The sequence below is a fragment of the Campylobacter concisus genome, assembly GCF_002165785.1.
In the GTDB taxonomy this organism is placed as follows: domain Bacteria; phylum Campylobacterota; class Campylobacteria; order Campylobacterales; family Campylobacteraceae; genus Campylobacter_A; species Campylobacter_A concisus_W.
In genome coordinates, this window is the sequence record NZ_NDYO01000013.1 from 1 (window position 1) to 57507 (window position 57507).

Genomic DNA, 57507 nt, shown 5'->3' on the forward strand with positions numbered 1-57507 from the left:
GACTTTTGCTTCATCGCCTTTTGTAAAGCCAGATAGTGGATATATGTGTCTATCATAAGCCGCAGCTTGAGCCTTTCTATCAAGCCTTGCATACTTAGGAAATGTCATACCATGACCCATATCGTTACTAAGTATCTCGTTTATATCGTTAAATTTAAATCCCATCTCTCTTGCTATGTTTTCTCTTGAGAGATAGTTAGTAATTGGGAGGTTATTAGAAATTTGCATTTTACTATCCTTAGTTTCTTTAGCTCCATTAAATCTTAATCTAAGATATCGTCTTTTCTTTAAAAAATTTTATAAAAATACATTTTTTAAATTTATTAGAAGTAGTTAAAAGATATTAAAAAGCTTTGTAAAAATGTATAAATTTTAGACAATCATCACTGCAGCTACAGCAAAACCGCCGTCGTGAGTTATGCTAAGGCTTGCTTCTTTGATATTAAAATTTGTATAAATTTTTGGGCTAAATTTTATCTTTGGTGCATTTTTTGCGTCTTTGCTAAGCTCAATGTCCAAAAAGCCACACTCTTTGCTGATACCCACACCAAGAGCTTTGCTAGCTGCTTCTTTGGCCGCCCAAAACCCAGCCAAAGTCGCATCATTTTTTACCAGCGTGATCTCGTCATCACTAAGAAATTTTTTTAAAAAAAGCTCGCCATAACGAGCTTTAAGTCTAGAAATTCTATCTATTTTAACGATATCGATGCCTATCATTGCACCACAAAATCAGTAAAAAATATGTTTTTGATGTAGCCATCATTTAGCACTTCATTTAGCTTGCCGACGATCTCGTCTTTTAGCCTATCTTTACCTTTTGCGGTGCTTACTTCTTCGTAAGTTTTTGATGAAAGTGTTCTGATGATAATATCTCTTAAAAGTGCTTTTTTCTTATCAAGCTCAGGAGTTAGCAACTCATCGCTTTGCTCCATATCGATCTTTGTTTTAAGAAATCTTGAGCCATTTTCGCTAAGCAAATTTACAATAAACTGATCAAGCGGATATATCGGCCCCATATTTGAATAGTCGTTGCTACCATGCTTTGCCTTATTTTGAGCTGGCATGGACTGCGTTTGAGTCTGAGCTGGTGCTTGCATCATATTTGCCTCTTTTGGCTCGTCAGAACTAAGCATCAAAAACGCGACTAGCCCTCCAATAACTAGCAGCAAAACAAATATCGCAATGATAATTATCATTAATGCACCATTGCCACCTTTTTTTGCTTTTTTCTCTTCAACTTCTTCAGCCATCTTTCCTCCTTTAAGTTTTGGCTATAATTATACAAAAAATTCGCAAAAATGAGAAAAAATGATACATAAAACAAATGCTGCTAGAGCTTTAGACAAGCTAAAAATTAATTATGAAATTTTAGAGTATGAGGTCGATTTAAACGATCTTTCAGCCATTCACGTAGCAGCTAGCACCAAGCAAGATATAAAGCAAATTTATAAAACTATCGTTTGTGAGTGTGAGCCTAAAAATTTCGTTGTTGCTTGCTTGCAGGGCGATTTGGAGCTTGATCTAAAAGCACTTGCTCACGCGTGTGGCGCCAAACGCTGCGAACTTATAAATTTAAAAGACTTAGAAAAGATCACTGGCTACATCAGGGGCGGCTGTTCGCCGCTTGCTATGAAAAAACACTTTGCGACCTTCATCGACGAGCGAGCAAAAGAGCAAGAATACGTGTTAGTAAGTGCTGGAGTAAGAGGCAAACAAATAAAAATAGCACCAAATGATCTTTTAAAGGCTTGCGAGGCAAGTTTTGCCAATATCGCTAGGCTAGCTCTTTAAAAACTCTATAAATTTAAACTTCTCGCCTAAAAACTCGGGCGAGAGTAGAAATTTCGCCTGTTTGGCTGCATTTTCATAGGCTTGCTTGCTACCCTTTTCAAGCACCAAAGATAAAATTTCATCCACACCAAGATCGCAAACTAAAGCCTCGTTTTGTTTTTTAAATTTAAGCATCTTAAAGCCAGCCTCAAAAAAAGCCTCTTTTACTTGCTTAAAGCAAAGACTATATGTTAGATCCGAGCTTTTAAAATATGGCTCAAGATCTGAAATTTCAAATAAAGAAAATACTTGATGGTCTTTAAAAATCCTTAGGCTAAACTCATTTTTTGGCTCAAATTCGCCGTAGTCAAAGCTTAAAAATCTCACCTTTTTTGCTGCACTTGCAAGTTGGAGCGCAAATTTAGCGTAGCTAGTTGATATCTCGCCCTTTTTTATGCCAAATTTCTTTGCAAGGGCTAGCAAGTTTTGATCTGCTTTTTGCCAGTGAAATTTTAGATCATCATCCACAAAAAGCATATTTTGCCCATCTATCACCTCGCAACTAAATGCGTCAAATAGCTCATTTGAGATGACAAAAATTTCTTCAAATGAACACTCGTTTAAATTTTCATAATGCCTTATTTTGACATCATTGCCAAAGCGCTTTGTAAAAGTTTCAAGCTGCTTTTTTCTTAAATTTTCATGAGGCTCAATGATAATAAACTCTAAATTTTTTAAGATCTCTGGCTCGAGTGTAAAAATTACTTGAACAAAATCAGCTAGCATTTCACCTGAGTTTGCGCCGATCTCCACAACCTTACAAGAGCTAGAAATTTCGCCTTTTCTAAGCAGCTTTAAAAAGTAGTTTGCAAGGCAAGCACCAAAGAGATAGCCAACGCTTACATTTGTATAAAAATCGCCCTTTTTGCCGATATCTACGCCAAATTTATAGTAGTTTTCATTGACCCAGATATCAAAAAACTCGCTAAATTTCATAGATCAGGCAGCTTCCAGCCTCTATAAAATGCAAACATCCTAACTGTAATGCCAGCAGCTAGCAAGAGCATGGTAAAAAATATGTTGGTAAGGCCTAGATGATATAGGATAAAGTAAGCAAGCCCCACGCCAAGACTTATCGTGCCGTAAAGTCCTGTGCGTAAAAACCATGGAATTTCGTTTAGCAAAATATCTCTTAAGATACCGCCACCAACGCCGTTAAAAAAGGCGATCATCATCACACCAAAGATATTGTAGTTATACTCAATAGCAACCATCGCGCCAACGATCGAAAAACAAATAACATCGATCGCATCGGCAAAGATGAATACAAATTTTCGCTCCAAACCTTCTCTTTTTATGTGTAAATTTGCCACTCTTGAAACAATCAACATAAAAATAACAACGCTTACTGGCATGTAGTGTGTAAATGAATAAACTGCCCTACCAACAAGCATATCACGCATGATACCGCCACCAAGTGCGGTCAAAAATGCAGACAAAAAGACTCCAAGCCAGTCGCACTCCTTTTTTACTGCAAATAAAAACCCACTAAGTGCAGCTGATGCGATACCGACGTATTCGACAAAAAGTATCAAACTCATATTTTTCCCTTAAAAGGTCGCATTTTATAATGAACTCTCATAAAAAATCATTAATAATATTTTTACCATTAGTTTATTTTAGGCTATAATAACGAAAAATTTAAGGAAGGAATTTTAATGAAAAGACTATTAATCATATTTCTTGCTGGTTTATTTTTCACGCCATGCTTAAATGCTGATGTGATCCAAAATCAAAAGCTAAAAAATGCAATAAATATTTTAAACGCTTTTGGTACAAGAAATTTAAAGCCAAACACTAAATTTGAAGGCATAAAAGCGATCGCCATAATCCCTGATGTGACAAAAGCAGGCGCTATCGTTACTGGCTCAACAGGTAAAGGCGTATTTATCGCTAAAAACGATGATGGTGAATGGTCAAGTCCATTTTTTGTAAATTACACATCTGGCAGCATAGGCTTACAACTTGGTTACAGCTCAGCTGATATGATCATCTTATTTAAAAATTCAGAAGCTTATGCAAATTTATTTAATGCAAAAGATACGATCAGCCTAAAAGCAGAAGCAACTGGCGGCGTTGGTAATGAAGTAGCGATCACAAGTGATTTGCCTGAAATTTCAGCATTTGCTGAGGAGCGTGGCAAGACAAGTGGTGCTTTTGTAGGTGTTAGCTTAGATGTGGCAAGGCTAAAAATAAATAGACAAGACACAAATGATTACTATGAGCGAATGTATGATTTTGAGAATATCTACAACAATAGCCCAAAAGCTAGTAAATACACACTAAAATTTAAAGAAATAATCTCAAAATACTTCTTATAGCTCAAATTTCTTGGCTCATTAATTGGGTCAAGAGCTCTTTTTATTTTTACTTTTATGATTAATTTTATAGAAGTTATGGCTTAGCTTTTTGCTAAACCATAAATAGTGAAACAAAGCGTTTTTTAGGGATTGGAGAAAATTGAGTCATATACTCAAACGCTTCTTCGTAATCGCCATCTGTATATTGTGCAACTTGTTCGATAAGCTCGTAAAGCTCCTCATCGTCCATAGAATCAAAACTGCCTCTATTTTCTAAAACCTCTAACAAAACGGCGTCTAATTCAAGCTCGTCGTAAGTCATTTTATTCCTTAATTTTGATTTAAAAAATGCGACACTATACCAAAACAATCTTATAAAATACTTTACTTGAAATTCGTAAGAAATTTTATGCTTTTTTTATAAGTAAAGTTGTAAAATCCTTATATTCATTATCATTTTAGTTAGGTTTTTGTGGATAATTTTGAACTATTTTATAAGCATTTTAAAGAGTTTTTAGAAGCCTTTGGGCAGAAAAGCTCAGAGTTAAAAGAACAAATTTTGCATGTACTTTTCATTAGCAACTCTCATCTAAGTGCTCAAGAAATTTCTTCAGAAATTTACAAAATCCATAAGAATGAAATTTCAATGACATCAATTTACTCGTTTTTAAATTTTCTCGAAATGCATCATCTTGCAAACTGTTTTGAAGAAAATGGTGTAAAGAAATTTGAGTTAAATTTAAAATCCTCGCACGATCATTTGATATGTGAAATTTGTGAAAAGATAGTTGATTTTGAAGATGAGACGATAGAGCAAAGGCAAGAGCAAATTTGCAAAGAAAAAAATTTTAGCGAGCAGTCGCATACGATGATACTTTATGGCATTTGCAGTGATTGCCAAGAGAAAAATGGAAATTAAATTTTATCATTTCATTTTACTTTTTGATAATGAAAGACAAAAAAATTTCAGATTTATTTAAGCTGTGAAATAGATAATACGCAATTAAAAAAAGGATGAAAATGGATATAAAAACACAAACTTTAGCACAAGTTGCAAGCTATTTTTCAATGATAGCTCACACAAACGGCAGACTAAGAGTAAGAGTTAGCCCAAAGATAAAAGAGCTAAGTAGTAGCGTAAATTTAGCTAGCCTAGATGATGTGATAGCTCAGATAAATGGTATAAAAAATGTAAAATTTAACAAGCTAATCGGCTCTGTAACGATCGAATATGATCATGAAATTTTTCCAAAAAACCTTTGGGAAGATCTCTTAAAAGGGCAAAATTTAGAAGAGATTTCAACTAGAGTAAATGAAGTTGCAAAAGAAGTGAAATATGCTTAATGAACTTTTAAATGCATCATACACCAGCGAAAAGAACGCACTTAGTTTATATGAAAATTTAGCTTCATTTGGTGATGTTTTTAACGAGATCGCAAATATCAGAAAAAATGCAATCATCTTGATAGAAAAATTTGCGAGTGCTCATGGTTATGAGCTTGCCTGCGAAAATGAAGCTATATTTTTGCCGGCAAAAAATAAAGAAGATGCGCTGATACAAGCTTTAAACTATGAGTTAGAGCTAAATAAAATGTATGAAAAATTTTGTGAAAGCTTAGATGATGAAGAGCTAAAAGATCTATTTTTTAGACTTTGGGCTACTTCAAATAACGAATATGTCACCTCTTTAAAACAACGCTTAAAAGAAATTTATAGTGGCTGTGAAATAAAAAATGAGCTAAATTTAAACGAAATTTCACAAAATTTTGAGCAAAATGGCATAACAAATATTTTAGAAAACTATCAAAATGACTTTAATGAGATAACTAAAAGCTTGCAAAATATCGCAAGTGGCAAGGCTGATAAAAGCGAGTTAGCAAAGATAACTAATAATCCAAATTTCTCGTTTTTTAGCGGACTTGCACTTGGGGCATTAGGCATTTCAGTAGTTAGCAAAAATTTTAATAAGGATGAAGAAAATGAATAATTTACAAAATCAAACAAAGAAAGGATTTAAAATGGCATTACCATTTTTAGCAGGTTTAGCAGTAGGCGGTTTAGCAATAGCTGCTTGGAATAAAAGAGATAAGATCAAAGAGTACGCCCAAGATGGCTTTGATAAAGGCAAAGAGGCTGCAAAAGATCTTTACAAAAAAGGTAAAAGCGTTGCAAAAGATGCAAAAGACTTTATAGTAAAAGAAGAGAAAAAAGCAAAACGTGGTGCTAAAAAAATAGAAAAAGAGGCTGAAAAAGTGGTAAAGAAAACAAGAAAACCACGCGCTAAAAAGCCAGCTGCTCCAAAAGCTATCACACCAAACGATATAGCATAAGGATAGAGAATGCAAGGAAATAGTCTTTTTACGCTTTCAAGCACAAGGCTTCCATTTGATCACTTCATCAGCGGTGCTTTAGTCGCTGGCATGGGTGCAGCTGCACTTGGCTTTAGCGACTATCTAAATAATAGAGCGACTAAAAAAGATGTTGCTAAAAAGATAGCGAAATACGCTGTAACAGGTGGTTTTGTAGGTGCTGTTGGCATTCATGCTTCAAATTTAATAGCACAAAAAAAATATCTAAATGCGGCAGCTTTTACAGCAGCTGGTATCGGCGGTCTTTTGATAGCAGAAAAACTAATAAAATTGGAGAGTAAATAATGAATAACCCTTACATCAACGAAGAAAATGTAGCAAGTGAAACTGTAGCTAACAATGCAGCAGCTACTCAGCCAAGCGCAATCGATAATGCAATAAACAATGCAGCTCAAAATTTACCATTTGTACCTGAAAATTTTAATGCTGCTGGCTTTGTAAAAGGTCTAGTTTTAGGTGGTATCGCAGCTTATGTACTAACTAATCCAAAAGCACAAGAGTGCGTATTTAAAGCGATTATCAAAGGTGGCGAGCTTATAAATGCTGGCATAGAAGAACTAAAAGAGCGTTTTGAAGATGTCAAAGCAGAACTTGACTCACAAAAATAAGATCACTCTAGCTCACAAGAGTAAAAATAGAGCGAGGTTTATTTGCGAGAGCCTAAACGCTAGAAGCGACGTCAGTGCTATCGAGGCTGCGATCTCAGAGCGAACTGATGCACTAAGTGTTCGTGTAAATAAATACGCAAAAAGCATTATCGTTGAATACAATAAAAACTACGATAAAATTTTAAACTTTATAAAGAGCTATGAATTTCCAACAAAGGCAAAAGATCCAAATTTACCAAGCAAGGCAAATATCTATAAGGCTGCTGCTGCACTTGGTATAACGCCATTTATGAGTAACAAAACTCTAAAATCAGCCGTGACTCTTTATGCCACAGCGCCAAATTTAATAGAAGGTGCAAAAGAGCTAAGACATGAGGGCGTCACTTCAAAAGTGCTTGAGGCAACTGCCATTGGTACTAGCCTAGCAATGGGCGATCATTTAGCAGCAAATAGCACAAATTTGATGATAAATATCGGTGAATATATGGAAGAAAGTGCTAGCCACAGAAGTGATGATCTCATCAAAGAGCTAGCAAAACCAAATATCGAAGAAGTCTGGGTCGAGAGAAATTTAAATGGTGAAAAGACGCTTGAAAAAGTAAAAACTGAAAATTTAAAAAAAGGCGACATCGTAGTGGTCGGAGCTGGTGAGACGATAGGTGTTGATGGTTATATCGTTGAAGGTAACGCCGATGTAAATCAAGTCTCAATGACCGGAGAGGCTGAACCTATACCAAAAGCTAGAGGTGACCGTGTTATAAGTGGCACCGTGGTTGATGAAGGTAGGATAAAAATTTGGGCTGAAAATGTAGGTAGCGACACAGCGACAGCTAGGATCAAAGAGTACATACAAACTTCACTCAATGAAAAATCAGCTATTGGCGTAAAAGCATTAAAACTAGCTGATAAACTTGTGCCTGTTACTCTCTCGCTTGCTGGACTTTCATACATTATAAATAAAAATATGAATAGCGTTGCTAGCGTACTTCAAGCGGACTACTCTTGCGCATTAAAGCTTGCTACACCAGTTGCTTTTAAATCAAGCATCTCAAAAGCAGGCAGAAACGGCATTCTTGTAAAAGGCGCAAAGGCGATCGAGGCTTTAAGCTCAGTTGATACTTTTGTATTTGATAAGACCGGCACTCTGACACATGGACGCCTAAGTGTAGTTGAAATTTACTCATTTAAAGAGGGCTTTTCTCAAAATGATATATTAAATTTAACTGCAAGTGCCGAGGAGCACTACTTTCATCCAGTAGCTGAAGCAATAGTTGAAGCTGCAAATAAGCGTGGTTTCCACCATATTCATCACGATGAAGTTGAATTTATCGTAGCTCACGGCGTAAAAACTGCGATGCACGGCAAAGAGGTGGTTATAGGTAGTAGACACTTTTTAGAAGATGATGAGATGATAAGCTTTAAAGCTCATGAAGCTTTAATAAGTAAAGCATTAAATAGCGGTTTAACCTTACTCTACGTAGGATATGATAAAGAGCTAGTCGGCGTCATCGCTATGAAAGATGATATGAGAGAAAACGCAAAAGATATGGTTAAAAAGCTAAGAAGACTTGGCGTAAAAGAGGTCGTCATGCTAAGCGGCGACATCAAAAGCAAGGCTGAAGAGGTGGCACGCGAGCTAGGGCTTGATAGGGTCTATGCAGAGTGCTTACCAACAGATAAAGCAGCTATCATCGAAGAGCTAAAGAGCGAGGGCAAAAAAGTAGCCTTTGTGGGAGATGGTATAAATGATGCTCCAAGCCTAACTAAGGCAAATGTGGGTATAAGTATGCACAAGGGTGCTGATATAGCTAAAGCGACGGCTGATATAAGTCTTTTAAAAGACGACATCATGAGCGTAGCTCTTGTAAAAGAGCTAGCAAATAAAACAATGGATTTAATTAGCTCAAATTTCCGCTCAACCGTTGGCGTAAACACAGCTATACTAAGTGCAGCAACACTTGGTATGTTAAATCCAATAGCAACTGCCATGCTTCATAATGGCACAACGATTTGGCTTTTATTAAATTCAATGAAGGGCGTAAAATTCAAATCAAAATAAATTTGAAAGGGTAGATGGTGCTTGATAGTTTCTTAAATTTTTTAAACGGTAAAATGGACATAGCCAACGACTTTTTATATGGATATTTTTTAGTCATTATTCTTGTGGCTACGGGAATTTATTTTAGTTATTTGACTCGTTTTGTGCAGTTTAGGATGTTTTTTGAAGCTTGCAGAGTCTTAGTAGAAAAAAAGGACAAGTATAATAAGCACCATTTAACGCCATTTCAAGCACTTATGATCTCGACTGCTTCGCGCGTTGGTATAGGCAATATCGCTGGAATTTCAGCAGCTATCGTCGCGGGCGGTCCGGGAGCTCTTTTTTGGATGTGTCTGATGGCTTTTTTGGGATCAGCTTCAGCTTTTATAGAGAGTACGTTAGCGCAAATTTATAAGACAAAAGACGTTTTTGGATTTAAAGGCGGTCCAGCTTATTACATCAAAAATGGCCTTGGCATAAAGTGGCTAGCTTCACTTTTTGCGGTGATTCTCATCATCACCTACGCATACGGCTTTAACGGACTTCAAAGCTATACCATGACATCAGCCTTTGAAATTTACTACGACAAAGCTGGTAGCAATGTGACTTTTTCGCAAAGCGGCCTACCTGTTGGCATTGGTCTTATTCTTACGGCATTTGCAGCAGTAATGTTTTTTAGCAAAAGCCACATCATAGGTAAAGTAAGCTCATATATCGTGCCTTTCATGGCACTTGCCTACATATCACTAGCCTTTGTTGCTATTATCTTAAATTTCAAAGAAATTCCTGATGTTATCAAGATGATCTTGGAAAATGCTTTTGATTTTAAAGCGATATTTGGTGGATTTGCTGGTAGCGTGATCGTCATAGGTATCAAAAGAGGCCTTTTCTCAAACGAAGCTGGTATGGGTTCAGCTCCAAACGCAGCAGCCGCAGCACATACTAGCCACCCAGTAAAACAAGGCCTAGTTCAAGCAATGGCAGTCTTTATAGACATGACTATATGTATCGCTTCTGGTATGATCGTGCTATTTTCACAGGCCTATCTTACGAAGCAGACTGGCTCAAGTGGTGAGGTGCTAACAGCACTTCCTCTCGTTCAAGCCGCAATGAAAGAGTATTTTGGTGAATTTGGAGTTCATTTTACCACTCTTGCAGTCGTACTTTTTGCCATCACTTCGCTTATTGGCAACTACTACTACGCTCAGGCAAATATGAAATTTTTAACCAAAAACCACAAGCTTACGTTGCTATTTAAGATAACAGCTGTCGTTATGATATTTATTGGTGCTCAGATGAATTTAAAGCTCGCTTGGAATATCGCTGATATCACAATGGCTGCGATGGCAATTATTAACATCATCGCTATTTTCCTACTTTCAAAAGTAGTGATAATAGCGATCAAAGACTACGAAGCTCAAAGAGGTGCTGGACAAAATCCAGAATTTGACCCAGAAAGTCTTGGTATAAAAAATACAAGTTGCTGGAATAAAAACTAAATGGAGAAGAATTTGAAAAACGAAACAAAAATAAGTGGCAAACTACTTGATATAAACACTCATAGACAAGTATCAAAAGTCGGTATGGGCATCACTTTAGCCTCAGTTTGCTTAAGTGCCCTTTTTATGAAAAGAAATAAAAGCATTAAGAAATTTCACGTTGCTTCAGGCATTGCATTTACTTGTTTTGCTCTTTATCATGCTGGACTTTATGACAATGGAATCTTTAAAAAAATGATAATAAAAGCAAAAAATGAGGTAAAAAAGGCATAAAATGATACTCAGCGACGCAGAAATTCTAAGCTATATAAATGAAGATGTACCTTACTTTGATCTTACTACGTCGCTTCAAAATATCGATAAAAATGCCTCACTTGAAATTTATTCACGTGATGAAATTTGTGTTAGCTGCGTTGATGTGGCCGCAAGTGTTGCAAGGCTACTTGGGTGTGAGAGTGAAATTTTTGTGCAAAATTCTCAAATTTGCAAAGCTGGCGATGTAATCATAAAAATTTATGGCAGCTACGAAGATGTGCATAAAGCTTGGAAACTAGCTCAAGTCGCACTAGAATATGCTAGCGCCATCGCAACTTATACAAATAAAATGGTAAATGCCACAAAGTGCGTCAATGAAAAATGTGAAATTTTAGCAACTAGAAAGAGCTTTCCATTTGCTAAGAAATTTTGCGTAAAAGCAGTACTTGAAGGTGGCGGTAAAATGCATAGGCTTGGGCTTAGTGATAGCATTTTATTTTTTAAAAATCATATAAAAGCTTATGCAAATTTTGATGAATTTGTATCTCTTTTGCCAGAATTTAAAACCAAAATGGTTGAGAAAAAAATCTGCGTTGAAGCTGAAAATTTAGACGAAGCAAGCAAACTTATAAAAGCAAATTGCGACGTTGTGCAGTGTGATAAATTTAGCCCAGAGCTTATCAAAAACGTACTCTCTTTAAGAGATGAAATTTCTTCAAATACTATGATCATAGCAGCCGGTGGTATAAATTTAGCAAATGTAAAAGAATACGCAAAAGCCGATGCGATAGTAACGTCAGCGATGTATTCAAAAGGCGTTGCTGATATCAGCACCAGACTTGAGATTTTGTAAATTTTTACGACGACCGATACAGCAAAATATCTATCAAAGTTAAAAATTTACAGAAAATGCATTTTTGCTCTGGAATTTGGACGATACACAACAAAAAATTAGCATTTTTTTATTTCAAATTTATCTCATAACTACAAGCAAAAACATAAACCAAGAAAGTTAATTTTTCTAATTTGTTTTCTCTAAAAAATAATAACACTTATATTTCGCTTTACACCATGTGCATATAAAACTCAATTAAAATTTTAAAATTTATAAACAAGCACATCACACTTTTAAATTCAGTAACAAACGATAACGAGTGAGTAAGATTTATAATTTACCTAGAAATTTTCAAATTCCAGGCAAATTTAAGTCAAGCCTACCTTCTAACGACATGCAAGAACTGCATATGTTTGCGGTATTGCTCGATTACGTCGTTTATCAGCGTGGCCTCACTCCAACCAAGCACGTCGTAGTCTTGACCGCCCTCTTTTAGATATACCTCGGCTCTGTAGTAAAGATCGTCGCCCTCAAGCTCTCTAGTATAGTCCGGGCTCTGGCTTTTGGTGAGATATACGCCGTATCTAAAGTCCATCTCGTCGCCAAGCCCGACGTTTAAATTTACGAAATTTTCAGCCTTTGTTACATTTGCCTCAAGGCCGTTTTTGGCAAATTCCTCTTTTAGCTCGTTAAAGGCTTTTAGCACGACTTCGTTTAGAAATTTACTGCCGTCTTTTTTGCTAGGTAGAGTGATGATAGCGCTTAGTCGCTCTTGCCAAGGCTTAGAAAGATCGCTAAGAGGCATGTTGTTAAAGTTATTTGTCTCTTTTTTGGTCGCATCGACGCGCAAGGCTTTAAATAGCCCGTAAATGGCGCCAAGTAGCACGATAGCAAACGGCAATGCCGTAGTTATCGTAAGTGCTTGAAGCGAGCCAAGGCCGCCGGCTAGCATCAAAAATGCCGCCACGACGCCCACCGTAACGCCCCAAAAGACCTTTTGCCAAACCGGCGTATCATCCTTGCCGTTTGAGCAAAGCATGTTCATCACGATCGCCGCTGAGTCGGCCGAAGTGACGAAAAATATGACGATCATAAAGACCGCGATCGTGCTTAGCACGCCTGAAAAGCTAAATTTCTCCAAAAACATAAAAAGCGCCGAAGCCGAGTCGGAATTTACGGTCGTCGCAAGCTCGCTAAAGCCACTTTGCACAAGCGCGATCGCCGAGTTACCAAAAAAGCTCATCCAAGCAAAGGTAAAGCCGGTTGGCACGAAAAGCACGCCGATCACAAATTCTCTTATCGTCCTGCCCTTTGAAATTTTGGCGATAAATAGCCCCACAAACGGCGACCAAGATAGCCACCAAGCCCAGTATAGCAGTGTCCAACCGCCAAGCCAGCTCTCGTTTTGTCTCTCGTAGGCGTAGAGGTTAAATGTATTTGAGATGAGCGTCGAGACGTAGTCGCCGCTGTTTTGTACAAATGACTTTAAAAGCTGCGTCGTATCGCCCAAAAATAGTATCAAAAACATAAAACATATAGCTAGCGCAATATTTGCGTTTGACAAAATTTTTATCCCTTTATCTACGCCGCTTGCCGCTGAGATGGTCGCTGCAAAACAAAGCACTATTAAAAGCGTGATATGCATAGTCGGCAGGCCAAAAACGTGCGTAAGGCCCGCATTTACCTGAAGTACACCGTATCCTAGCGATGTCGCCACGCCAAATAGCGTCGCTACGACGGCAAATGTGTCGATGGCGTTGCCTATCTTGCAATAAATTTTATCTCCGATGATCGGATAAAACGCCGATCTAAGCGTGAGTGGCAAGCCGTGTCTATACGAGAAAAAGGCTAGAATTAGCGCCACGATAGCATAAACTGACCATGCGCTCATGCCCCAGTGAAAAAATGTGATATTCATCGCAAGCTTTTGCGCTGCGATAGTTTGAGCGTCGCCAACTGGTGGGTTTAGATAGTGCATGAGCGGCTCAGCCACACCAAAAAATACTAGACCTATGCCCATACCAGCGGCAAAAAGCATAGAAAACCACGAGATATTTTTGTGCTCTGGCTTTACGTGATCGGCTCCTAGTTTGATCTCGCCAAGCTTACTAAAGCCAAGGATGATGACGCTTAGCAATATGACGGCTACGGCTAGGATGTAAAACCAGCCAAATTTGGCCGCGATGTAGTTTTGCATACCTTTAAAAAACTCATTTGAGAAATTTGGAAATATCGCTGCAAATGCCGTTATTAAAAATATGACAACAAGCGATGGGATAAATACTGAATTATTAAATTTTGACCTTTGAAATTTAAACATTTTTCTCCTTTTTGTAATGTCAGCTTGCTTTCAAACTAACAAAAAAGAGTAAATAGGTCAAATTTTCTCTTTAAATTTTTTATGAAATTTTAAGCTTTAGCCACCAAAAATAGCTACTTTGAAATTTATCTCAAGTCGCTTTTATCTCTCTTTGGTTTTGCAAGAGTTATTAGCACTATGACGACAAAAGCGATGCCAAATGTGATATACAAAATGATCTTTGGCGAGTCATACTCTATCCTCGATCTTGCGACCTCTTCGCCGATTACCTCCACTAGCTCGCCGCGTTTTATCATCTCGCTGATATCTTTTGCGCTAAGCTCTTTAGACGCTCTTGTTAAAATTTCTATGACGCCAAGGTCCGCCACCTCATAAACGCTATGCTTTATGCCGTAAAATGGCTTTATCTTGCTAAAAAAATAGAGCTTATCGCCGTTTGCATAAACTGCGCCTTATTCGCCATCTTTTACCTGCCCTACTTCGCGCCAAGATGAGCTTGTGGCAAATTTATATAAAGAGACTGTTTGCGCCTCTAAGTGCCTGCCGTGCTTTGAACGCCGCCACTCTTCGCCTTGCTGCAAGAGATACGCTGAGCTCTCATCTACAAAAACGTCAGCATAGAGCCTTTTTAGCTCGCCTTTTAGCTGGTAGTCTGAAATTTTAGTTTGTTCGTTTTTACTGCCATCCCAAAAGTAAATTCCATCTTTGCTGGCAAAAAGAGGCCAAAACGAGTGCACGTTATCCACGCTATAAATGGCGCTATAAGGCATATTTTGAGCGCTAAATTTGAGCTCATTTGTAAACGCTGCCCCACTTTTTGGCTCAAAAAGATATTCTATATCATGCTTTGGGTCATAGCATATCCGGCACGTCTCATCTGAGTAGCTTGCATCAAGCCTATAAAAGCCTAAAAACAAGCTTTTGCCGTCTGTATAATATCCGCTAGCAGCGCCGCTTTCTGTCGTGATGTATCTTAACTCGTTAGGATCTGCGTCAAGCTTTTCGCCCTTGTAGTAAAGCGTGCCGCCATCTCTTGCAAAGCCAGCGTCAAATATAGGCTCTAAATTTATGCTTTCAACCCTTTTTGTCCTGTAAAAATAAGGGCTATCATCGTAGCTTTTTATAAAAACGTGAACAAGGTTTTTCATAATGGCGCTAAATTCGCTAAATCCCGCCTCTTTCTCGCTTCTAGTGGCGCAATAATAGCTTATCTTGCCATCACTTATATAGCCATTACCAAGCACTTTGGCACTTTTTGGATCAAGTCCTGGCAAAATTTCTCTAGTGCAATAGACATGATTTTTATCAGCCGCCACATTTGAGTAGTCGTATGCGTGTTTTAGCTTTAAGACCCTAAAACTAGCCTCATCAACGCCTTTTAGCTCATACTTGCCACTACCTGAAATTTGAACGTAAATTTTACCCTCAGGCGAGCGGTAAAACTCGCTATTATCAATGTTTGCAAAGCTTCTTTGATACTCGCCATCATGCCATAGATAAAGCATCGCCAAAACAAAAAATAGCGTCAAGATGACTAAAAAATAAACAAACCTAATAGTAATTTTTCTCATTATCTATAATCATCCACCCTTTTTTTAAGCTCGCTTTTTTGCTTTTTGTTTTTAAAAATAGCGCCAACTACCGAGACTATAAATGCGATGGCTAAAAATATCCAGTAAGCATATTTTTGCGAGTAATCATCAAAGTCGCTTATCGCATCGATCACCACCTCGCCCTCAGCTGGCACCATAGCGCCTTGATCTACCATTTTTACTATCTCATCTAGTTTTAAATTCTTAACATTTGGACCATAAGGACGAGTGAGGATTTCAACCACGCCAAGGTCGTTTATATCATAAACGCTGCTGTTAAAATGCCAGCCGTAGCCGACGTTATCAAAATAATATGTCTTATCGCCGTTTGCATAGACCGCTCCGTAGCCATCATTTCTTACAAGGCCTATCTTTCGCCACTGCTCTTTTGTATCGAGCCTTACGATACAAGTGTGGCGTGAGCTTAGACTGTGGTTATTTTTTGTGTTGTGCCAAATTTCATAGGTTTTTAAAAAATATGTCTTGCCATCACTTATCACCACGTCGCCATATAGCGGCGTTATCTCGCCTTTAAACGGATCATCGACGTCTCTTACAAACTCACCCTCATCTATGCTGTTATACCACTGCCACTTTCGCTCCCAGTGATAGATCCCGCCTTTACCACGAAAGAGCGCATGATAGGAGTGCTTATCTTCTAGGTTAAAAAGTGGCTCGTATGGGGCAAATTTGGGGTCAAATTCATGATCATTTGCATAGACCATGCCAGAATTTGGCTCATAAAGATAGTGAATGCGCCATATCTCGCCGATATCACGCATTTGCGGGCTAAATTTGATCCCTAGCTTTGTGCTGTCATAATAGACATTTTCTCCATCAGTCGTAAAATGCACGCTCTTTCTGCCAGATACCTGCTCGATGTAGCGCATCTTGCTGGCATTTGCGCCCTCTAGCTCTTTGCCCTCATGATCGTCACTTGCGTAGCCAAAGCCCAAGATCGCTGCTAAAATTGTGTTATCAACCTGCCTAAATTTATAGATATGAGTTTGCGCTTTTGGGGTTTTAAACATTTTATGTGAGAGGATGTCCCAAAACTCTTTAAGTGCGGATATTTCGAGGTTTGTCTCGCTTACGCTATCGCAAAAGTATGTTACATTGCCATCGCCAAAGTAGCCATTACCAAGCGCTCTAACGCCATTTGGATCAAGCCCACTCATCACGAGATTACCGCAATATACCGCCTTATCGCTAGCGCCAACGTTTCTGTTGTCGTATTTGCCAGTGTCAATGTATCTAAATTTACTGGCCCTCACGCCTATTAGCTCAAATTTACCGCCACTTGGCACCATGGCATAGACCTTGTCATCTTTGACGTAAAAAAAGCTATTATTTAGCTCTTTACTATCGCCAATGTCGTCATCTAAAATAGTAGCTAGCCCAAAGATAAAAAAGTAGGTAGCAAAAAATATCACAACAATAGCGATCACTACAGAGATTAGCGGATGTTTTTTTAGCATTTTAGCCCCATTTCAAACAAATTTAGCGACCTCATCAAGCCGCAAACCTTTCATACATTTAAATTTCAAAGTTCTATCCAAATATAAAATATCTAAATATCAAAAGCCTAAGATATGCAGATTTACCCATCCAAATCAAAAAGCAAATAGCCGCTAACAAAATGATAAGCCTATAAATGCTAAATTCCAACGTAATCCCATAATAAATAACCCACAAAGAAATAAAACAAAGATACAAAGCAACAAGCAAAAAGAATAAATTTTCTATCCTTGCAAAAAGTCCTGACTCTTCGCTGCTTTTTGCGATTAGCCTAATAGTCTCTATCTTATTTAAAAATCCAACCTTTTTATATTTTATCTCGACCAGATCGCCCACTTCATATTTATATATTTTAGGTGAAAATGTCTCACTAAACCTCATTTTATCAACGATAATGCTAAAGCTTACAACAGAATTTTGCCTAACAACTCTCGTATTTAGCGCGCTTATCCTACCGATCTTTTTCAAGCTACTCTAGCTTCTCAGCGATCTCTAAAACTTCAAAATACTCATTTTCTAGGCTTTCAAGCTCGGCTTTTGCACTTTCTAGCTCTTCATAAAGCTTAGTAAGCCCCACTTCTTGATAAATTTTTGGATCACTAAGTCCCTCATTTAGCTCAGCCACTCTTGTTTCAAGGGCTGAAATTTTATCTGGATATGTGTTTAAAATTTGCGTTTGTTTGTAGCTTAGCTTTGCGCCAGTTTTGCTCTTTTGTTTGGCTTCATTTTGGCTATTTGAGAGCTCTTTTTCAAATTTATCAAGCTCTTTCATCTCATCTTCAAGCTCCAAATAGACGCTATACTCTTCATGCAAGACATTTATCTTTGTCCCCTCAAACGCCCAAAGCTTATTTGCCATCTTATCTACAAAATACCTATCGTGGCTTACTAGCAAGATAGCCCCTTCAAAGCTTTGCAAGTAGTCTTCTAAGATATTTATGGTTGCGATATCAAGGTCATTTGTCGGCTCGTCAAGCACCAGCACATCGTAAGTTTTAGTAAAAAGCATCGCAAGTGCGACGCGGTTTTTCTCGCCGCCACTTAAAACGCCTATCTTTTTATCTAAAAATTCCTTTGGAAAGAGGAAATTTTTAAGATAGCCATAAACGTGCATATTTCGCCCACGAACCAGCACGTGATCGCCACCATTTGGACAAAATGTCTCTATAAGGCTCTTGTCATCATCAAGGACATTTCTAGCTTGATCAAAGTAGCCGATACTCACCTCGCCTCTTTTTATCTCGCCGCTACTTGGCTTTTCAAGTCCTAGCAAAATTTTAAGTAGCGTGCTCTTGCCGCTGCCATTTCGTCCGACTATGGCGATCCTCTCGCCCTGCAAGACCCTTGCGTCAAATTTTTCAAAAAGCACCTTGCCGTCTATACTTTTGCTTAAATTTTTAAACTCAAAAAGCATTTTTTTGCGGTTTTGGCTCTGCACTTGGTTGAAATTTTTACTAGCACGCTCCAGCTCAAGCCTCACGCGCCTTATCACGCCTGGATTTTTCTTAGCCTCCTCGCGCATAGCAAGCACCCGCTCTTTTCTGCCCTCATTTCGCTTTAGCCTAGCTTTTACGCCGCGCCTTAGCCACTCCTCTTCGGCCTTTAACTGTTTTAGCAGCGTCTCATGCGACTTTGCAAGGCTTGCTAAAATTTCCTCTTTTTTGGCTAGATAGTTTGCATATCCACCCTCAAAACTCCTAAGCCCAGCCTCCTCGACCTCAACGCACCTAGTTGCGAGCGAGTCTATAAAGTATCTATCGTGGCTTATGAAAACTATGCTTTGATTTGAGCTTTTAAGCATATCTTCAAGAAATTTGACCATATAGACATCAAGGTGGTTTGTCGGCTCATCAAGCAAAAGCACATCTGGCTTTTTAAGGATAAGAGCGCCCAGTGCCACGCGCCTGATCTCGCCACCGCTTAGCGAGCAAATGGGTCTGTTTTCATACTCTTTTAGATTAAATTCTTGCAAAATTCGCTCGATCTTATGCTCGATATTCCAGCCATCCTTTGCCTCTATAAACTTTAATAGTCTCTCTTGCTCTTTTAAAATTTCTTTGTTCTCTGGGTCGTTTGCTAGTAAAACGCCACTTTTTTCATACTCACTTATCGCATCAAATATCTCTTTTAGCTCGTTATTTAGCGCCTGCTTTACGGTAAAAGTGGCGTTAAAATTTGGAGTTTGAGCTAGCATCTCTACGCTTATTAAGTTTTGCACTATGCGTCTGCCACTATCTACTGCCACCTCACCAGAGATGATCTTCATAAGCGTGCTTTTACCGCTGCCATTTTTGCCGATGATAGCTATTTTCTCATTTTCATTTACACTAAAATTTACAGCGTTTAAAATCTCGTTTGCGCCAAATTTTTTACTTACGTCTATCAGGTCGATTAATGCCATTTTTCTCTCATTTTTTAAATTTCTCGCGATTATATCAAAAGGGAGCTAAAACCTAATTTGGCTATAATTGCCACATAAATTTAGACTTTCAAGCGAGCATTTAATGAATCTTTCTATGAAAAAATTAGTAATTCCCATATTTTTAGATATGTTTTTGCACTTCATCACGCTCATCATCAACACCTACATGGTTACAAAAGTGAGCGTACATCTTGTGGGCGCCATGGGTGCAGGTAATCAGGTGATGGATCTTTTTATGACTATTTTTAACTTTCTAAGCATCGGCTGCTCAGTCGTCGTCGCACAAGCTTTGGGGGCTAAAAATAACGATCTTGCTTCAAACGTCATACACGCCAGCATCACTTCAAACACCATATTTGGCATATTTTCAGCCATCATCATCTATATCTTTGGCTACAACATCTTAAATTTACTAAACGTGCCAAAAGAGCTCATCAACGAGAGCTTTTCATATCTACATATCCTTGGTTTTGCCTTGCTATTTGACGGCATAGGTATGGTGCTAGCTGCGGTACTTCGCGTTTACAACTTCGCAACTGGCGTAATGCTTACCTCAGTTTTAATGAACGTAATCACTATCTTTGGCAACGCCATTGCCCTTTTTGGCTGGTTTGACCTGCCAAATTTAGGCCTACAAGGGGTCGCTATCTCGACACTTGTTGGTAGACTAGTAGGCATTTTCGTGCTAGCTTATATGCTAAGTCAAAAGGCAAAAGTTAAAATTTACTTTAAAAAGCTACTTGTCGTACCATTTGAAATTTTAAAGAAAATCCTCTCAATCGGCCTTCCAAGCGCAGGCGAAAATTTACTCTGGATGGCGCAATACATGATCGCTTTTGGCTTTGTGGCAAGTATGGGTGAGGCTAGCCTTAGCGTGCAGACCATTTACTTTCAGATCACGCTTCTTATCTTGCTTTGTGGAGCGAGCATTAGCGTGGCAAACGAGGTCATTGTAGGACATTTAGTTGGAGCAAGCGAGTTTAACGAGGCCTATACAAGGACATTTAGGGCGCTAAGACTTGGAGTTTTTATAACACTAGTAGTCGTGCTTATAGCTTATGCGCTAAAGTATCAGATCATGGACGCACTAAATTTAAACGAAAATTTACGTGCGATCATGCTACCACTTTTTACACTTTCGATATTTCTTGAAGCGGGCAGAACCTTTAACATAGTCATCGTAAATGCCCTTCGTGCAAGCGGTGATGCAAAATTTCCTCTTGCGACTGGCCTTATCTTTATGTGGGGGCTTTCACTACCGCTTGGATATTTTTTAGGAATCTATCTTGGCTGGGGAATTATCGGCGTTTGGATAGGGTTTTGTGCTGATGAATGGCTAAGAGGCCTTGCAAATACGTGGCGTTGGAGAAGCAAAAAATGGCAAGAAAAACGCCTAGTTTAAAGCAAAAGAGCATAAATTTAGACTTTTATGGGCTAAGCGTCTTAGTAAATTTTAAAACAAATATAAAATCCATGCGTTTAAGAGTTGGTAAGGACGCTAAGATCACGCTTTCTATGCCATTTTACAGCACGCAAAAGATGGCTCTTAGCTTTCTTGAGATGCATAAAATTTGGCTTGAAAATACTTACAAAAAAGCTCTTGTAAATTTGCCAAAAGATGATGAGATGAAATTTCTTGGTCAAGTTTATAAGATAAAATTTGATGAAAATTTTAAAGAGCCATTTTTTGATGGCGAGTTTGTCTTTACGCCAAATTTAAAAAGCCTTGAGCGTTTTAAAAAAGTAAGGGCAAAAGAGCTATTTTTAGAGCTTGTAAGCCATTTTCAGCCTTTTATAAATAAGCCAATCAAGCGCATCGTCATACGAAATAGCAAAACTCGCTGGGGCAGCTGCAATCATAAAAAAGGCTATATAAACCTAAGCCTAAGACTCATAGAAAAGCCACTCTCAGCCGTGCACTACGTCGTTCTTCACGAACTAACACACATGCTCTATCCACATCATCAAAAAAGTTTTTACGATTTTATAGAAAAAATCATGCCTGATTATAAAAAACAAGAGCAAATTTTAAAAGCGTAATTATTTTTCATCAAGTAAGTGTAAAAATTAATATGCTAAAATTGCATGTTAATTCACAAAAAAGGGAATTTCAATGAAAAAAATGATTTTTATCTCAATATTAGCTGCTTGTGCTTTTGCAGGTAACTTTGAAGATGGACTAAAGGCATATGGGAGCTCGAATTTCAAAGAAGCTTTAGCTAAATTTGAAGCAGGATGTGCAGAAAATGATGCAAAATCATGTGTAAAAACTGGCGCCATTTATCAGCTAGGCAAAACAGCAACACCGGATCTAGACAAGGCTTTGGAGTATTATAATAAAGCTTGCCAAAGCGGTGAAAAAGAGGGTTGTTCGGCAGCTGGTGGGCTTTATCTAAATACTGAGCCGCAAAAAGCAAGAGAACTTTTTAATAAAGCTTGTGATAAGAATGATGGATATTCTTGCGAGATGGTAGGTTCTATCTTGATAGAGGCTAAAGAATTTAAAAAAGCTTATGAATTTTTAGTAAAAGGCTGCGAATTAGGCGATAAGATGTCTTGCGAATTTGCAGGCGATCTAAGACGCTCAAAACAACTATAATTTTTAGGCTTACGAGCCTAAAAATTTCTTAAAACAAAAAAATCCAAAAAAAACTTATTTTAAATAGAAATTACTCAAAGTATAAAGAAAGCTTAAAAATTTATATTAGAAATTTAGGCAAGAATGCTCTTGCCTAAGATTAGATTATTTTTATTTGATCAAGTGGTTTGTCTTTAATACCCCATTGAGTCATAAAAACAAATCCATAAAGTACAGCAGCTACGATATAAGCAGTGTATTCGTTTGGTATAAGATTAAATTTCGCACATATATTTGGTACAAGAGCTAGTGGCACAACAGGGATCAAAAGAATACGCTCCCAAATTCTAAGCTTTGTAACATAGTAGCCTTGAAGTAAGCTTGAAAATGCAAACATTCCCACGATCGCCATACCAAAGACAAGTAAAATTTCAAGTGGATTGCTCATCCAGACTATTCCTTTTGAATCAAGCGGATCGCCCTCGTTTACGCTTTCTATCAGCATAAGTTTGTTGTTAAAGAAAAAGGCAAATGGCAAGATCGCCGTTCTTAGATCATAAAAGAATCCTTGAACGCCAACGGTTATAGGATTTGCTTTGGCTATACCAGCAGCTGCGTAAGCTGCGATGCCAACTGGTGGCGTGTCATCGGCCAAAATTCCAAAGTAAAATACAAAAAGATGCACAGCAATGGCTGGGATCAAAAAGCCATTTTTGTGCGCTAAAAATAAAATAACAGGTGCTACAAGACTTGAAACTACGATGTAGTTTGCTGTTGTTGGAAGGCCCATTCCTAGTATAAGTGACATCATCGCAGTAAGAAGCAATATCATAACTATATTATCACCAGCAAGTAGCTCAACTAGATCTGAAAGTACTTGACCAAGACCAGTTAGAGAGATAGAACCCACGATGATACCTGCAAGTGCGGTTGCTATAGCGATCGTTGTCATACTTTTTGCGGCTGCAACCATCGCCCAAAATATATCTTCAAAGCCTATTAACACATCATTTATTCCAACTTTTTCACCACTTGCTAGTTTTTTAACTGGATCTTGAAAGATCATTATTAAAAATAAAAATCCAATCGCATTAAATGCCGCAGCGATGGCCGATTCTTTTGCGATTAATAGCGTATAAAGCAAAATCAAAATCGGAGTTATATAGTGAAGTCCGCTTACAAAAATTTTAAATCTTGAGTGAAATTCGCTTTGATTTATACCTTTTAAGCCAAGCTTCACACTCTCTAAATGAACGATAAAAAATAGTGACAAATAGCAAGCAAAAGCCGGAATTACCGCTGCCATCATGACATTTGTATATGTCATGCCTAAAAACTCAGCGATAATAAAAGCAGCTGCGCCCATGATCGGAGGCATAAGCTGTCCGTTTACGCCAGCTGCAACCTCGATAGCGCCAGCTTTTGTGCGTGAAAGACCAGCCTTTTTCATAAGCGGTATAGTAAATGTACCAACGGTTACTACGTTTGCTGTTGAGCTACCTGAAACCATGCCTGTTAGGCCACTTGCGATGACTGAAGCCTTAGCTGGGCCGCCTCTATATTTTCCAAGAAGTGAGAAAGCTAAATTTATGAAATATTGCCCAGCACCTGCCCTCTCAAGCAATGAGCCAAAAAGTACAAAAAGATAGATAAAACTAACGCTAACTCCGATAGGCACACCAAAGATGCCCTCTGTCGTTAAAAACATATGACCTGCGATCTTTTCAAAGCTGGCGCCTTGATGAGCGATGATGTCTGGCATATAAGGACCAAAGTGATCATATATCAAAAATAATATACAAATAATTGGAAGTGCTGGCCCCATGACACGCCTGCCAGCCTCAAGCAAGACAATGATCGCTAAAAACGATATGACGATATCCTGTGTGATGTAGTCCCCTGTCCTATCAGCTAGCTCATAAAAATAAACCGCTGGATAAAGCACAGTAACAACGCCTGCCACACAAAAAACTAGGTCGTAAAATGGCAAACTAGAATGTGCCTTTTTATGAAAAGTGACTGGATAAAGCAAAAATACAAGACCAACCGCAAAGGCTAAGTGTATCGAGCGCGAAATGTTAGTATTTAGCGGAAAATAAGCTATATAAAGCTGAAAAACTGACCAAGAAAAGCATACGATCGCAATGAAATAGTTGTAAAAATTGCTATTTATCTCCCTTGTTTTTACTTCGACAAATTGTTCTTCGTTATCTTTGACTTCGTTCATCTCTCTCCTTTAAAATTTAAATATATAAATTAAAGAATTTGTATATTTAAATTTTATCCAGAGGCAAAAGCCTCTGGAGATGGATTATTTTAAAATACCAGCCTCTTTAAATGCAGCCTCTGCAGCTGGGTGAAGCGGAGCTGAAAGACCTTGAACAAGATCTTCTTTGTTTACTGATTTTAGCGCTGGATGAAGAGTTTTGTACTCATCAAAGTTGTCTAAAATAGCTTTTATCACAGCTTTTACAGCCTCATCTTTTGTATCTTTATTAGTTACCAAAACAGCTTTTACACCTATAGTATTTACATCGTGATCAACGCCGTCATATGAGCCTTTTGGGATCACACCTTTTGCAAAGTATGGCTTCTCTTTAAGAAGATTATCAATCTCGCTACCTTCGATATTTAGGATATCGATCGGCAAAGATGTCGCAGCATCAGTGATGTTTGCAGTTGGGTGGCCGACGACAAAGCTATATCCGTCTATCTTTTTATCTTTTAGTGCATGTGGGCATTCGCCAACTGTTAAAACACCGCGGTATCCTAGTTTTGAAACGTCAAAGCCTTTTGCTTTAAAGACTTCAAGCGTGCTCACTTCGTTGCCGCTACCTGGGTTTCCAACGTTATATTTTTTACCTGCAAATGAGGCAAGATCACTTGTTAGACCGCTATCTTTTGCCACGACAAACGCAAGAAGCTCTGGATAGATGGCAACTACTGAGCGTAAATTTTCATCTTTTGCTCCGTCAAATTTGCCAGTGCCATTAAATTTATCATAGACAACATCGCTTTGAACAAAGCCAAATGTAAGCTCTTTTTTGAGGACGTTATTCACGTTATAGACTGAGCCGCCAGTTGATTGGACTGAGCATTTTACATTAGTATTTTTGTTTGCTAAACGGCAAATCGCTCCACCTATCGGATAATAAGTGCCTGTCATGCCGCCAGTACCGATACTGATAAATTCTTTTGCTGAAAGAGTTGTTGCTAAAAGCAAGCCAGCAAGTGCCAAAGAAGTAGTTTTCATCTAAGATCCTTTCAAGAAATTTAAGGCTATTTTATTCTATAAATTTAGCTTTTTACCTTATTTGATATGATATTTTCATGCCGTTTTAGTAAAGTTGCAACCATTCTACACAATCAAGACTTAAAAAAATATTTTCTTAAGATTAAATTTATATTTCTTTATCAGTCAAAATAAATTTGATAAACCAGCTATTTAAATATCATTTTTTATTGTATAATCCACCGCAGTTCTAAGTTTTAGAAAAACTGTTGCAAATTTACAACTAATCAATAGCTTTTATAAATGTTAATAACAATCAAATTTTGGAGGTTTTTATGAAAAAATCACTTATGTTGGCCGCTTCTATGCTACTTTTATCTTTAAATTTCGCTTCTGGTGCGGATGAAAAAACGCAAGTTAGCTTTAGTGGCTCATCTACTCTAGCTCCGGTCATCGCTAAAATTTCAACCGACTTTATCGAAAAGTACGAGACTTGGGATAAAGTAGATAGTGCTTTACCAAACAAAAACATCACTATTTTCGTCTCAGCTGGTGGCTCTGGCGCTGGCGTAAAAGCTGTGCTTGATCATGTCGCTGACTTTGGCATGCTAGCTCGCGACGTAAAAGATAGCGAAAAAGCAAAGATCAAGGATATGAAAGCCTATACGCTTGGCATAGATGCACTTTGCGTAGCTGTAAATCCAGAAAATGAGGTGATAAAGCTAAAGGGCGGAAATTTAAACAAAGATGAGATCGTAAAAATTTTCTCAGGCGAGTACAAAAAGTGGAGCGACCTTGACAAATCCCTACCAAATGATGAAATAGTCGTAGTTACAAGAGATCTTGGCGGCGGTGCTCACGAGGTATTTCAAAAAAAGATAATGAAAGATGTCAAAGTTAGCAAAAACGTCATCCAATCACCTTCAATGGGCGCGCTTGTCTCAAAAATAATCGAAAATAAAAACGCTATTGGATATGCATCTTTTGGTATCACAAACCAAAACAAAGGCAAGCTAATACCGCTAAACGTTGACGGTGTGGAGCCAACTGTTAAAAATATAGTTGATGGCAAATACTACATCTCTCGTCCGCTCATCATCGTAAAAAGTGGCAAGTTAAGCAAAACTGAGCAAATTTTTGTTGATGTGCTAAATTCAGCCGAAGGTCAAAAGACTATCGAAAAAATGGGATTTATACCAGTAAAATAGTCTAATGACAGGGCAAATTTTTAAAGGCGGGGTATATCTTTTTACACTTTTATCCGCCATGCTTTTGCTTTTACTCGTGGGATTTTTACTGCTAAATTCCACGAGTTTCTTTGCAGAAGTAAGCCTTTTTGACTTCTTACTAAATGGCGACTGGGACGTTAGTACAGAGCCTTTTAGCTTTGGGCTGTTTAATATCCTAATCGCAAATTTCGCAGTTGCGTTTTTAGCTTGCATATTTTCATTTTTTATCTCGCTTGGCGTTACTATCTTTATCTGCTTTTTTGCGAGCGCCTGGCTTAGGCACGTGCTAGACTGGATGATACGAATACTAGCTGGCATACCCTCTATCATATATGGATTTTTCGCGCTTTATACGGTTGTAAAAATTTTAGAGTCAGGGCTAAAAATGTCCGCTGGCGAGTCAGTCTTGGCAGCTAGCCTCATCCTTAGCGTCATGATACTGCCCTTTTTTACCTCGCACTTGCTCCAAAGTGTTGATCTGCTAAAGCAAAATTTCAAAACAAACTCAGACACACTTGGCGTAAGCACGGGATACTTTATACGTAAGATCATTTTAAGAAAGTCGATAAAAGCTAGCATTTCAGGCTTTATACTCGCATTTTCCAGAGCAGCTGGCGAGACGATGGCCGTGATGATGGTCATAGGCAACACCCCTCTTTTTCCGCACCTGCTCTCAAAAGCTCAAACCATACCATCTCTAATAGCCCTTGAAATGGGTATGAGTGAAGCTGGCAGCCTACACTATCACGCTCTTATTGCAAGCGGATTTGTCCTGCTTGTTTTTATCTTTATGCTAAATATTTTTATCTTTAAATTTGAGAAGAACAATGAACGTTTTTAAGGATTTCTTAGTCAAATTTTACGCCTATCTTTACGTATTTATAGTGGTTGCGGTGATATTTTGGATATTTTATTTCATCTTTGCAAATGGCATCTCTCAGATAAATTTAGACTTTCTAACCAAAAACCCGCAAGGTTTAAATTTAGGTGAGAGCGGTGGCATAAGAAACGCCATCATAGGGTCATTTTTGCTGATGATACTCTCGATGATATTTTCAGCGCTTCTCGGCGTTAGCTGCGCCATTTACAGGCAAATTTACTGCACCTCTCGCACGATCAAGCTTGGGCTTAAATTTATCATCCAAACTATGGCATCGATACCTTCTATCTTGCTTGGGATGTTTGTTTATGGGCTTTTTATCGTCAGCCTTGATATTCCTAAAAGTCTGCTAACAGCTAGCATTACGCTTGCTTTGATGGTCTTTCCATTTGTTGAAGTAAGCGTTGAAAAGGTGATCTCGCAGATCGATGAAAAGATGTTAAGAGATAGCTTCGCGCTTGGTGTTGATAAAAATTTCATGGCTAGAAAGCTTGTTTTGCCAACTATTAGAAAAAATATCATATCCATCTTGATACTTGCTGGCAGCTACGCCATAGGAGCCACCGCGCCACTACTTTTAACAGGGGTCGTCTTCATGGCAAAGGCAGAAGGCCTGCTCTCGCCGGTAATGGCACTGCCTTTTCACCTACACATGCTCCTAAGCCAGTCAGTCGCAACGCAAAATGCCTACGCTACGGCGCTTGTGCTTATCTTTATACTTATCATTTTGCACTTGCTTTCAGCTGTAGTTTTATTTGATATAGGAGAGAAAATTGCCAGATATTTTAAACATAAAAGATCTTAGTATTTTTTATCAAGATAATGAAATTTTAAAAGATCTAAATTTAAGCGTCGCCGAAAACGAGATCATCTGCCTAATGGGTAGCTCAGGATGTGGCAAATCGACATTTCTTTCAGCGCTAAATGGCTTTTTGGAGCAAAAAGGCGGCAGATATAGCGGAGAGATACTATTTAAAGGTGAAAACATCAAAGATAAGGGCGAAATTTGGCTAAGAAGAAAGCTAGCTATACTCTTTCAAGACGCCACTCTCTTTCCTTTTAGTGTCAAGAGAAATTTGACCTATGCGATGGAATTTTATGAGGGCAGCATAAAAGATAAGCAAAAAAGAGTAGAGGAGCTATTAAAAAGCGTAAATTTACTGGGCGAAATAAACGACCTAGATATGCCAGCTAACAAGCTCTCTGGCGGTCAAAAGCAAAGACTTTGCATCGCAAGGATGCTAACTACAAAGCCTGAAGTACTCATGCTTGATGAGCCTTGCTCATCGCTTGATATGAAAAATGTCTTAATTATAGAGGAGCTTTTAAAAAGCTTGTCGCAAAGATACACTATCATCATCACCACGCACAACGAAGAGCAGGCAAAAAGGCTTGGCGGCAGAATAGTTCGCATCGTAGATAAGAAATTTACATTTTAAAAGAGCTAGAAATTCTAGCTCTAAATTTAGTCGATAAACCTCTTTGTGATATTTGCGTAGGCATCGATCCTGCGGTCTCTTAAAAATGGCCAAATTCTTCGCACTTCTTCGCTTCTTTTCATATCTATCTCAACGATCTTGCAAAGCTCATCTGTGCTATTTGCGCGGAAAAGCTGCTCGCCTTGTGGTCCGAAAACAAAGCTATTTCCCCAAAATTTGATCCCATCCATCACGCCGCTATCATCTTTTTCAAAGCCCACGCGATTTACAGCAACAACTGGCAGACCATTTGCCACGCTGTGACCTCTTTGCACCGCCACCCACGCTTCAAGCTGTCTTGACTTTTCATCATCACTATCGCTCTCAAACCAGCCAATAGCCGTTGGATAGATGAGAATTTTCGCCCCTTTTAGTGCCATTAGCCTTGCTGCCTCTGGATACCACTGATCCCAGCAAACCAAAACACCAAGCTTGCCAAGGCTAGTTTCAACTGGCTCAAAGCCAGTGTCGCCAGGCGTGAAGTAAAATTTCTCGTAAAATCCAGGGTCATCAGGGATGTGCATTTTTCTGTATTTGCCAGCCACACTGCCGTCACGCTCGAAGACAAAAGCGGTGTTGTGATAAAGTCCGTCAGCCCTCTTTTCAAAGAGCGAAGTGACCAAAACTACGCCATTTTCTTTTGCCACCCTGCCCCAAAAAGCGACATCTTCTTGCCACTCATTTGCATGATCAAAGAAATTTGTATCCTCGCTTTGGCAAAAGTATTGCGTCTGGTGCAGCTCTTGGCAGACAACTAGATCAGCGCCACCTTTTTTTGCCTCAGCGATTAGCTCAAGTGTCTTTGCGATGGTCGCCTCTTTTGTCCCTTTAAATTCTTGTTGAAGTAGTGCTACTTTCATCTCATCTCCCTTCTTTGTCGTTGTATGGGTCTAAATGCGTGGTTATCTGCCACGAAAATTCCTTAAATTTCTCTCTTATCTCAGCTTCAAGCGATTCGGCCACCTCGTGCGCATCGTAAAGCGAGATATCTTTGTCAAAAACTAAATGCAGCGTTAAAAATATGGTATTTGCGCTCTGTCTTGTGTTTAGGTAGTGAAAGTCTGAAATTCTCTGCTTTGCCTTTATCATTTTGATGATCTCATCTGTGACTTCAGGGCTTGCTGCGTGATCTAGCAAGACACCAAGGGCGTCTTTACCTAAATTTATAGCGCTTTGAGCGATGTAGCCACTTATCACGATACCAAAGATCGCATCTATCATCACAAATCCGCTAAATTTAATGATAAGCAGCGAGATGATGACTGCAAGGTTGCTAAAAAGGTCGATCTTATAGTGCAGAGCGTCTGCTTTTATGATAAGGTTTCCGCTTTTTTTAGAAATTTGGTTTAAAAATAGCACCAAACATAGCGTCACAACTACCGAAAATACCATCACGCCAAGGCTTAAGCCAAGGTCTATCTCTAAATTTGGTTCACTAAATTTTTTAATACTCTCATAAAAAATATATCCAGCCGCTGCCACGATGATGATGCACTCAAATAGCGCTGCCAAGGCCTCTAGCTTTGTGTAGCCAAAGTTAAATCTCTCATCGGCTTGCTTTCTTGACTTTCTAAGCGCAAATAAATTTAAAAGAGAGACGATAAAATCAAGCATCGAGTCAATCGCCGAGCCAAGCACAGCGACCGAGCCGCTAAAAAGCCCAGCTGTAAATTTCACAAGTGCGAGCAAAAAGGCGCAAGCTCCGGCTGCGATAACTGCCTTATTTTCGCCCTGCGTGCACTCCTGCTTATTTATGCGGTTAAACTCATAATCAAACGGACTTCCCAATTTTAAGCCCTCTTGTATCTATTTTGGCTTGAGCAGTGAAGCGAGCCATTTTGACGGACAAAAACTAGCGAATTTACACCGATGATCTTTCTATCTGGAAGTGCACTAGCTAGTAAATTTAGCACCTTTTCATCGTTATCGTCGTTATATGTTGGTACGATCAGTGCGCCATTTATAAAGATGAAGTTTGCATAGGTGCAGCCAAGCCTTTTGCCATCATAAAATTTAGGCTTAGGAAGCGGCAGAGCAAGCAGCTTAAAGCCTGTCTTTTTAAGCTCATCTTCCATCCTTTTTAGCTCGCTAAAGTGCTCATCACTCTCATCTTCGCAGCTCGCATAAGCGATAGTATCAGGCGTGATAAAGCGAGCTAAAGTGTCGATGTGACTATCTGTGTCATCGCCTCTTATAAAGCCATTTTCAAGCCAGATAATACGCTTTAGACCAAATAAATTTTTAAGCTTCTCCTCGATCTGCTCTTTGCTAAGAGAGGAATTTCTATTTTCATTTAGTAGGCATTTTGAAGTGGTTAAAAGCATACCATCGCCGTTAAACTCGACGCTGCCACCCTCTAGTATCATATCGACTGGCTCAAGCTTAGTTTTGTAAATTTTAGCTAGCTCTAAATTTATCGCGTCATCTTTTGAGCTCTTAAATTTACCGCCCCAAGCATTAAATTTAAAGTCATAGCTCTTTACGCCGTCTTCAGTGTAAACGTCGATCATACCGTAGTCTCTAATCCAAGTATCATCAGTCTCAAGCTTTACAAACTCAACATTTTTAAATTTCTTAAATCTATCAAAATTTGCCTCATCAGGGCAGATGAGCACCACCTTCTCATAAGGCGTAATAGCAGCCACTAGCTCCTCATAGCTCGCCAAAATCTCCTCTAAATAGGGCTCCCAGTCGCTCTTACTATGTGGCAGTGATAAAAACAAAAGCTCCTGCTCTTCCCACTCTGCGTAAGCTCTCACGCTCTCTCCTTATAAATTTTATAAATTCCATAAATTGTAATGATTATCCAAAAGACCTCTATCAAAAATGAACCGAGGTTAAAGTGCACAAAAAGCGAGATGATGAGCAGCACCGCACCTACTAAATTTATTATCTGATAGGCTAGATCGTGGCTATTTAGACGGCCGATCTGAAGTAAAAAGTAGCCCATCACGATGCAAATCATCCCTAAAAAGCCGATGATCTGAAAAAGATCGATCAAAATTTTATCCTTTTTGCAAGCTTAAAATTAAGTTGCGATAATACCTAATTAGTTTTAAATTTATGATTATTGGGATAAAATACATCCATTTTTCAGATTGGATTAAAGTTTATGGATTTTGAGTTTATTGAGAAATTTTACCCGCTTTTTGTAAAAGCTGGGGTGCTCACCTGTCAGATCGCCTTTTTAGGGATCGTCTTTTCTATTTTGATAGGCATTTTTTGCATGGCTGTGAAATTTTACAAGCTAAAATTTCTCTCAAAAGTGGTTGATTGTTATGTTGAGCTTTCAAGAAACACGCCACTTCTTATACAGCTTTTCTTTTTATATTATGGCTTGCCAAAGCTTGGAGTGTCGATGAGCGGCTTTGCCTGTGCGGTCGCTGGTCTTAGCTTTCTTGGTGGTAGCTATATGAGTGAGAGCTTTAGGCTTGGTTTTGAGGCGGTTAGAAAGTCGCAGATCGAAGCGGGACTAAGCATCGCACTTAGCAAAAATCAGCTCCTAAGATATGTTATCTTGCCTCAAGCATTTAGCGTAGCAGTGCCAAGCATCAGTGCAAATATTATCTTTTTACTAAAAGAGACAAGCATCGTTAGTATCGTAGCCCTTGCCGATCTAGTTTACGTCGCAAAGGATCTCATTGGGCTTTATTACAAGACAGACGAGGCACTTTTTATGCTAGTAATTAGCTATCTCATCATCATTTTGCCAGTCTCGCTGGTGCTTAGCTATGTCGAAAAAAGGGTGAGAAATGCAAGGAGTTAGTATTTTATTTGACACGCAAAATTTACTAAGACTCTTTGAAGGTCTAGTCGTTAGCACAGAAATTTCATTTATCTCTATTTTTATCTCTATAATCGGTGGCTTAGTGCTTGGCGTGCTTATGAGCATGAAAAACAAATTTATCTATTTTGTTTTAAAAATTTGCCTAGAAATCGTTCGCATAATGCCTCAGATCGTTTGGCTATTTTTATTTTATTTTGGTGTCAGTAAGGCGTTTGATATTCACATTTCAGCATTTACAGCCTCACTCATCGTCTTTAGCTTGTGGGGAATTTTTGAAATGATGGACATCGTGCGTGGCGCAATAACATCAATACCAAAACATCAATTTGAATCAGCCGCATCGCTTGGACTTAGTAAATTTCAAATTTACTCTCACGTCATTATCCCACTTGCCACAAGAAGGCTAGTGCCTGGAGCTGTAAATTTACTAAGCCGTATGATAAAAACAACCTCTATCGTCGTACTAATCGGCGTTGTAGAGGTGGTCAAAGTCGGTCAGCAGATCATCGAGCGAAATGTATTTACAAATCCTATGGCGCCATTTTGGATATACACGCTCATATTCTTTTTATATTTTGTGATCTGCTATCCAGTCTCAAAACTATCAAAAAAACTAGAAAAAAAATGGAGCTAAAATGAGCGAAAACATATTAGAACTTAAAAAAATAAACAAATTTTATGGAGAGCTTCACGCCTTAAAGGATATAAATTTAGAGGTAAAAAGCGGTGAAGTGGTCGTGCTTCTTGGACCATCGGGCTGTGGCAAGAGCACAACTCTTAGATGTATAAACGGCCTTGAGAGCATAGCAAGCGGTGAGATCATAATCGATGGTGAAGTGATAGACGCTAAATTTAATGATTGGCAAAGGATCCGCCAAAAAGTCGGCATGGTCTTTCAAAGCTACGAGCTGTTTGATCACATGAACGTCATAGATAATGTCCTTCTTGGGCCTTTAAAGGTGCAAAAAAGAGATAGGGCCGAGGCTGAAAAAACCGCTGATATGTGGCTAAGCAAGGTTGGACTGCTTGATAAGAAATTTGCCTATCCAAAGGAGCTAAGTGGCGGCCAAAAGCAGCGCATAGCAATAGTAAGAAGCCTTTGTTTAAACCCTGAAATTATGCTATTTGACGAGGTTACGGCTGCGCTTGATCCAGAGATCGTTAGAGAAGTGCTTGATGTTATACTAAATTTAGCCAAAGATGGCATGACGATGCTAATAGTCACTCACGAGATGAGCTTTGCAAGGGCGGTTGCAAACAAGATCGTATTTATGGACGCTGGGGCGATCGTGGAGATCAGCGAACCAGAGGAATTTTTTACCAACCCAAAGAGCGATCGCGCGAAGAAATTTCTAAATTTATTCTCGTTTTAGAAAAAATAAGAGATAATTTGCCGTTTTTTCAAAATGCGTTTAGAGCGAAATTTTAACGCTCTTATTTATTTAACTTTTTTACAAGGAGAAAGAGTGAGAAAATTTAAATTTTTCTTATTAGCATTAATCGCTACCGTCTTTCTAACGGGTTGTGGTAATGACAAAGGTGCCGACACGGCAAAAGCTGCTTCAAACGAAGCTGATGCGATCGCAAAGATCAAAGAGCGCGGATATGTAAGAATTGGCGTTTTCAGCGACAAACCACCATTTGGCTATGTCGATAAAGACGGCAAAAACCAAGGATATGATATTTACTTTGCAAAACGTATCGCAAAAGACCTACTAGGCGATGAGAGCAAGGTAAAATTTGAGCTAGTCGAGGCTGCTGGTAGAGTTGAAGTTTTAGTAGCAGATAAAGTAGATATCACGCTTGCAAATTTTACAAAAACACCTGAGCGCGCACAAGTTGTTGATTTTGCGCTTCCATACATGAAGGTTTCACTTGGCATCGTAAGCCCTGAAGGTGCGGTGATAAAGAGCATCGATGAGCTAAAAGACAAAACCCTAATCGTAAATAAGGGCACAACCGCAGACGCGTTTTTTACAAAAAATTATCCTGACATTAAGCTTGCAAAATACGACCAAAATACTGAAACATTTGCAGCTTTGGTTGATAAAAGAGGTGCTGCACTAGCGCATGATAACGCCCTACTTTTTGCCTGGGCGAAAGAGACTCCTGGTTTTGTTGTAGGCGTTGAAGCGCTTGGTGATGTGGACGTGATAGCACCAGCTGTTAAAAAAGGAAACAAAGTTTTACTTGACTGGCTAAACAATGAGATCATTGAGCTTGGAAAAGAAAATTTCTTCCACAAAGACTATGATGCTACACTAAAACCGATCTACGGCGATAGCGTCAATCCAGAATCACTTGTCGTTGAAGGCGGCAAACTATAAAAATTTTGGAGGGTACTTAACCCTCCCGTTTATCTTTATTAATTCTATTTTTTATTGAATCGTAAACCAAAACCCCGAATACGGACAGTATCAAACCCGATAAAAATGCAATTGCAATTATGATTACCTTTTTAGGTTTAACGGGTTTATTTGAGATAACTATATCGGAAACTATCTGCGTATTTTGGTAATTATAGGGCTCTAATGCAAGCTCTATGAGAGATCTTTGATCTAAAAGCTTATTTAATTCCTCGGTTTGCAAATTTACTAATTCTCTTTGTAAGGACGGTAATTTATCATTAACTAAGATATCTTTTTCCGCCTGCATATTTTCTAGCTCTACGCCAACCAACCTATCTAATCTATTCTACGCATCAGGTTTAGATTTTGTTAATAATACTTGCTTTTGCTGCTCAAAAGCTATCATACTTTGCTCTAAATTTGAAATTTGACTATAAATACCTTGTTCCATCATTTGGCGAAGTATAATATTTTTGGATTCGCCTACATTTTTATTGGTGCGAAGTTTTTCTAGCTCTGCTTCATATTTTTTTAATCTTTGCATATTTAACTCTATATTCTTTCGCACCGACGGAATACTTATATCGTCTATTGCCGATATTTCGCGCTGTGCAGCAGGTATAATAGCGTCTTTCATATATGTTATTTTCCTATCTATACGAGGTATCTGCGTTGATTTTATATATTCTATCTGCTGTTGCTTTTCCACTATGACGTTGTTTTTTAAGAAATTTATCTGACGTTCTATATTTGCAAGCTGAACCTTTTTTAATTCGATATATGCGTTTATGGCATTTTGATGTTCGCTCGCCAAATCATCAACCATTTTATTTATCTGCTTTACGGCTATATCATTACTTTTTGCGACGACCTCTACGTCAAAAAACTTTTTATTATTTTTTACCTCCGATATCTTTTCTACTTTATAGTCAAGGTCTTCAACGCCTTTTAGTAAGTCGATATACTTTATCGTTAATTTTTGTACATTATCGGCAGTATTTGCTATTAAGATTTCTTCGCCGTTATCATTCTTGTAGTATCCCGTCTCAACCAAAGCCGTAGCCTTATATAGCGGCGTAGCTACAAAGGCGTATAATCCGGCCGCCAACGAAGCTGCACCGGTAGTTAAAAAGATATATTTTTTATATCTCAATACTTTTTTACCTAGTTCAAATAGATCTATCTCTTCGTCTTGATAAATTATTTGATCATTCCGTTCTGACATTTTTCCCTTTTTAATGAAATTAGCTTGCGCCTTTACGCATTAAAACAACCTTAAAGGTCTTTATGATTATCACGATATCGTTCCAGATGCACCAGTTTTTCATATACCACGCATCCATTCGCGCCCTCGTCTCAAAGTCTACGTCGCTCCTACCACTAACCTGCCAGATGCCGGTAATCCCTGGCAAAACCGCCAAGATTAGCTCGGCGTATCGCCCCATATCCTTGCGTTCATACTGCGCGCACGGGCGAGGGCCTACGATGCTCATCTCACCCTTTAGGACGTTGATTAGCTGAGGTAGCTCGTCAAGAGAACTTTTTCTGAGGAAATTCCCAAGCTTGGTTACGCGCGGATCGTTTTCGTATTTATGATATTTTTCAAAATACTCCACTTCTTGCGGATTTTTTTCAAGATACTCTTTTAAAATTTCGGCTCCGTTTTCTCTCATCGAGCGAAATTTAAGACACCCAAACAGCTTGCCGTTTAGCCCCATCCTTTGATGCGAGAAAAATATCTTGCCTCTTGGTTCGCTTATCTTCATAGCGATAGCGACCGCGCAAAAAATCGGAATCAAAAGCGGCAAAGCCATAACTATCAAAAATATATCAAGCCCTCTTTTTAGCGCAATGTTAAATTTACTCTGCAAAGAGTTATGTATCGCAAAAAGGCTCGTGCGGGAGTTAAATAGGTTGTAAATATGAGCTTGCGTAAAATCGTAACCTCTAAGCACGGGCGTGAATAAAATCTCTTTATTTTCCTTGATATTTTGCTCTATTAGCTCATTTAGCTTCTGCACGCTCATGCCGCTACCGCCTATAAAAAGCGACTCATACTCGGTCTGCGTGCGAATATAGCCTAGGTATTTATCATCAAAAATCGCCAGCTCAAACTCCTTGTTCTCGCCTAAAATTTTAGCTTTTTTTTTCCAAAAGCCTAGTTTAAAGAGCAAAATTTTAGCTATAAATTTAAAAGCCGGGATAATAAAAATCATAAAGCCAAAGCCCAAAATCAAGCTAGCTCTTGAAAAATCATAGTTTATCTTTAGCAAGGCAAGTGCAGCTAAAGTAAGCAAAAGCCCAAAAAAACAGCTCTTTACCGCTATGGCGCACTCGTGCCAAAAATCATACCTCCTAGCATAAATCCCTTGATAAAAAAACAAGGCTATCATCAAGGCATAAGCGATTCCAAAGCCCTGATACTTGGATATATCAAGCAACACGTGGTCGCCGTAAAATAAATTTTTAAGCTCGACTGCTATACCAAAAGACACCCAAATAGCCAAAAGATCGACCAAAAGAAGTATCGCTTTACAAAGATATTTTTTCATTTTTCCATCCAGATACGCGCTGCGCGAATTTCGCGCTTGGCGGCGACTATTTTATTTTTTCTTTAAATTTTTCGTATTTTTTCTCGACGTAGCTTTTGATCTCGGCTTCAAAACGCGCACGCGAAAACCTTAGCGAATTTTCCCTGATTTTTACGGGGTCGAATTTATCATGATTTTGCTCAAATTTAGCTACGGCGGCAAGCATCTCTTTTGTGTTCTGCTCCATAAAATATAACCCGCTCTCGCCGTCAATCACCGTCTCGCGAGCGCCGCCGCGACCAAAGCAGATCACGGGCGTACCGCATGCCTGCGCTTCTACGGGCGTGATACCAAAGTCCTCCTCGGCAGCAAAAACAAACGCCTTAGCCCGCCCCATGAGATCCGCCATCGTCTCATTGTCCGCAAAGCCCAGAAGCTCGACGTTTTTACCAGCTTTCGATTTGATTTTAGCCATATCGGGGCCATCGCCGATGACGAGCAGTTTTTTATCCGTCTGCGAAAACGCCTCCACGATGAGATCAATCTTTTTATACGGCACCATGCGCGACGCGGTGAGATAAAAGTCCTCTTTGGCTTCGCGCAGCGTAAATTTATCCACGTCCACGGGCGGATAGATTACATTGCTAGGCTTGCCGTAGATTTTCTCGATTCGGCGCGCGATATAGCGGCTATTTGCGACGTAGTGATCCACGCGGTTTGCGGCGCTTGCGTCCCAAAGTCGAATTTTATGTAAAAAATACTTCACTAGCGCGCCTTTTAAACCGCGATCTAGCCCGCTTTCGCGCAAGTACTGATGATACAGATCCCATGCGTAGCGGATCGGCGTGTGCACATAGGCGATGTGAAGCTGCCCCTGATGAGTCAAAACTCCCTTTGCGACGGCATGCGAACTGGATAGCACGACGTCGTAGCCGCTTAGATCAAACTGCTCTATCGCAAGCGGAAATAGCGGCAGGTAGTTGCGGTATTTACTCTTCGCAAAGGGCAAATTCTGAATGAAACTCATATGGGCACGCTTGCCTTTTAGAATTTTATTCCGATCCGTATCGCTTAAAAAATCGATGAGACCGTAGATTTCAAAATCATCCCAAATATTGGTAAAACTCTCAACGCATTTCTCCGCACCAGCATAGGTACTGAACCAGTCGTGAATTAGGGCTTTTTTCATTTAAACTCCGCCGTATTTGCAAATCTAAACAATCGTATCAAATTTTTTCTCTTTAACGCAAACAAAAATATAAACATCGCCGCCGCCAAACAAAACGAATAGGCTTCGCCCGCCGCGCGGGATAAAAAAACGAAGCAAACGCTGCAAAAAAAATCCGTCCCGATATTGTAAAAATTTACGCTGTTTATAAATTTAGCTAGCTCGCGACTTAACGCAACGTATTTTAAGAAAAGAGATAAAAATAGACAAAACATTATGATAAATAGATCGTCCGATACGACTACCGCAAGCATTATAAATATCGAAAACAGGGTCAAAATTATTAAATTTACGCGAAGCATCTGCCGCTCTTTTCGCAATGCTTTAAAATATGAATTGGTAAGCAAAAGCGTCTTTCCTTCGCATAAAAATATAGCAAAAATTATCGGCATATAATGCAGCGCGTCCGCGTATTTTGGCAGCCACAGAGCAAGCAATATCTGCATCGGATACGCAAAAAGAAATAAAAATATAAATATGGCGGATAGTCCGTCGTCTAAAATTTTAAAAATTTCATTTTGCTCGTTAGCGCTTTTATTCCGCAAAATCGGAAACAAAATCGCCGAAAATGCGTTGATAAAAAATAGAGCGAAATTTAATAACGACAATACTAGCGAAATTTTTCCGAATACTATAACGCTAAATTTCCATGCGATCATCGATCTTGCGATAAAAATCAAAAATATATTACAAAGCGTAGAGATCGTTAATCTTATACCTATTCGCATATTTTTGAATATATAAAATAAGCTTTTTACGAAGGGGGTCGTTTTTGCCTTAAAAACGTCTCTGCATAAAAAACAAATATAAGCGAAAGATATAAATCTGGCAAAAATAAATGAAAATATCAAAAACCTAGCTTTATCAAAATCTACGAAATAAACGATTGCAATGGACGATAAAACAAAAATTCTCTCTATAAGTAAAACTACGATAGACTTTTTAATCTCATTTATGCTTTGCAAAAGATTATATAAAAACGATCTAGGCACCGTAATAGCGCCCGAAATAGCGATATATAAAAATAGTCTTTTATCGAATGAAAAGGTATAGACGGCAAAAAATATAATTAGGCATTCTAGGGCATATAAAATTTCCATAGCGTAAATTTGAGATTTTAAAGTTCGCTTTAAAATCGATTCAAACCGCCTGCCGCCGTATCTTAGATATATGCCGTCGGATAGCCCGAAATGCAAAAGCTCTACGTAATTTGCGAAAAATATAAACAGCTGATAATATCCGAAACTTTCTAAAGATAATAATTTAGGCAGTACTAAAATCGATACTACGGACGTAAAAGCGAAAAATATCTGCGCTAGCGCCATGTATGAAATTTTAGATAGCAAATTCCGTCCTAAATCGTTTTTTGCATAAATTTAATCATTAAGAGACCTAGCTTTTTCGGGATCCACATCGCGCTGACCGTAAATATCCAAAATAGCGGATATTTCTTATAAATTTCATATAAATTGCGAAAGCAGTTTTCATTTCTAACCGCCGAAAGCCCGTTGCGTATCCGAATAATATTGGCGGGATAATAATATATTAAAAGTCTTTTCCTAAAAATTTCGGTTATAAATTTCGCATCGTAATTTTTCTCGATCAAACTTAACGTATCGTTTAAATTTATACCGAAAACTTTGGAAAAATTATAGTTTCCACTATTAAACTGCCTCGCCGCATAGATTTTATCAAATACGACTGCTTGCTTATCGGATAAAATTGCGCACGCTATATTCCAATATAGCTGTCCTAGATTGTTATTAGCTATCGTATTTAGGTCAATTTTATCAAATAGGCTTTTATTTACGATATTGGACGTTATAAAGGTTAAATTAGTATGCGCTTCTTGGATAAATTCCGCTTTAGCGCCGTCGTAAATTTTGAAATTCTTAAATTCTTGAAATTCCGCAGGGCTAGTCTCATCAGTAAAATTTTGAGCTTTTAAATGAACGATGCCGAATGCGGTTGGGGCATCCAGTATTTGCGCTAAATACAAAATCGTATCGTCAAATACCAAATCATCGTCGCCGAATATCCACACATATTTTCCGCGCGATAGCGAGATCGCTTTTTTAAAATTATTATCCGCGCCTATATTCTCATCGTTTTTTATATATTTTAGAAATTTATGCTTGGCGTATTTTTTTACAACGTCACGAGTCTCATCCGTAGAAGCGTTATCTAAAATCAAAATTTCAACGTCATTTCGCCCGCTTTTACGCACGCTTTTGCATAGGCTATTTAGGCTTATATCTAAAAATTTCGCCCTATTATAAGTAGGTATAGCGATGCTTAAAAGTATCTCATTCGTCAAAATTTATTCTTTCTTTCTCAAAGACCAGCGGACGATTTAGTACCTGAGTATAGATCGCGCCGACGTATTCGCCTATTATACCGATGAAAAATAAAATTCCGGACGAAACGAAGGAAAAAAGTATGATAAGAGGCGCTATGCCCACGCTCATCTCGTCCCAATATATGAGTTTTAGCACGAAATAAACGAGTCCCACCACTATGCTTAAAACGCCCGTTATCATACCTATGAAAGTCGCAAGCCTAAGAGGGACTTTGGAATTGCAGATTATGCCCAAAATCCCCATATCGTAAAGCGTATATAAATTATTTTTGGTAACTCCGCGAATTCTTATAGGCTGATCGTAAGGAATTTTAGCTACCTTATAGCCCGCTTCCGCAAGCATTCCGCGAAAAAACGGATACGGATCGTTCATCCGCCTAAGCGCCGCGATGACCTTTTTATCAAAAAGCCCGAAGCCAGTGAAATTCTTAAAAATTTCGATCTCGGAAAGTTTGGAGAGCAGCTCGTAGTAAAGCTCACGTATCTTAAACATAACGCCTTTCTCCTCGCTATCGCGCTTAATGGCAAGAACTAGATCATTGCCTTCTTGCCACTTTTCTATGAGCCCCGGTATCATCTCGGGCGGGTCTTGCAGATCTGCTACGATAGAGATCACGGCATCCCCCTCCGCCCCCAAAAGCGCATAGGTCGGGGATTTGATATGACCGAAGTTTCTAGAATTTACGATGATCTTTAAATTCTTATCATCTTTTGCAAGAGCTTTTAAAATTTCGACCGTTCTATCGGTAGAAGCGTTGTCTATAAAAATATGCTCGTATGCATACTGCGGGAATTGCGACATCGCTTTTTTAACCCTCGCATAGACCTCCTTCACGTTTTCTTCCTCGTTAAAACACGCGGTAACGACGCTAATTTTTTTCATATCATCTCCTAAAAACAAAAAATTTATTCAATATAAACGAAATTATGGCTAGCGGTACAACCAATACGAAGCCGTTTATATACATATTCTCAAATCCGAGCCGTTTAAAGAGCCATAAGAAAAATATGTTTAAGAGATATGTTATAACATATACCAAAACAAATTTAAAAATCAGCCTATTATCGCTACTACCGAATACTAGATTGCCTATAGTTTTAAAGTTAAATAATACACCCAGTATCGTAGAAAACAACACGGCGAGAGGATAATATAGACCGATATAGATAAAAAGAGCAAACAGCCCGTATCCGAAAGCGGTGTTTAGAATTCCGACGAGGAGGAAGGATATGAGTTGGCGTTTTATAGGCATTTAGACGCCCTTTTTCTTATACGAACCCATCGGTTTTTCTATAAAGATATATGATAGAAACCCAAAGAACAAACAATAACAAAGCCCTATAAGCAAATTAAGACCTATACCTAGATGATACTGCTCTATGATTTGATGCACTTTAAAAAGAACGGGCTCATGCCAAACATAAATTACAAAGGTCATAATTCCAAAATAATGTAATATGTTTTTATTATTTTTAATGTCAAATAATATATCTTTATACTCTATTAGAATAATTAAGAAAAACGTCATTAATGCAGTAAAAGTAGGTAAAAGATAAATAAATTTCTCCGCATAAAATTCTATATAGTTGTTAAAAGTATAATAGCTAAAAAAGAAATTTACGAACAATAAAAGCGCCAGTATTATTCCTATAAAAAAGCCAATATATTTAAATTTATATTTTCTACTTATATCATCTATATATAAATTTGCTAATATACCAAATAGAAATAAGTCTATATTGCAATACAATGGCTTATAGATACATCTATCCCAAAATTCGAAATCAACTGCACCACTATAATTTATTTTATATAAGGCAAATCTTTCTATTACGCCAAACGCAATAACTAAAAATAATACCTTGTTTAATCCGATCTTATCCGATATAAAAATGATAAACTGTACCAAAAAAGGAACTAGAATATAAAATTGAATTTCTGTACTCAAAGACCATAGCGCGCCATCAATATTTATATTTAGTAAACTATCGTTTGTAAACGTAGCTACTCTTATAAGCGATTTGATATTTTCTGGTCGAAAAATTTCAGGATGTACGAAAATAGCAAGGGTAAATATGCAAAAATAATATATAGGAAATATTTGCAAAATTCGGTTTTTATAGAAATATAGAATTCCGCTATCACCATAAGAATATCTTTTTGTAATAAATGCTTTGCCCATAAGAAACCCCGATAAAACAAAAAATATCCATACCCCTCCCCATGCAGATGGGTACTTCAAAAAGGTTAGATCAATATCACCCATAAATATCTTGCTTAAATTTTCATTTACCTTAGAATTATAAAAAATAATGTATCCATGTATTATAAATACCATAGCCCATGCTATAGTCCTTAATAAAAGCAGTTTATTATAAATATTTTTATTATATATGTAGTTCTTTGATAAATTAAATATATTATTTTTGTTTATACTAGATAATATTACTTTAATATTTATTAATATTAATATGACTAGTAGTATTATAAGATAAAAAGAGAAATCATAATTATTTAAATTGGTCAAAATAAAATCATTGCTTAAAATTTTTCCATTTTTAAATTCTCTGCTACCGTCAAATCCTCCTCCAAATTTTATATTACTAAATTTTGGGTATACATTAGAAAAATCATTTATAATATTTTTTCCATTAAGATTTATATATACTTTATGATCAATATAAATTATTTGTAATTTATATATTCGATTTAAGTTTGATTTGGTATCAATATTTATAGGAATACCAAATAGCTTGCCATTAGCATCTGGAAAAAGTAAATAGGCACTATCTTCACTAAATTCTAATCGCAATCCTTCATTATAATCCGCCGTTTGAAATAAGTTTTCATAGCTGTTTATTATTTTATCAATTTTGAATTGTATATTAGTCTTAAAAAAAATATTTTCGCCATTTATTGCATTAGAAGTAGACTGATATAGAGTACTTAAAGCAATATTAAGATTTTGATTAATAATTCTTTGACTTGCGATAACTACTGAAAGAGACATTACTAAAATAAACAGCAATACTATAAAAAATATATTATATTTTCTTATATACATTAATTAATTTACCTTTTTCGATAAGCACATAATTATTTTTAACATCATTAAATAGCCTACTCAGAGTCTTAAGCTTAGGAATTCTCTGTTTTATATTTTCATTATACCAATAGCTACCGTATATATCAAAAAAATTACGTTTTCCAATTTCTAATTCATAATCTCTATCTATATCGCTATCCACATATAATATATCGGCATCTTTATTCAATAATTCAATAACCTCTTTATATTCTATATCTGATACCAAAAAAGATTTTAATTCAAAATATTTTAATCCGGAATATTTCTTTGAAAAAAATTGCAATACATTATCATATTTTGAGATCATATAGATTTTACTATCACTACTAGAATATTTATCTATAAGTTTTAAAGAATCTTCAAATAACTCGAAAGAATATGTTGAAACGATGCCGCCAGCTCTCTCATGATTCCAGACATAAGTTTTATGATTATTAAAAATTAAATTAAAATTATATATATCAGAAAAGTATGAAAAAGGTAGTTTTATATAATAAAAAATTAAACATATAAAAATAATACTATGCAATACTTGTTTATATTTGATTTTTATAGCGGCTAATACAATAAAAAAAGGTAACGAAAATATAAATACATTCATGGATAGATTATCCAATTTCCATATAAAATAAGTGTATAAAAACTCCGTATAAAACAATAAAAAAATATAACTGTCTAAATACTTATATTCTTTTAATTTATTAAAAAACAAAATCAACATTAACCACTGGATTGCAACAATAGCAAGTATAAAGAAGAATAGAGTCATCGGTATATTAAATGAATAGAATCCATCCAAAAAATATTTTATGGATGGATTTTTCATTAGCGGATATTCAATATAAGAAACAAACCCTGATATTGCATAAATTGCGACTAATACTAATCTAATTATTGATAATCTTTTTTCATAAATAGTTAGTAACACATACCTTATAATAAACGTTCCAAGTAGTGATACAAAAATAAATAAGCCAAAATCATTAGACATTAAAATAGATAAAACTGCAAGTAACGATGCCAAAAACAACAAGTATTTACTTGGTTTCGGCGCACGAGATGCATAGTATAATAGCAAAACGATAATCAAGTCAAAAAAATGTCTTGTATCTATAACGCCCGGGGCATAGTGATAGGCATAATATGGTATAAAAAGAAGCCTAATACAAGCCAGAAGTATTAGACAACCCCTAAGTGTAATATCATCGAAAAGTGATACTATGAAATATACAGTGATTAAGAAGTAAACTAAATTAACAATATTTTTTGATTTTTCAAAATTGTTTATATTAAAACCACCTAACATTTCCGATATATAATCAATAGTATATAAACTAAAATAGCCATATTGAGAAAAAATTTCTGAGTTATTTCTATATGATTTTATATCACTTATTGGTAGCAACATAAAAGAGGCTTCATGCCAATAATATCTACTTAAAACTTGCATATTTTGTTCAAATATATTATAAGAAATAAAATCAACTTTATTTTTAAGCTCATCGAGTGAGCCTGCATAAAATAATGGGTACTCCAAAAACATCTTTTGCCCATTATCGTTTAATAAATTTTCTAAAAAACTATTATCCCTATAATCAGCTTCTGCTAGAGTTAAATTTAAATCTCTACTATACTGTACATTAGCTATATGCCCCTTATATATCCCAAATAGGTATGAATATCTTTTTTTATTATATGAATCAAAAACAAAGTATTTTGGATTATTAAAAAAGGTAAAGCCACTTCCTTTTTTATCATCCAACAGTATATTATCAAAAGAATTATATGTATATGAAGTTGGAGTAGGATTAAAAAGTAGGTTATTATTTATATACTTATGGTTGGATACATTAATATCTTTTAAAATAGTCTCCTCATCTATATATTTAAATTCATTGGCTAACTTATAATTTGTAGCTATACCGTAAACATAAAATAATAGTTGAAACAATATAGCAAAAGCAGATATAACAACTACGACTTTTTTTTGATTTATTTTATTTTTCAGCCGGCACAAACACGTTCTCATATTTTATTATCCATATAGCATTTAACCCATAAAACTATTGAAAAAAAGGCTGAAACCATAAATATATAAAAAAGATAAAAATTAAAAATAAAATATTTATCTTTATTAATAAAATAATATGCCCAATAATTATATTGGAAAGTTTGATGATTTGGGTCTGAAAAAATTATGAAAATAGTATACGAAACTTTGTATACTAAAACAATAAAAATAATAAACAATAAAATACAAATAGCTATTTTATTTTTACTCATTTACTAGCCAAAAATCTAATAATTATATCTATAATATACTTTATCTTTTCAGCACTCATGCCAGGATACACCCCTATCCAAAAGCTATCGTTCATTATCTTATCGGTATTCTTAAGCTCGCCTACGACGCGATAATCCTTACCCACTTGCAGATCTGCAAATAGCGGATGTCGCGTCATATTTCCAGCGAATAGATTTCTGGTTTGAATTCCCGCTTTCTCTAAATACTCGCTAAGATCGTTTCTACTAAATTTCGCTCCGTCCGCGACGGTCATCATAAAACCAAACCAACTTGGATCAGAATTTGGTTGAGGTGTTACCAAAATAAGCTCTTTTATATCTTTTAGCCCATCATATAGTCTTTTAAAATTTTCTTTGCGCCTAGCTACAAATGTAGGAAATTTCTCTATCTGAGCGCAGCCCACAGCAGCTTGCATATCAGACACTTTTAAGTTAAAGCCAAAATGAGAATATACATATTTGTGATCATAGCCTATCGGAAGCTCGCCAAATTTTTGTGAAAAACGCTTTTTACAAGTATTATCCACCCCGCTTTCGCACCAGCAGTCGCGCCCCCAATCACGCATACTTAGCATAATTTTTTTAAGCAACGGATTGTTTGTATATGTAGTGCCACCCTCGCCCATCGTCATATGATGAGGCGGGTAAAAGCTGCTTGTACCTATATCTCCCCATGTACCAGTTGGCTTACCATCATACAGAGAACCCAGCGCATCGCAATTATCTTCGATAAGCCACAAGTCATGCTTATCACAAAATTCTTTCACAGCCTTTATATTAAAAGGGTTCCCCAGGGTATGAGCTACCATAACGGCTTTCGTTTTTGGACTAAGCGCAAGCTCGAGCTTTGTATGATCTATGTTAAAATACTCAAGCTCCATATCAACAAAAACAGGAACGGCACCATATTGCACGATAGGCGCAACCGTCGTAGGAAAGCCCGCCGCCACGGTTATGACCTCGTCGCCGCGCTTTATACGACGCTCCTTCAAAAGCGGTGAAGTAAGCGCAAAAAATGCAAGCAAATTTGCGCTACTTCCGCTATTTACCAAAAACGCCCATTTTACGCCAAGCATTTTGGCAAATTCTTTTTCAAATTTTTTAGAATATGTACCGTATGTAAGCCAGAAATCAAGCGAGCTATCTACTAAATTTACCATTTCGTGCTCATCAAAAACTCTGCCTGCGTAATTTACGCGACTTTTGCCAGGCTCAAATTTAGCGTGCTGCACCGGCTCATGAACCAGTCTATAATACTCTTTTGTCTTTTCTAAAATTTCTTGTTTTAATTCTTGAGGGGTCATTTTCTACCTTTCCAAATCTCATTGATTTTTCCCAAATATGGGTCTTTTTTTATGGTATCTAAGTCTAGGCTAGTAAAATTTTGCTTAAAATATTTATGAATTTTACTGATCGCTTCCGAATGCGGCGTAAGCTTAAATTTATCTTTCATTTCAGATTTTAATAGGCTGTTGTCAGAAGTGTATTCGTTATTCAGCCCTTCATTTAGCGCGATTATCTCGGATTTAAAATCGCTCGCCTCATTTACTAGCGCAGCCAGGCTAAGCAAATCTACTTTTGTCCCGCTGCTTGCGTTGTAAATTTTATGCCGTGCATTATTTTCTATATAAAATTCCACTATGTTTAGCAGATCCTCAACATACATATAATCAAAAAATACATTTTGATTGATCGTGATGGGTAGGTGCAGCAGGTTTTTTACTACGGCATTTGTGATAAATTTATAGCGGTAATTCTCCATTTCGCCGTAAATTCCAAATAAACGAAGCTGGATAATGTTATCCGCGCAATCCTCAATGTAATGCGACGTGATAGCTTTGTAAAAACCGTATTCATCAAGCGGAAGCGCCTCTTTATAATAATCCTCGCGAGCATTTATTATCGGCTTGTGTTTTCCGTATTCCGCACCGCTTCCAAACGATATGATCTTTGCAACCTTATTTTTTTGCTTAGCAATATTGAAAAAAATCCGCAAATTGTACTCAGTCACATTTGTCATATCCAGCGTATCACGACCGCCGCCACGATTAGCTAGATGGACAATAGTATCGATTTTATAGGTACTGACAAAATCGTCAACCGCGCTTTCGTCAGTCAAATTTAGCTCGCTGCTTTTTGGAGCGAAAACGTTAAAATTTCCATTTAGCGCAAGACGCTTTTTTAGATGCGAACCGATAAAACCGCTACCGCCCGTGATGAAAAGATTCATTTGTTGCTTAGCCTTTTTTCAAGCATTTCGATTCTCTTCTCATCCTCGGACTTGATTCTGTGATAATACCTACGTTTGCTTTTAAGCCAGGCTAATTCAAATTTCACACCGGCTAAAATTCCAGCCTCCATATTATTTATGGCGTCTTTATGATAGACAATCTTTCGCGTTTCGTATTTATCAAGCAGTCCTTTAGAAATGAGATATTTAATAAAATCGCACGACTTTGCGGATATGGCTCCACCTAAACCGCATTTTAATCCCTTAGCTCTCGCTTTAGTAAAAATATTTTCACAATGTTTTAGCATTTCATCACTATCTGCAAAGCCCCTATCTTTACCCATCGAACTTGTAAAATCAACTCTTCCGATTGTTACGCCAGAAAGAGTATTTATATTAGGCAAGGATAGAATATCATCAAAATTATCATAGCAGGTTATAGTTTCTACATTGATCGCAAATTCTATGTCATTGCGATTATCCTCAGCAACAAAAGTATTTATAGCTCCCAAAAATTTACTAACGGCAAATTTTGTTTCTGCCATAGGTGCTATGATACCATTTACACCTAGAGTAATAGCGTTATATATATCGGTTACCGCTTCGACGCCTCCGATTTTCATAATAATAGGAAGCCCAACTTTAGATGTAATATCTTTTAGTCTACAAAGCTCCTCCTGCCTACTGCCTTCATTCTCGTACTCTGCTTTTATCTCAAAAACACCGTATTCGTCTTTAAGTCTTTTAAGAATATCGATCATCTCGTATTCTAAAACATTCATTTTAGCTCCTTAAAATTTTATTCTTAACATCCAGCAATGTAATGTCATTGCCAACTAGAATTCCTTTACAATTAAAATTCTTTGCCATAGCCATATCACTTTCTATCCTATCACCTACCACAACGATATGCTGTTTATCAAGCCCCCAATCCTTACATAAAATTTCTAGCATAAAAGAATTTGGCTTTCCTACTATATCCAGCTTAATTTCTTCATCAATACTACCAAGTATTGCACTTAGCATAGCATTGGCGCCAGGTCTTAAAAGACCATTTTCTACCGGAAAATTTTTATCTGTATTTGCCACTATTATTCTACGAGATTTTTGTAATGCAATAAGAGCTCTTGATAAAATTTCATAGTTAAAATTTAAATCGAGCCCAATTACCACGGCTTCACAGCTATACTCATCCTCGACATTTATGTCTACATTTGTTAATTCACTTTTAAAACCACGGCTACCAACTAAAAATATATTTCTTAGATTCTTTTTTTGCAAAAATATAGCACTAGCATAAGCTGAGGTATATATTTTATCTACAGTAGTTCTTATACCCATATGAATTAATTTATCTAAAATTTCAGATCTTGTTTTAGTTGAATTGTTAGTAAAAAACAAGACATTGTAACCATTGGATTCAAGCTCATCTATAGTTTGCAGAGCAAAATCGGCAATTTTACTCCCAAAATAAATAGTCCCATCTAAGTCAAAAACTACAGCTTTATTCATCTACTGGCTTAATTATCATATTTTTATAGAATTCTTCTCGCGGTAAAAACGGAAACATATCCTCAAGTGGCTTTGAAATCATTTTACCGTCAGGCCTTATCTCGGAGGATAATTTTGGCTCCATTTTTTCAGTAGACGAAAGCATTATTTCGCAAACTATCGCGCCTGGTTTGGATAGAATTTCCTCCAGCTCCCTTTTTAAATTTAGCTGATTTTCTATCCTACAAGCTTCAAAGCCATATGCCTGTGCTAGCTTAACGGTATCTGGAAAACTCACGCCGCTATCTTTATCCGAGCCCACCTTGTGACCTTTGAAAAAGTTATTTTGAGTATTTCTGATAGAAATATAACCAGCATTATTCAGCACAAAAATCTTGATTGGGAGCTTATTGTGAATTATCGTCTGAAACTCTTGAATATTCATCTGCAAGCTACCTTCACCCGTAACGCAAATAGTATCTTTTTTACCATTTGCAAAACAAGCACCGATTGCAGCAGGTAGGTCATATCCCATAGAAGCGCAACCTGAATTTACTACCACCTTTTGGTTCTCATATAAGCGCAAGCTCTGATACGATGAAACACATGCTGTACCGTTACCAAATACATAAACTAAATCTCGTTTATGATTAGATAGCACATCAAAAAAATTATATGAATCAACCCACTCTTTTACATTTTGCCTAAAAGGCTCAATCGTAGAATAATTCTTTCTGTAATTTTTACAAATTTCAAGCCAAGCTCCAAAATCCAGCTCATCTTTCAGCGCAGATCGCAAATCCGATATAAAAACCTTCGCATCGGATTTTATCTTAATATCTGCAGCAATAGTTTTTTTGTCTAGTTCATTTTGGTCGATATCGACTAAAATTTTTTTGGCTTCTCTGCCGAAGAATTCCCAGTTATAGCTAACTGCACGGATATTTAATCTAGCACCTATGGCAATGATGAGATCAGAATTCTGCACGACAAAATTTGCCGCTCTATTGCCGATAGTGCCATATCTACCAAAAAATAGCTCATGGTCATTTCTAACGATATCGTATCTAGCAAAAGTACTGATAACGGGGATTTTTAAAATTTTGATTAGTTTTAGAAAATCTTCATTCGCACCGGCAAGCGTTACGCCACTACCGGCAATAATTACGGGACGTTCAGCAACTTTTAACGCATCTAAAACCTGCGGGATTTTTGTATCGAATTTAGGCTCTTCTGGGATTTCAAATTCTATCAAATCCGCTTCATCCACCATAGCACCTTGTATGTCTAGCGGCACATCCAGCCATACGGGTCCGGGTCTGCCGTGTTTAGCCTCATAAACAGCTTTTTGCAGATGAAATTTTATGCTATTTTTATCAGTTATCATTACGGTGTATTTTGTGATAGGTCTTACGATGTCAACGATATTAACTTCTTGATCACCAAGCTGACGTAAATTTAACTCTGGTTGTGAAACAATGGTCGTTTGGAATTTTACCTGCCCTGATATGATCATCATAGGGATAGAATCCACCCAAGCACCGTAAATGCCAGTAATCGCGTTCGTCCCGCCAGGACCCGTGGTAACATACGCGATACCGATCTTATTTGAGACACGTGCATAACCTTCTGCAGCTATCGCACAAGCCTGTTCATGATGGTTGCAGACATACTCTAAATTTTTATTTTTACCAAGCGAATCTATTAAGTGCATATTGCCACCACCCGAGACCATGAATACAGTCTTTGCTGTATCTTTATGCTCGGCTATAAATTTTGCTATAAAATCGCTAACTTTTATCATCACACCATCTCTTTTATATAATCTTTTAAATTTTGTTCGGTATCTATTTTATTGTTTTCATAAAAACTTTTATACCATTCTATAGTTTTCTCAAAAGCAACTTTACTGTCCCACGTAGGCTTCCAGCCAAGTTTTATATTTGCTTTTGAGCAATCAAGTCTTAACAAATTTGCTTCATGAGGATTTTGCGAGTTTGCCTCAAACTTAAACTCAACTTTGTCCCAATGTTTTTTAAGCTCCAACAAAACATTGCCTACATTATAATTACCATCCTCGCTAGGACCAAAATTCCAACCATCAGCGAATTCCTTTTTGCCTTCCAATAACCTCTGTCCCAAAAGCAGATAACCGCTTAGGGGCTCAAGCACATGTTGCCATGGACGAGTAGCTTTTGGATTTCTTATTGATACAACTTCACTTTTAGATGCCGCCCTAATAACATCACAAATAAGCCTATCATTCGCCCAGTCTCCACCACCTATGACATTTCCCGCCCTAGCACTCGCAAGTAACGTATCGTGAGTTTTTTTATATTCGTCCAAATTAAAAAACGAATTTCTATACGAACTAGTTAAAATTTCGGCGCAACCCTTTGAGGAGCTGTATGGATCGTATCCACCCATAGGATCGTTCTCTCGGTATCCCCAAACCCACTCTTTATTTTCGTAGCATTTATCGCTAGTGATATTGACTATAGCCTTGACATTATTTTTCCTGCATGCTTCAAAAACTTTTAGCGTGCCAATAACGTTCGTTTCGTAAGTTTCAATAGGATTTTTATATGACAATCTTACAAGTGGTTGAGCCGCTAAGTGAAAGACGATATCTGGCTTCACCTCTTTTATAGCAAGCTTCATCTTTTCAGTATCTCTTATATCGCCAAAAATACTTTTTATGTCTAAATTTAACAACTCAAAATGGCTTGGCTTTGTTGGAATTTCATTTGAGTATCCAACTACATTCGCCCCCATACTTGTAAGCCAATACACTAGCCATGAGCCTTTGAAGCCAGTATGTCCCGTTACTAGAACACTCTTTCCGCGATAAAAATCTTCAAACATAGTTTATTACCACGTTTTCCAAGGCGCTTTGCCGCTATCCCACATTTTTTCCAAAACCTGTTTATCTCTCAAGGCATCCATGGGTTTCCAAAAACCATTGTGTTTAAATGCACAAAGCTGCCTATCTTTGGCTAAATTTGAAAGCGGCTCCTGTTCAAAAATAGTTGCATCTCCATTAGTAATATAATCAAGTACCTTTGCTTCACATACAAAAAAACCCGCATTTATCCAATTCCCATCACCTTTTGGTTTTTCTAAAAATGATGTAATAATATTATCATTATTTATGTCTAATGCTCCAAATCTCCCATCAGGCTGGAATGCAGTCATTGTAGCCAATTTACCATGAGATTTATGAAATTCAACCAAATTTTTTATATTTATATCGCTCACGCCATCTCCGTAAGTTAGCATAAAAGTTTCACCACCTATATATTCCTTAGCTCTTTTTATTCTACCACCAGTCATTGTTTCTAATCCGGTATCAAGAAGCGTTATTTTCCAATTCTCACTAAAGTTATTGTGAATAGTCATATTATTCGTTTTTAGATCAATCGTAACATCACTTCTATGTAAAAAGTAATTAGCAAAATACTCTTTTATGTAGTAACCCTTATAACCAAGCAAGATTACGAATTCATTAAATCCATACTGGCTATAAATTTTCATTATATGCCAAATTATTGGTCTACCGCCTATTTCAACCATAGGTTTTGGTCTAACAGATGTTTCCTCGGCAAGCCTAGTTCCAAAACCACCAGCTAATAATAATACTTTCATTAATTCTCCAAAAATAAATATTTTTTAATATATTACATCCATTAAAATCTTACTAATCTTGTTTTGTATTTTATTTAATACCTCTTCATTCTTAGCCTCAAATCTCGTGACGATAGTCGGCGTAGTATTCGAGGCTCGCACTAGCGCCCAGCTGCCGTCCTCAAATCTCACTCTAACGCCGTCTATGTCGATGATTTCGGCTATCTTACCTAGTCCTGCTAGCAAATTTTGCGCATCGCCCTTCTCGTAAATTTCAACCAAAACCTCTTTTAGCTTTGCAACCAGCTTAAATTTTTGCACGTCGGTCGTTTTTATTTTTATCTCGTCGGTGCTAAAGACCTTTGGCAGTTTATCAAGCTCGCCGTCTAGGTTAAAGCCCTTAGCCACAAGCTCTAGCGCACGAAACATCGCGTACGTCGCATCATCAAAGCCAAAATACCGCTCCTTAAAGAAAATATGCCCGCTCACCTCGGCCGCCATGTCGATATTTAGCTCTTTCATCGCCTTTTTGATGTTACTGTGGCCGGTCTTACCCATGAAGCTTTTACCGCCGTGCGCGTCGATCTCGTCGTACATATTTTGCGAGCATTTGACCTCGCCGAGAACTCGCGGAGTTTTCATCGCGAGGCTATATAGATAGGCTAGCTCGTCGCCTTTTATGTTGCGTTTTTTTGTTAGAACCGCGATACGGTCGCCGTCGCCGTCAAAGCCAAATCCTATGTCAAATTCACCCTTTAGCGCAGCTTTTAGATCGATTAAGTTTTTTTCTTCACTTGGATCTGGGTGATGATTTGGGAAGTTTCCGTCGGGCTGTGGATATAAAATTTTCGCATCCAAATTTAACGCCTCGCAAATTTCGGGCAACATCGCTCCAACCGCTCCGTTTGCGCAGTCAATGACGATTTTAAGCGGTAAGGCTTTTAAATGCGCAAACTGCTCTATAAAAAAATTTTTATAAGGAGTCGCGATATCAAATTTTTCAGCTCTCAAATCATCCGGGATTTGCGTTTTTGCCGCGATGTCGTCTAGCACGGCGACTTTTAACTTTTGCAAATCCTCGCCGAAGTAACTATCCTTAAAAATCGTGATTTTAAAACCGTTGTACTCTTTTGGATTATGAGAGCCGGTTATCATTACGTTTGCGTCAAATTTGTCCGTAAACACGCTAAAATATCCGACCGGCGTCGGTAGCAAACCGATATCGTAAACTTTGATCCCAGCTAAATTTAACCCGCTAACCAGCCAGCCGAAAATCTCATTTGCGCTTAGCCTAGCGTCATATCCTACGCTAACGTTTTTTGCGCCTCGGCGTAGCATTTCTCGGCCCAAATTTAACCCGATCGCCTTGACGCTAGTTTCGTTTAAATCTTGCCCGAAAATCCCGCGTATATCGTATTCTCTAAAAATTTCTTCTATCATAAATTTATCTTTTTATTAAGTAATTTTGGAATTATAGATAAAAAAATTAAATTTTTATTAATTCTAGTCGCTTTATAAATTTGAGACTTTAGAGATTTACCCGACGAAGAGTCGGGTAAATTCGGGTTTACATCATACCACCCATGCCACCCATTCCGCCCATGTCAGGCATTGCAGGCATTGCTTTTTCTTCTTTTATCTCGCTGATAGTTGCTTCAGTGGTTAGTAACAAGCTAGCCACGCTAACAGCGTTTTGAAGCGCAACTCTCTCAACTTTTACTGGGTCGATGATGCCAGCTTCAAACATATTTACATATTCACCAGTTGCAGCGTTAAAGCCAAAATTTGCATCTTTGCTTATCTCAACTGCGTTTGCTACTACGCCTGCGTCAAAGCCAGCGTTCTCAGCGATTTGGCGAAGTGGAGCACGAAGCGCTCTTCTAACGATCTCAGCGCCGATTGCCTCATCACCTTGTAAATTTAAATTTACACTCTTTGAAGCAAGGATAAGAGCTGAACCGCCACCTACTACGATACCCTCTTCAACAGCTGCACGAGTAGCGCTTAGAGCATCATCAACGCGGTCTTTTTTCTCTTTCATCTCAGTTTCAGTCGCAGCACCTACTTTAATAACTGCCACGCCGCCACTTAGTTTTGCAAGGCGCTCTTGAAGTTTTTCTTTGTCATAGTCGCTTGTTGTCTCAGCGATTTGCGCTTTGATCTGAGTTATTCTAGCGTCGATCGCTGACTTTTCGCCTGCACCATTTACGATAGTTGTGTTATCTTTGTCGATAACTACGCTTGAAGCTTGTCCAAGGTCGTTTATAGTAGCGCCCTCAAGTGTTCTACCTAGCTCTTCACTGATAACTTCGCCACCTGTTAAGATAGCGATATCTTCAAGCATCGCTTTTCTTCTGTCGCCAAAGCCAGGAGCTTTAACAGCTGAGATGTTTAGCACGCCACGAAGTTTATTTACAACAAGCGTTGCAAGTGCTTCTCCCTCGATATCTTCAGCGATGATTAGAAGTGGTTTGCCACTCTTTTGTACTTGCTCAAGCACCGGAAGCAGATCTTTTAAATTTGTGATCTTCTTGTCAAATAGCAATATAAAAGGGTTGCTTAGCTCAACTTGCATCTTTTCAGGGTTTGTGATGAAGTATGGGCTTAGGTATCCGCGGTCAAACTGCATACCTTCAACAACACTTAGCTCGTCTTGGATAGATTTTGCCTCCTCTACTGTTATGACGCCATCTTTGCCGACTTTTTCCATCGCATCAGCGATAAGTTTGCCGATACTCTCGTCTGAGTTTGCAGAGATAGTAGCGATCTGAGCGATCTCTTTTGAGCCAGAAACTTTTTTAGAAATGTTTTTTAGTGCATCTATAAGAGCTGCTACTTCTTTATCCATGCCACGTTTTACTTCGATAGGATTTGCGCCAGCAGTTACGTTTCTAAGACCCTCTTTAAATATCGCATGAGCTAGCACAGTCGCTGTTGTAGTACCGTCGCCTGCTTGATCATTTGTCTTGCTTGCTACTTCTCTAACTAGGCTTGCACCCATGTTTTCTATAGTATCTTTTAGCTCGACTTCTTTAGCCACGCTAACGCCGTCTTTTGTGATGTTTGGAGCGCCAAAGCTCTTTTGGATAAGGACATTTCTGCCTCTTGGTCCCATTGTCACTTTTACAGCGTCATTTAGTTTTTTTACGCCCTCGTATAGGCGGTTTCTTGCATCATCAGAGTAAAAAATTTCTTTTGCCATTGTCTTTCCTTTTTTAATTATTTAATCACGCCTAAAACATCATCAATGTTTAAAACAAGATATGTTTTATCATCTAAATTTATCTCAGTGCCACCGTATTTTGCAAATACAACTTTATCACCAACTTTTACGCCCTCAGCTTCAGCGCCAACTGCTTTTACCTCGCCGCTTAAAGGTTTTTCTTTTGCGTTATCAGGTATAATTATGCCCGAAGCTGTCGTCTTTGTCTCTTCTACGCGTTCGACTAGGACACGCTTGCCTAATGGTTGAAAGTTCATTGTTCATCCTTTTAGTTTAATTGTCTTTTTTAGCACTCTTTATTTTTGAGTGA

The 57507-nt window shown here is 37.7% G+C and carries 61 protein-coding genes; 23 read left to right on the plus strand and 38 right to left on the minus strand.

Annotated features, from left to right (window positions below; genetic code table 11):
• From B9N62_RS09405 to fliL, 3 genes are all read right to left on the minus strand, one after another.
• A partial coding sequence (locus B9N62_RS09405; RefSeq protein WP_180382188.1) for a hypothetical protein occupies nt 1–228 on the minus strand: 228 nt, incomplete at its 3' end.
• A gap of 144 nt (nt 229–372) precedes the next feature.
• A complete protein-coding gene (gene acpS / locus B9N62_RS09410) occupies nt 373–717 on the minus strand; it encodes a holo-ACP synthase (protein WP_087585272.1) in 345 nt (114 codons plus the stop codon).
• A complete protein-coding gene (fliL, locus tag B9N62_RS09415) occupies nt 714–1250 on the minus strand; it encodes a flagellar basal body-associated protein FliL (RefSeq protein ID WP_084042196.1) in 537 nt (178 codons plus the stop codon). The genes acpS and fliL overlap by 4 nt, the downstream gene beginning before the upstream one ends.
• Nucleotides 1251–1308: 58 nt before the next feature.
• Between fliL and ybaK the strand changes: the two genes are divergently transcribed.
• Entirely contained in the window at nt 1309–1791 is a 483-nt protein-coding gene (gene ybaK / locus B9N62_RS09420) for a Cys-tRNA(Pro) deacylase (protein WP_084110087.1), read from the plus strand.
• Here the strand turns inward: ybaK and B9N62_RS09425 are convergent.
• Together B9N62_RS09425 and B9N62_RS09430 are read right to left on the minus strand one after the other, a co-directional pair.
• Entirely contained in the window at nt 1780–2766 is a 987-nt protein-coding gene (locus B9N62_RS09425; RefSeq protein WP_087585273.1) for an SAM-dependent methyltransferase, read from the minus strand. The two genes, ybaK and B9N62_RS09425, sit on opposite strands and share 12 nt — an antisense overlap.
• Entirely contained in the window at nt 2763–3371 is a 609-nt protein-coding gene (locus B9N62_RS09430) for a trimeric intracellular cation channel family protein (RefSeq protein ID WP_072594355.1), read from the minus strand. The genes B9N62_RS09425 and B9N62_RS09430 overlap by 4 nt, the downstream gene beginning before the upstream one ends.
• A gap of 117 nt (nt 3372–3488) precedes the next feature.
• Between B9N62_RS09430 and B9N62_RS09435 the strand changes: the two genes are divergently transcribed.
• Nucleotides 3489–4151 carry a lipid-binding SYLF domain-containing protein gene (locus tag B9N62_RS09435; RefSeq protein ID WP_087585274.1) on the plus strand — a complete coding sequence of 221 codons (663 nt, stop codon included), beginning with the start codon at nt 3489–3491 and terminating at the stop codon, nt 4149–4151.
• Nucleotides 4152–4242: 91 nt separating this feature from the next.
• On the opposite strand, the gene B9N62_RS09440 is transcribed toward B9N62_RS09435, so the two are convergent.
• Nucleotides 4243–4452, minus strand: coding sequence for a hypothetical protein (locus B9N62_RS09440; protein WP_002942234.1), 210 nt, complete (start codon nt 4450–4452; stop codon nt 4243–4245).
• A 150-nt stretch (nt 4453–4602) separates the two neighbouring features.
• On the opposite strand from B9N62_RS09440, the gene B9N62_RS09445 reads away from it, so the two are divergent.
• The 10 genes from B9N62_RS09445 (at nt 4603) to modD (ending at nt 11752) form a co-directional block, all read left to right on the plus strand.
• Complete coding sequence (locus B9N62_RS09445) at nt 4603–5049, plus strand: Fur family transcriptional regulator (RefSeq protein ID WP_087585275.1); 447 nt, start codon at nt 4603–4605, stop codon at nt 5047–5049.
• 101 nt (nt 5050–5150) lie between these two features.
• Complete coding sequence (locus B9N62_RS09450; RefSeq protein ID WP_021091233.1) at nt 5151–5474, plus strand: HMA2 domain-containing protein; 324 nt, start codon at nt 5151–5153, stop codon at nt 5472–5474.
• On the plus strand, nt 5467–6117 hold the full coding sequence (locus tag B9N62_RS09455) for a ferritin-like domain-containing protein (RefSeq protein ID WP_087585276.1): 651 nt from the start codon (nt 5467–5469) through the stop codon (nt 6115–6117). Before B9N62_RS09450 ends, B9N62_RS09455 begins: the two co-directional genes overlap by 8 nt.
• The gene (locus tag B9N62_RS09460; protein WP_081370899.1) at nt 6110–6460 is read left to right on the plus strand and encodes a hypothetical protein; all 351 of its coding nucleotides are present in this window, start codon (nt 6110–6112) and stop codon (nt 6458–6460) included. The genes B9N62_RS09455 and B9N62_RS09460 overlap by 8 nt, the downstream gene beginning before the upstream one ends.
• A gap of 9 nt (nt 6461–6469) precedes the next feature.
• Nucleotides 6470–6784, plus strand: a complete 315-nt coding sequence (locus B9N62_RS09465; protein WP_072594358.1) for a hypothetical protein — start codon at nt 6470–6472, stop codon at nt 6782–6784.
• Nucleotides 6784–7107: an oxidoreductase gene (locus B9N62_RS09470; RefSeq protein ID WP_087585277.1), complete on the plus strand. Its 324-nt coding sequence runs from the start codon at nt 6784–6786 to the stop codon at nt 7105–7107. The genes B9N62_RS09465 and B9N62_RS09470 overlap by 1 nt, the downstream gene beginning before the upstream one ends.
• On the plus strand, nt 7091–9166 hold the full coding sequence (locus B9N62_RS09475) for a heavy metal translocating P-type ATPase (RefSeq protein ID WP_087585278.1): 2076 nt from the start codon (nt 7091–7093) through the stop codon (nt 9164–9166). Before B9N62_RS09470 ends, B9N62_RS09475 begins: the two co-directional genes overlap by 17 nt.
• A 14-nt stretch (nt 9167–9180) precedes the next feature.
• Entirely contained in the window at nt 9181–10644 is a 1464-nt protein-coding gene (locus B9N62_RS09480; RefSeq protein WP_257640242.1) for an alanine/glycine:cation symporter family protein, read from the plus strand.
• Nucleotides 10645–10656: 12 nt separating this feature from the next.
• Nucleotides 10657–10917, plus strand: coding sequence for a helicase (locus B9N62_RS09485; protein WP_087585279.1), 261 nt, complete (start codon nt 10657–10659; stop codon nt 10915–10917).
• A 1-nt stretch (nt 10918) separates the two neighbouring features.
• Nucleotides 10919–11752, plus strand: a complete 834-nt coding sequence (gene modD / locus B9N62_RS09490) for a ModD protein (RefSeq protein WP_087585280.1) — start codon at nt 10919–10921, stop codon at nt 11750–11752.
• A gap of 361 nt (nt 11753–12113) precedes the next feature.
• Here modD and B9N62_RS09495 read toward each other — a convergent pair whose 3' ends face one another.
• From B9N62_RS09495 to abc-f, 6 genes are all read right to left on the minus strand, one after another.
• Nucleotides 12114–14054 (minus strand): BCCT family transporter, encoded by a 1941-nt coding sequence (locus B9N62_RS09495; protein ID WP_087585281.1) that lies wholly within the window; start codon nt 14052–14054, stop codon nt 12114–12116.
• 125 nt (nt 14055–14179) lie between these two features.
• Nucleotides 14180–14422, minus strand: a complete 243-nt coding sequence (locus tag B9N62_RS10880; RefSeq protein ID WP_257640243.1) for a hypothetical protein — start codon at nt 14420–14422, stop codon at nt 14180–14182.
• An 84-nt stretch (nt 14423–14506) separates the two neighbouring features.
• Entirely contained in the window at nt 14507–15625 is a 1119-nt protein-coding gene (locus tag B9N62_RS09500) for a DKNYY domain-containing protein (RefSeq protein WP_257640244.1), read from the minus strand.
• Nucleotides 15625–17124, minus strand: a complete 1500-nt coding sequence (locus tag B9N62_RS09505) for a DKNYY domain-containing protein (protein ID WP_087585282.1) — start codon at nt 17122–17124, stop codon at nt 15625–15627. Before B9N62_RS09505 ends, B9N62_RS09500 begins: the two co-directional genes overlap by 1 nt.
• Nucleotides 17125–17197: 73 nt before the next feature.
• On the minus strand, nt 17198–17632 hold the full coding sequence (locus B9N62_RS09510) for a hypothetical protein (protein ID WP_087585283.1): 435 nt from the start codon (nt 17630–17632) through the stop codon (nt 17198–17200).
• 1 nt (nt 17633) lies between these two features.
• Entirely contained in the window at nt 17634–19565 is a 1932-nt protein-coding gene (gene abc-f, locus B9N62_RS09515; RefSeq protein ID WP_087585284.1) for a ribosomal protection-like ABC-F family protein, read from the minus strand.
• A 103-nt stretch (nt 19566–19668) separates the two neighbouring features.
• Here abc-f and B9N62_RS09520 point away from each other — a divergent pair, with 103 nt between their 5' ends.
• The 3 genes from B9N62_RS09520 to B9N62_RS09530 all read left to right on the plus strand — a co-directional run bounded on the left by B9N62_RS09520 (nt 19669) and on the right by B9N62_RS09530 (nt 22185).
• Nucleotides 19669–20988, plus strand: coding sequence for an MATE family efflux transporter (locus tag B9N62_RS09520; RefSeq protein WP_087585348.1), 1320 nt, complete (start codon nt 19669–19671; stop codon nt 20986–20988).
• Nucleotides 20964–21626: a M48 family metallopeptidase gene (locus B9N62_RS09525; RefSeq protein ID WP_180382189.1), complete on the plus strand. Its 663-nt coding sequence runs from the start codon at nt 20964–20966 to the stop codon at nt 21624–21626. Before B9N62_RS09520 ends, B9N62_RS09525 begins: the two co-directional genes overlap by 25 nt.
• A 73-nt stretch (nt 21627–21699) precedes the next feature.
• Nucleotides 21700–22185 (plus strand): tetratricopeptide repeat protein, encoded by a 486-nt coding sequence (locus B9N62_RS09530; protein ID WP_087585286.1) that lies wholly within the window; start codon nt 21700–21702, stop codon nt 22183–22185.
• Between the two features lie 139 nt (nt 22186–22324).
• Here B9N62_RS09530 and B9N62_RS09535 read toward each other — a convergent pair whose 3' ends face one another.
• On the minus strand, nt 22325–24391 hold the full coding sequence (locus tag B9N62_RS09535) for a TRAP transporter permease (protein WP_087585287.1): 2067 nt from the start codon (nt 24389–24391) through the stop codon (nt 22325–22327).
• An 84-nt stretch (nt 24392–24475) separates the two neighbouring features.
• The gene (locus B9N62_RS09540; RefSeq protein WP_072594373.1) at nt 24476–25417 is read right to left on the minus strand and encodes a TAXI family TRAP transporter solute-binding subunit; all 942 of its coding nucleotides are present in this window, start codon (nt 25415–25417) and stop codon (nt 24476–24478) included.
• A 314-nt stretch (nt 25418–25731) separates the two neighbouring features.
• On the opposite strand from B9N62_RS09540, the gene B9N62_RS09545 reads away from it, so the two are divergent.
• The 4 genes from B9N62_RS09545 to B9N62_RS09560 are packed head-to-tail and all read left to right on the plus strand — an operon-like array spanning nt 25732 to nt 28944.
• Nucleotides 25732–26604: a phosphate ABC transporter substrate-binding protein gene (locus B9N62_RS09545; RefSeq protein WP_087585288.1), complete on the plus strand. Its 873-nt coding sequence runs from the start codon at nt 25732–25734 to the stop codon at nt 26602–26604.
• Between the two features lie 4 nt (nt 26605–26608).
• Nucleotides 26609–27466, plus strand: coding sequence for a phosphate ABC transporter permease subunit PstC (gene pstC, locus B9N62_RS09550; RefSeq protein WP_087585289.1), 858 nt, complete (start codon nt 26609–26611; stop codon nt 27464–27466).
• Nucleotides 27453–28310, plus strand: coding sequence for a PstA family ABC transporter permease (locus B9N62_RS09555; RefSeq protein WP_087585290.1), 858 nt, complete (start codon nt 27453–27455; stop codon nt 28308–28310). Before pstC ends, B9N62_RS09555 begins: the two co-directional genes overlap by 14 nt.
• Nucleotides 28279–28944, plus strand: coding sequence for a phosphate ABC transporter ATP-binding protein (locus B9N62_RS09560; RefSeq protein WP_087585291.1), 666 nt, complete (start codon nt 28279–28281; stop codon nt 28942–28944). The genes B9N62_RS09555 and B9N62_RS09560 overlap by 32 nt, the downstream gene beginning before the upstream one ends.
• Nucleotides 28945–28970: 26 nt before the next feature.
• Here B9N62_RS09560 and B9N62_RS09565 read toward each other — a convergent pair whose 3' ends face one another.
• The 4 genes from B9N62_RS09565 to B9N62_RS09580 are packed head-to-tail and all read right to left on the minus strand — an operon-like array spanning nt 28971 to nt 31984.
• Nucleotides 28971–29843: a carbon-nitrogen hydrolase gene (locus B9N62_RS09565; protein WP_087585292.1), complete on the minus strand. Its 873-nt coding sequence runs from the start codon at nt 29841–29843 to the stop codon at nt 28971–28973.
• A gap of 1 nt (nt 29844) precedes the next feature.
• Nucleotides 29845–30771, minus strand: coding sequence for a cation diffusion facilitator family transporter (locus tag B9N62_RS09570; RefSeq protein WP_087585293.1), 927 nt, complete (start codon nt 30769–30771; stop codon nt 29845–29847).
• Nucleotides 30772–30773: 2 nt separating this feature from the next.
• Nucleotides 30774–31742 (minus strand): agmatine deiminase family protein, encoded by a 969-nt coding sequence (locus B9N62_RS09575; protein ID WP_087585294.1) that lies wholly within the window; start codon nt 31740–31742, stop codon nt 30774–30776.
• Nucleotides 31739–31984 carry a CBU_0592 family membrane protein gene (locus B9N62_RS09580; protein ID WP_021085230.1) on the minus strand — a complete coding sequence of 82 codons (246 nt, stop codon included), beginning with the start codon at nt 31982–31984 and terminating at the stop codon, nt 31739–31741. Before B9N62_RS09580 ends, B9N62_RS09575 begins: the two co-directional genes overlap by 4 nt.
• 111 nt (nt 31985–32095) lie before the next feature.
• On the opposite strand from B9N62_RS09580, the gene B9N62_RS09585 reads away from it, so the two are divergent.
• From B9N62_RS09585 to B9N62_RS09600, 4 genes are all read left to right on the plus strand, one after another.
• Nucleotides 32096–32749, plus strand: a complete 654-nt coding sequence (locus tag B9N62_RS09585) for an amino acid ABC transporter permease (protein ID WP_087585295.1) — start codon at nt 32096–32098, stop codon at nt 32747–32749.
• Nucleotides 32736–33404 carry an ABC transporter permease subunit gene (locus tag B9N62_RS09590; protein WP_087585296.1) on the plus strand — a complete coding sequence of 223 codons (669 nt, stop codon included), beginning with the start codon at nt 32736–32738 and terminating at the stop codon, nt 33402–33404. The genes B9N62_RS09585 and B9N62_RS09590 overlap by 14 nt, the downstream gene beginning before the upstream one ends.
• 1 nt (nt 33405) lies before the next feature.
• A complete protein-coding gene (locus tag B9N62_RS09595) occupies nt 33406–34143 on the plus strand; it encodes an amino acid ABC transporter ATP-binding protein (protein WP_021091230.1) in 738 nt (245 codons plus the stop codon).
• Between the two features lie 93 nt (nt 34144–34236).
• Entirely contained in the window at nt 34237–35097 is an 861-nt protein-coding gene (locus tag B9N62_RS09600) for a cysteine ABC transporter substrate-binding protein (protein WP_021091264.1), read from the plus strand.
• A 16-nt stretch (nt 35098–35113) separates the two neighbouring features.
• Here the strand turns inward: B9N62_RS09600 and B9N62_RS09605 are convergent, their stop codons facing one another.
• The 20 genes from B9N62_RS09605 to groES all read right to left on the minus strand — a co-directional run bounded on the left by B9N62_RS09605 (nt 35114) and on the right by groES (nt 57454).
• Complete coding sequence (locus B9N62_RS09605) at nt 35114–35449, minus strand: GNVR domain-containing protein (RefSeq protein WP_087585297.1); 336 nt, start codon at nt 35447–35449, stop codon at nt 35114–35116.
• Nucleotides 35450–35464: 15 nt separating this feature from the next.
• Nucleotides 35465–36343 carry a Wzz/FepE/Etk N-terminal domain-containing protein gene (locus tag B9N62_RS09610; RefSeq protein ID WP_087585298.1) on the minus strand — a complete coding sequence of 293 codons (879 nt, stop codon included), beginning with the start codon at nt 36341–36343 and terminating at the stop codon, nt 35465–35467.
• Nucleotides 36344–36362: 19 nt separating this feature from the next.
• On the minus strand, nt 36363–37670 hold the full coding sequence (locus tag B9N62_RS09615) for a sugar transferase (RefSeq protein WP_087585299.1): 1308 nt from the start codon (nt 37668–37670) through the stop codon (nt 36363–36365).
• Between the two features lie 46 nt (nt 37671–37716).
• Complete coding sequence (locus B9N62_RS09620; RefSeq protein WP_087585300.1) at nt 37717–38838, minus strand: glycosyltransferase family 4 protein; 1122 nt, start codon at nt 38836–38838, stop codon at nt 37717–37719.
• Nucleotides 38835–39605 (minus strand): hypothetical protein, encoded by a 771-nt coding sequence (locus B9N62_RS10395; protein WP_180382190.1) that lies wholly within the window; start codon nt 39603–39605, stop codon nt 38835–38837. The genes B9N62_RS09620 and B9N62_RS10395 overlap by 4 nt, the downstream gene beginning before the upstream one ends.
• Nucleotides 39606–40231: 626 nt before the next feature.
• Nucleotides 40232–41194: a glycosyltransferase family 2 protein gene (locus tag B9N62_RS09630; RefSeq protein WP_159070253.1), complete on the minus strand. Its 963-nt coding sequence runs from the start codon at nt 41192–41194 to the stop codon at nt 40232–40234.
• Nucleotides 41184–42119 (minus strand): glycosyltransferase family 2 protein, encoded by a 936-nt coding sequence (locus B9N62_RS09635; protein WP_087585303.1) that lies wholly within the window; start codon nt 42117–42119, stop codon nt 41184–41186. The genes B9N62_RS09630 and B9N62_RS09635 overlap by 11 nt, the downstream gene beginning before the upstream one ends.
• 1 nt (nt 42120) lies before the next feature.
• Nucleotides 42121–42489 carry a GtrA family protein gene (locus tag B9N62_RS09640; RefSeq protein WP_087585304.1) on the minus strand — a complete coding sequence of 123 codons (369 nt, stop codon included), beginning with the start codon at nt 42487–42489 and terminating at the stop codon, nt 42121–42123.
• Nucleotides 42490–44301 carry an acyltransferase family protein gene (locus B9N62_RS09645; RefSeq protein WP_087585305.1) on the minus strand — a complete coding sequence of 604 codons (1812 nt, stop codon included), beginning with the start codon at nt 44299–44301 and terminating at the stop codon, nt 42490–42492.
• A complete protein-coding gene (locus B9N62_RS09650; RefSeq protein WP_087585306.1) occupies nt 44282–46354 on the minus strand; it encodes a hypothetical protein in 2073 nt (690 codons plus the stop codon). The genes B9N62_RS09645 and B9N62_RS09650 overlap by 20 nt, the downstream gene beginning before the upstream one ends.
• 250 nt (nt 46355–46604) lie before the next feature.
• Nucleotides 46605–47933 (minus strand): lipopolysaccharide biosynthesis protein RfbH, encoded by a 1329-nt coding sequence (rfbH, locus tag B9N62_RS09660; protein WP_087585308.1) that lies wholly within the window; start codon nt 47931–47933, stop codon nt 46605–46607.
• Nucleotides 47930–48859 carry an NAD-dependent epimerase/dehydratase family protein gene (locus B9N62_RS09665; RefSeq protein ID WP_087585309.1) on the minus strand — a complete coding sequence of 310 codons (930 nt, stop codon included), beginning with the start codon at nt 48857–48859 and terminating at the stop codon, nt 47930–47932. The genes rfbH and B9N62_RS09665 overlap by 4 nt, the downstream gene beginning before the upstream one ends.
• Nucleotides 48856–49641, minus strand: coding sequence for an aldolase/citrate lyase family protein (locus B9N62_RS09670; RefSeq protein ID WP_087585310.1), 786 nt, complete (start codon nt 49639–49641; stop codon nt 48856–48858). Before B9N62_RS09670 ends, B9N62_RS09665 begins: the two co-directional genes overlap by 4 nt.
• Before the next feature lies 1 nt (nt 49642).
• Nucleotides 49643–50371, minus strand: coding sequence for an HAD-IIA family hydrolase (locus B9N62_RS09675; protein WP_087585311.1), 729 nt, complete (start codon nt 50369–50371; stop codon nt 49643–49645).
• Nucleotides 50364–52154, minus strand: a complete 1791-nt coding sequence (locus B9N62_RS09680) for a thiamine pyrophosphate-binding protein (RefSeq protein WP_087585312.1) — start codon at nt 52152–52154, stop codon at nt 50364–50366. The genes B9N62_RS09675 and B9N62_RS09680 overlap by 8 nt, the downstream gene beginning before the upstream one ends.
• Entirely contained in the window at nt 52154–53215 is a 1062-nt protein-coding gene (gene rfbG, locus B9N62_RS09685) for a CDP-glucose 4,6-dehydratase (protein WP_087585313.1), read from the minus strand. The genes B9N62_RS09680 and rfbG overlap by 1 nt, the downstream gene beginning before the upstream one ends.
• A 6-nt stretch (nt 53216–53221) precedes the next feature.
• Nucleotides 53222–53995: a glucose-1-phosphate cytidylyltransferase gene (gene rfbF, locus B9N62_RS09690; RefSeq protein WP_087585314.1), complete on the minus strand. Its 774-nt coding sequence runs from the start codon at nt 53993–53995 to the stop codon at nt 53222–53224.
• Nucleotides 53996–54019: 24 nt separating this feature from the next.
• Complete coding sequence (locus B9N62_RS09695) at nt 54020–55414, minus strand: phosphomannomutase/phosphoglucomutase (RefSeq protein ID WP_087585315.1); 1395 nt, start codon at nt 55412–55414, stop codon at nt 54020–54022.
• Between the two features lie 127 nt (nt 55415–55541).
• Nucleotides 55542–57176 (minus strand): chaperonin GroEL, encoded by a 1635-nt coding sequence (groL, locus tag B9N62_RS09700; protein ID WP_087585316.1) that lies wholly within the window; start codon nt 57174–57176, stop codon nt 55542–55544.
• Between the two features lie 17 nt (nt 57177–57193).
• The gene (gene groES / locus B9N62_RS09705; protein WP_087585317.1) at nt 57194–57454 is read right to left on the minus strand and encodes a co-chaperone GroES; all 261 of its coding nucleotides are present in this window, start codon (nt 57452–57454) and stop codon (nt 57194–57196) included.
• Between the last annotated feature and the right edge of the window lie 53 nt (nt 57455–57507).

Bases quoted from the DNA above. Each gene is read 5' to 3' on its own strand.
- acpS (WP_087585272.1), bottom strand. From the start codon at position 717: ATGATAGGCATCGATATCGTTAAAATAGATAGAATTTCTAGACTTAAA.
- fliL (WP_084042196.1), bottom strand. From the start codon at position 1,250: ATGGCTGAAGAAGTTGAAGAGAAAAAAGCAAAAAAAGGTGGCAATGGT.
- ybaK (WP_084110087.1), top strand. From the start codon at position 1,309: ATGATACATAAAACAAATGCTGCTAGAGCTTTAGACAAGCTAAAAATT.
- B9N62_RS09425 (WP_087585273.1), bottom strand. From the start codon at position 2,766: ATGAAATTTAGCGAGTTTTTTGATATCTGGGTCAATGAAAACTACTAT.
- B9N62_RS09430 (WP_072594355.1), bottom strand. From the start codon at position 3,371: ATGAGTTTGATACTTTTTGTCGAATACGTCGGTATCGCATCAGCTGCA.
- B9N62_RS09435 (WP_087585274.1), top strand. From the start codon at position 3,489: ATGAAAAGACTATTAATCATATTTCTTGCTGGTTTATTTTTCACGCCA.
- B9N62_RS09440 (WP_002942234.1), bottom strand. From the start codon at position 4,452: ATGACTTACGACGAGCTTGAATTAGACGCCGTTTTGTTAGAGGTTTTA.
- B9N62_RS09450 (WP_021091233.1), top strand. From the start codon at position 5,151: ATGGATATAAAAACACAAACTTTAGCACAAGTTGCAAGCTATTTTTCA.
- B9N62_RS09455 (WP_087585276.1), top strand. From the start codon at position 5,467: ATGCTTAATGAACTTTTAAATGCATCATACACCAGCGAAAAGAACGCA.
- B9N62_RS09460 (WP_081370899.1), top strand. From the start codon at position 6,110: ATGAATAATTTACAAAATCAAACAAAGAAAGGATTTAAAATGGCATTA.
- B9N62_RS09465 (WP_072594358.1), top strand. From the start codon at position 6,470: ATGCAAGGAAATAGTCTTTTTACGCTTTCAAGCACAAGGCTTCCATTT.
- B9N62_RS09470 (WP_087585277.1), top strand. From the start codon at position 6,784: ATGAATAACCCTTACATCAACGAAGAAAATGTAGCAAGTGAAACTGTA.
- B9N62_RS09480 (WP_257640242.1), top strand. From the start codon at position 9,181: ATGGTGCTTGATAGTTTCTTAAATTTTTTAAACGGTAAAATGGACATA.
- modD (WP_087585280.1), top strand. From the start codon at position 10,919: ATGATACTCAGCGACGCAGAAATTCTAAGCTATATAAATGAAGATGTA.
- B9N62_RS09495 (WP_087585281.1), bottom strand. From the start codon at position 14,054: ATGTTTAAATTTCAAAGGTCAAAATTTAATAATTCAGTATTTATCCCA.
- B9N62_RS09500 (WP_257640244.1), bottom strand. From the start codon at position 15,625: ATGAGAAAAATTACTATTAGGTTTGTTTATTTTTTAGTCATCTTGACG.
- B9N62_RS09505 (WP_087585282.1), bottom strand. From the start codon at position 17,124: ATGCTAAAAAAACATCCGCTAATCTCTGTAGTGATCGCTATTGTTGTG.
- abc-f (WP_087585284.1), bottom strand. From the start codon at position 19,565: ATGGCATTAATCGACCTGATAGACGTAAGTAAAAAATTTGGCGCAAAC.
- B9N62_RS09520 (WP_087585348.1), top strand. From the start codon at position 19,669: ATGAATCTTTCTATGAAAAAATTAGTAATTCCCATATTTTTAGATATG.
- B9N62_RS09525 (WP_180382189.1), top strand. From the start codon at position 20,964: ATGGCAAGAAAAACGCCTAGTTTAAAGCAAAAGAGCATAAATTTAGAC.
- B9N62_RS09530 (WP_087585286.1), top strand. From the start codon at position 21,700: ATGAAAAAAATGATTTTTATCTCAATATTAGCTGCTTGTGCTTTTGCA.
- B9N62_RS09535 (WP_087585287.1), bottom strand. From the start codon at position 24,391: ATGAACGAAGTCAAAGATAACGAAGAACAATTTGTCGAAGTAAAAACA.
- B9N62_RS09540 (WP_072594373.1), bottom strand. From the start codon at position 25,417: ATGAAAACTACTTCTTTGGCACTTGCTGGCTTGCTTTTAGCAACAACT.
- B9N62_RS09545 (WP_087585288.1), top strand. From the start codon at position 25,732: ATGAAAAAATCACTTATGTTGGCCGCTTCTATGCTACTTTTATCTTTA.
- pstC (WP_087585289.1), top strand. From the start codon at position 26,609: ATGACAGGGCAAATTTTTAAAGGCGGGGTATATCTTTTTACACTTTTA.
- B9N62_RS09555 (WP_087585290.1), top strand. From the start codon at position 27,453: ATGAACGTTTTTAAGGATTTCTTAGTCAAATTTTACGCCTATCTTTAC.
- B9N62_RS09565 (WP_087585292.1), bottom strand. From the start codon at position 29,843: ATGAAAGTAGCACTACTTCAACAAGAATTTAAAGGGACAAAAGAGGCG.
- B9N62_RS09585 (WP_087585295.1), top strand. From the start codon at position 32,096: ATGGATTTTGAGTTTATTGAGAAATTTTACCCGCTTTTTGTAAAAGCT.
- B9N62_RS09590 (WP_087585296.1), top strand. From the start codon at position 32,736: ATGCAAGGAGTTAGTATTTTATTTGACACGCAAAATTTACTAAGACTC.
- B9N62_RS09595 (WP_021091230.1), top strand. From the start codon at position 33,406: ATGAGCGAAAACATATTAGAACTTAAAAAAATAAACAAATTTTATGGA.
- B9N62_RS09610 (WP_087585298.1), bottom strand. From the start codon at position 36,343: ATGTCAGAACGGAATGATCAAATAATTTATCAAGACGAAGAGATAGAT.
- B9N62_RS09615 (WP_087585299.1), bottom strand. From the start codon at position 37,670: ATGAAAAAATATCTTTGTAAAGCGATACTTCTTTTGGTCGATCTTTTG.
- B9N62_RS09620 (WP_087585300.1), bottom strand. From the start codon at position 38,838: ATGAAAAAAGCCCTAATTCACGACTGGTTCAGTACCTATGCTGGTGCG.
- B9N62_RS10395 (WP_180382190.1), bottom strand. From the start codon at position 39,605: ATGCGAATAGGTATAAGATTAACGATCTCTACGCTTTGTAATATATTT.
- B9N62_RS09635 (WP_087585303.1), bottom strand. From the start codon at position 42,119: ATGAAAAAAATTAGCGTCGTTACCGCGTGTTTTAACGAGGAAGAAAAC.
- B9N62_RS09640 (WP_087585304.1), bottom strand. From the start codon at position 42,489: ATGCCTATAAAACGCCAACTCATATCCTTCCTCCTCGTCGGAATTCTA.
- B9N62_RS09645 (WP_087585305.1), bottom strand. From the start codon at position 44,301: ATGTATATAAGAAAATATAATATATTTTTTATAGTATTGCTGTTTATT.
- B9N62_RS09650 (WP_087585306.1), bottom strand. From the start codon at position 46,354: ATGAGAACGTGTTTGTGCCGGCTGAAAAATAAAATAAATCAAAAAAAA.
- rfbH (WP_087585308.1), bottom strand. From the start codon at position 47,933: ATGACCCCTCAAGAATTAAAACAAGAAATTTTAGAAAAGACAAAAGAG.
- B9N62_RS09665 (WP_087585309.1), bottom strand. From the start codon at position 48,859: ATGAATCTTTTCATCACGGGCGGTAGCGGTTTTATCGGTTCGCATCTA.
- B9N62_RS09670 (WP_087585310.1), bottom strand. From the start codon at position 49,641: ATGAATGTTTTAGAATACGAGATGATCGATATTCTTAAAAGACTTAAA.
- B9N62_RS09675 (WP_087585311.1), bottom strand. From the start codon at position 50,371: ATGAATAAAGCTGTAGTTTTTGACTTAGATGGGACTATTTATTTTGGG.
- B9N62_RS09680 (WP_087585312.1), bottom strand. From the start codon at position 52,154: ATGATAAAAGTTAGCGATTTTATAGCAAAATTTATAGCCGAGCATAAA.
- rfbG (WP_087585313.1), bottom strand. From the start codon at position 53,215: ATGTTTGAAGATTTTTATCGCGGAAAGAGTGTTCTAGTAACGGGACAT.
- rfbF (WP_087585314.1), bottom strand. From the start codon at position 53,995: ATGAAAGTATTATTATTAGCTGGTGGTTTTGGAACTAGGCTTGCCGAG.
- B9N62_RS09695 (WP_087585315.1), bottom strand. From the start codon at position 55,414: ATGATAGAAGAAATTTTTAGAGAATACGATATACGCGGGATTTTCGGG.
- groL (WP_087585316.1), bottom strand. From the start codon at position 57,176: ATGGCAAAAGAAATTTTTTACTCTGATGATGCAAGAAACCGCCTATAC.
- groES (WP_087585317.1), bottom strand. From the start codon at position 57,454: ATGAACTTTCAACCATTAGGCAAGCGTGTCCTAGTCGAACGCGTAGAA.